Consider the following 56689-nt stretch of genomic DNA (forward strand, 5'->3'; position numbering starts at 1 on the left):
CCTCGGACGCGCGCCCGCGGCACCGGCGGTCGTGCTCTCGACCGAGGCAGCGGTGCGTTCCGCCGTGGCGGGCGGACTCGGGCCCGCCGTGCTCAGCGATCTGACGGTCGCCGACGATCTGCGGCTCGGCCGGATGCGCGCGGTCGAGATGCTCGGCGAACCGATCACCCGGCCACTGGCCGCGGTCTGGCGGGGGAGCGAGCGCGACCTGTTCGGCGCGGCGCGCGACCTCGTGGGCGCGGCGGCCGCGCAGCCGCGGGCCTAGGCGACGCGGGCGCCGCGCGGCAGCTTGGCCGCCGGGGTGCGCAGGCGGCGGTGCCCGGCCCACAGGAGGCCGGCCGCGAGCACCAGCTGCACCGTCGCGCCGATCCACCACACCGGGGCGCCGGTCTCGGACGGCGCCGACGCCGACGACTCGCTGCGGGGCGCCGGGCAGTCGTTCCAGTCCTGAGGCTTGGCGCGGTCGTCCTGCATGCCCCTGACCAGCGTCGAGATCCCCGAGAACAGGTCGTCGGAGGCGTGGGCGCTGCCGGCGCGCGGCGCGACCATGTCGGCGACGACGACGTAGGGATTCGGGGTGAGGACCCACCAGATGCCGGACGTCGGGGAGACGGGGACGGTGGTCGCCTCGGTCACGCACTCGACCGGCACGGCCTCCGTGCACTTGGCGATGGCGTCTTCGTCGTTCGTATCGGCCGAGCACGCGTTGACGGCGTTCCAGTAGCCCGGCGAGAACGTCTGGTAGCTGATGTCGACGTAGCGCGTGCTGACCCCGACCGACAGCGCGAACGCGATCAGGGTGCCGATCGACAGCAGCGCGACCAGCAGATAGGCGGTGACGATCGCGAAGACCTGCGAGGAGATCATCGCCGAGAGCGCGACGCCGAACACCGTGAAGACCCCGATCTGCAGGGCCAGCGCGAGCACCGCCACGAGGAGCTGCAGGGGATCGGTGCGCGAGAGCAGCAGGCTGATCACCACGAAGGGGGCCGCGACCACCAGGAACGCGAAACCCGTGATCCAGGCCGCGAGGGCCTTGCCGAGCAGCAGCGACCAGGTGCCGATGAGCGTGACCTGGGTGGTCGCGAGGGTGCCGCCCGAGCGTTCGGAGCTGATCGAACCGGCGGAGATCGCCGGCGCCACCAGCGTGCCGAACAGCAGTACGAAGTAGACGATGACCGAGAACAGGGGGTATGAGTCGAAACCCTGCCCGTACGCGCCGCTCATGGCCGAGAGCCAGAGCCACATCGCGCCCGTGACCACGCCGATCAGGCAGAACCACACGATCGCGAGGACGAGCAGTGTGCGCGAACGCAGGCGCTGCCGGAGCTCGAGCGCGGCGATGTGCCGCATGCCCCGCCAGAAGCCCGGCGGGCGGACCTCGAACGCGGGCGGGATCGCGGGCACCGTGCCGGTCATCGCGTGGCCTCCGGGTCGGCGGCGATCTCGGCGCCCGGGTGCGAGAGCCGTACGAAGGCCTGCTCGAGCGTGCTCGAGGCGGGGGCGAACTCGACCACCGGGACGCCGGCCGAGACGAGCGCCGAGAGCGCGGCCGTGGCGGCCTTCTCGTCCGCGGCGTCGATCAGATGCACGGTGCCGCTGAGCGACGCCCGGCTCGTAGCCGGGATCCCCAGCCGGGCGAGCTCGGTCTCGAGCGCGCGCTCGTCGAGCGAGCGGACGCGCCAGCGGCTGCCGCGCTGGAGCGCGGCGTCGACGGCCTCCGGCGCGGTCGTCAGGCCCTTGCGGAGGAACACCACCCCGGTCGAGATCTCGTCGAGCTCGTCGAGCACGTGGCTGGTGACGAGGATCGCGACCCCTTCGGCGGCGAGCTCGGTGAGCATGCGTCGCTGCGTCAGCCGGGCCTCCGGGTCGAGGCCGGACGCCGGCTCGTCGAGCAGGAGCACGCGCGGTCGGTGCACGAGCGCCCGCGCCAGACTGAGCCGCTGCTTCTGCCCCCGGGACAGGGTGTTGCTGCGCTGCCCCGCGAGTTCGACGAGCTCGGTCTGGGCGAGCAGTTCATCGGTGCGGCCGGCCGCCGCAGCGCCGCGGAGCCCGTACATGCCGCACACGGCCAGCAGCGTCTCGCGCACGGTCAGCGTCGGCCAGACGCCGAGCGCGTCCGGCATCCAGCCGAGCGCGGTCCGGGCCGCCAACGGATCCTCGATCGCGTCGCGGCCGGCGATCCGCACGGTGCCGCGGTCGGGGCGCAGCAGCGTCGCGAGCATCAGCATGAGCGTCGTCTTGCCGCTGCCGTTCGGGCCGACCAGCGCGGTGATCTCGCCGGGCGCGACCGAGAGTGTGGCGTTGTGCACGACCGGGATCTCGCCGAAGCTGCGCGAGAGCCCGACGGCTTCGATCGCGGGTTCCATGCGCCGGAGTCTAGCCGAGCGAGCCGGTGGAAAACCGGGGTGCGGATCGACGTTCCCCGCGCGTCACCAGGATCGCGTAGAATAGCATGATGCGCGAAAACGAGAGCCCCGTCACGAGCGAGGCCGAGAACGAACCCACCACCCCCGCCGAAGAACCGGAACAGCGGGTGACGTTCGCCGACCTCGGTCTCGCCGACGACGTCCTCCGCGCGATCACCGACGTCGGCTACGAGACCCCGTCGGCGATTCAGGCCGCCACCATCCCCGTCCTGCTCGAGGGCCGCGACGTCGTCGGTCTGGCGCAGACCGGCACCGGCAAGACCGCGGCGTTCGCGCTTCCGGTCCTGTCCCGCATCGATCCGGGCCAGGGCGTCCCGCAGGCGCTCGTGCTCGCACCGACGCGCGAGCTCGCGCTGCAGGTCTGCGAAGCGTTCGAGAGCTACGCGGCCCACCTGCCCGAGGTGCACCTGCTCCCGGTCTACGGAGGGCAGTCGTACACCCAGCAGCTCTCGGCGCTGCGCCGCGGCGTCGACATCGTCGTGGGCACCCCCGGCCGCATCATGGACCACATGAAGCGCGGCTCGCTCGATCTCTCGCAGATCAAGTACCTCGTGCTCGACGAGGCCGACGAGATGCTCAAGATGGGCTTCGCCGAGGACGTCGAGACGATCCTCGCCGACACCCCCGACGAGAAGCAGGTCGCCCTGTTCTCGGCGACCATGCCGGCGCAGATCCGTCGCATCTCGCAGCAGTACCTGAACGATCCCGAAGAGATCAAGATCGCGGGCAAGACCCAGACGAGCTCGAACATCACCCAGCGCTACGTGGTCTGCTCGTACCAGCAGAAGCTCGACGCCCTCACGCGCATCCTCGAGGTCGAAGAATTCGACGGCCTGATCGTCTTCACCCGCACCCGCGGCGATTCCGAGCAGGTCGCCGAGAAGCTCCGCGCACGCGGCTACTCGGCCGCCGCGATCAACGGCGACATCCAGCAGGCGCAGCGCGAGCGCACCGTGCAGGCGCTGAAGGACGGCAAGCTCGACATCCTCGTCGCCACCGACGTCGCGGCGCGCGGCCTCGACGTCGAGCGCATCAGCCACGTCATCAACTACGACCTGCCGATCGACACCGAGTCGTACGTGCACCGCATCGGCCGCACCGGCCGTGCCGGCCGCTCGGGCGACGCGATCAGCTTCGTCACCCCGCGCGAGCGCCGCCTGCTCAAGGCGATCGAGAAGACCACCAAGCAGCCGCTCACGCAGATGCAGCTGCCGCAGGTCGACGAGGTCAACGCGACCCGTCTCTCGCGCTTCGACGATGCGATCACCTCGGCGCTCGGCGAGACCAAACGCGTCGACGCGTTCCGCGACATCATCGCCCACTACGTGCGTCACCACGACGTGCCCGAGACCGACGTCGCCGCCGCGCTTGCGGTCGTGGCACAGGGCGACACACCCCTGCTGCTCACCGAAGCCGATGACCGTCAGTTCGAGCGCGACCGCCGCACCGCCAAGACCTTCCTCGAAGATCGCCCGGAGCGCGAGCGCCCCGGGCGCGACCGCGAGGATCGCGGCCCGCGCCAGACGCGCGACGACCTGCAGCAGTACCGCATCGAGGTGGGACGCCGCCAGCGCGTGCAGCCCGGCCAGATCGTGGGCGCGCTCGCGAACGAGGGCAACCTGACCCGCGACGACTTCGGCCGTATCAAGGTGTTCGACGATTTCTCCCTGGTCGAGCTGCCGAAGGATCTCTCGCGTGAGACCCTCGAGGCGCTGAGCCAGACCCGCATCGGCGGGACTCCGATCAACATCGCGGTCGACAACGGACCGCAGCGCGGTGGCGATCGCGGCGGCCGCTCCTATGGTGACCGTGACCGCGGTGGCGATCGCGGTGGTCGTTCGTACGGTGACCGTGACCGCGGCGGCGACCGCGGCGGTCGTTCCTACGGCGACCGTGACCGCGGCGGCGATCGGGGTGGCGATCGCGGTGGCCGTTCCTACGGCGACCGTGACCGCGGCAACGATCGCGGCGGTGACCGCGGGGGACGCTCGTACGGTGACCGTGACCGCGGTGGCGACCGCGGTGGGCGTTCCTACGGCGACCGTGACCGGGGCAACGATCGCGGTGGCGACCGCGGGGGACGCTCGTGGGATCGCGGCGACCGTCGCGATTCGGGCGAGAACCGCTCCGACGGCAAGCGCAAGCCCCGCTGGTAGTCCGCGGCTCCTGATCGAGCCGTACTGAACGATGCGCCGTTCCCCGAGGAGGGGAGCGGCGCATCGTCGTTCTGCGGGCGGTGTTTATGCGGAATGCGCAGCGCGTGCGGCACCGTTGGATGCCTCGACGACGAATGGACGGCGAGTTGGTCGCCGATGGGGCATCCGCTCGTCGGTGCGGCGTCCACCCGTCGGTGCGGCGTCCATCCGTCGGTGCGGCGTCCATCCGTCGATGCGGCAGAACCGGCCGCTCAGGCCACGCCGTTGACCCGCTGGATCTCGACCTGGTACGGAGCGACCACGCTCGACGAGATCCGGCAGTCGAGCAGGATCGTGCCGGTACCGCCGGCGGCGTTCCACTCGGCGAGGGCATCGAGATCCGAGAGCCGCTCGACGCGGACGCCGGTGGCGCCGAGCGCCGAGGCGAGGCCCGCGAAGTTGGCGTCGGGGATCCGCATGGGGGTCTGATCCAGACCCATGCGTCCGTAGAGGTGCACCTCGGCCCCGTACGCGGCGTCGTTCCAGACGACGATCACGCAGCGCGGCGCGGTGCGGATCGCGGTCTCGAGGTCGGCGAGCGCCATGAGGCCGCCGCCGTCGCCCGTCGAGAGCACGACGGTGGAATCGGGCGCGGCCGCGGCGACGCCCGCGACGGTCGAGAATCCGAGGCCGATGGTCTGGTAGGCGGTGCCGACCATCGCCATGCGCTCGGGCGAGGCCACCGGCCAGAACATGTTGGTCCAGCCGATGAAGTGCCCGCCGTCGGTGGTGACGTGGCGGTCCTCGGGCAGCAGCTCCGCGAGACGGGAGCCCACCGCTCGGGGATCGAGACGTCCGTCGGGGCAGATTCCGTCGGGGTGCTCGGCGAGGCCGGTGTCGCGCACTCGCAGGGCGCCACCCGGCTCGAGGCCGGCGACCCGCTCGCGCCATCCGCTGGGCTCGGGGCGCGCGTCCCCGAGTGCGCCCCGGAGCGCGCCGAGCACGGTGCGGGCGTCGCCCTGCAGCAGGGTCTGCTCGATCGGGTGCGCGGACTTCGGGGGAGCGACGCGGTCGACGTCGACGCGGATCAGCACCGTGCCCGCGCCGAGCAGATCGCCGAACCGCATCGTGAACTGGTTGAGGCTCGCGCCCACGGCGAGGACGACGTCTGCGGTCGCGACGAGATCCATCGCGGCCTCCTGGCCGAAGCCGCCGGTGACGCCGAGGTCGAAGCGCTGCTCGGGGAAGATGCCGCGGCCGAGCGCGGTGGAGGACGTGACGGCGCCGAGGGCGTCGGCGAGGGCGCCGAGCTCGGCGGCGGCTCCCGAGATCCACGCGCCGCGACCGGCGAGGATCAGGGGGCGCTCCGCCCGCGCGAGCGCTGCGACGGCGAGATCGAGCTCTCGGGCGTCGAGCGGGGGCGTGTCGACGGCGGGGGCCGGCTGCTCGGAGGGCGCCGTCGGAGCGAGCGCGGCGGCCGACGGCAGCGCGGCGGAGTCGACGGCCGCCGAGCCGGCGGTCGATCCGGCCGTGACCGGAGCGGTGGGCATGTCGTACGGGATCGCGAGCACGACGGGACGTCGTGTGCGCGTGGCCGAATCGGCGGCTCGCTCGACCAGCGCGTCGATCCCGGTCGTGCCGACGGTCAGCGTGCGCACGCCGATGGCCGCGGCGAGCAGCTCCTGGTCGACGTCCCAGGGGCGGGGGCCGCCGGTGGGAGCGTCGCCGACCACGACGAGCATCGGGATCCGGGCCTGCGCGGACTCGGCGAGCGCGGTGAGGGTGTTCGTGAACCCGGCGCCGTAGGTGGTGCTCGCGATCGCGAGACCGCCGCCGACCCGATGGTAGGCGTCGGCCGAGGCGACGGTCGCCGCTTCGTGGCGGACCGTGGTGATGGGCAGCCCGGCTTCGCGCAGGCCCTCCATCAGATGCGCATTGCCGTTGCCCATCAGGGCGAACGCGTGGGTGGCCCGCTGGGCGAGCGCGGTCGCGAGCGCCGTCGAGACGGTGGCGGGGTGCTGAGATCCTTCGGATCGCGGAGAGTCCGACCGGCCGTGGTCGGTTCCGGCGGAGGGGGAAACAGGGTAGGCGGGCGCGTGCTGAGACATGCTGAGCTCCGAGACGTCGATGTACGAGGAAGCTGTATGTCTCGCCGTTGCCGGTTCAGCGCCCCTTTTTCGAACGCCTTCTGCGATGCCCCGGTCGGATCCGCCGACCGGTCGCTGATGGACGACGAAATCGTACCACCGACGAGCGATGCATTCGTCAATGGTCATGTCAATGGCGTTGACATCTGAGTTTCCCGGCGGTTACGCTCTCTGCGCACGCGACCGAAGGAGAACACGCATGCAGATCGTCATCGTCGGGGCCGGCATCGGAGGCCTCATCACCGCCCTCAGCCTGGAGGCCGCGGGCTTCCGCGACATCGTGGTCGCTGAACGCAGTCGCGAGATCCGCGGTCTCGGTGTCGGGCTCAACCTGCTGCCGCACGCCGTCCGAGAGCTCACCGAGCTCGGGGTGGCCGATCGGATCGCGGAACTCGGCGTCGAACCGGGCACGCTCGCGTACTTCAACCGGCACGGGCAGGCGATCTGGAGCGAGCCGCGCGGACGGGACGCGGGCTATGCCTGGCCGCAGCTCTCGGTGCATCGCGGCCGCCTGCAGATCCTCCTCCGCGACCTCGTCGAGGAGCGTCTCGGTGACGTCATCCGCCTGGGCCACTCGCTCGTCGCGCTCGAACCCGGCGACGCCGAACGGCGTGCCGTCGCGACCTTCGAGGTCGCCGGCGGCGAACGCGTCGAACTGGCCGGAGACCTCGTCGTCGCGGCGGACGGGATCCACTCCGTGGCACGCTCGCTGCGATACCCCGAAGAGGGGGGACCGCGGTGGGGCGGGCTCACCCTCTGGCGCGGCACCGCGCTGGTCGAGCCGTTCCTGGACGGGCGCACCATGATCATGGCGGGCGATGCCGAGCAGAAGTTCGTCGCCTACCCGCTGGGAGTGCCGCTCGAGGACGGCAGGATCCGGGTCAATTTCATCGCGGAGCGTCGGGGAGGCGGCGTCTCCGGCGCGGACTGGAATCGTCAGGTCGAGCGGGCGCCGATCGCCGAGCTGTTTGCGGACTGGCGCTTCGACTGGCTCGACGTCCCCGCGACGATCGCCGGTGCCGAGGAGCTGCTGGAGTACCCGATGGTGGACCGCAATGCGATCCCGCAATGGACCTTCGGGCGTACGACCCTGCTCGGTGACGCGGCGCACGCCATGTATCCGAACGGTTCGAACGGTGGCTCGCAGGCCACGCTCGATGCGCGGACGCTCGCGTACCACGTGGCGCTCGGCGGAACCGCGGCGGGTGTTCCGGCGGCGCTCGCCGCGTACGAGGCGGACCGTCGGCCCGCGACCGCTCGGCTGCTCGAGCTGACGCGTCAGACGGGACCCGAGCGCGTCATGCAACTGGCGTTCGAGCGCGCGCCGGAGGGGTTCTCCGACGTGCACGATGCGATCTCGGCGGCGGAGCTCGAGGGGATCGCGGCTGAGTACAAGCGGGCGGCCGGGTTCCATCCGTCCGAGCTCGCCGCGCGGCCGTCCCTCGGCGTGCGCCGGCCGGCCGATGCACCGGCCGCATCGCTGCGCGATTCCGGCGCGGCATGAAGCCCGGAGGATCGGTGCGGAGCGGACCCCGGCTCGAAGCGGTCCCGGTCGCCGAGATCCGGGTCCGACTCGGCGAGCCGCTCGATTTCGGTGAGACGCGGGACGGTCGCCGCAGATTCACGCCCGTGCTGGGCGGTGAGCTGCGCGGGCTGCCGGGCGAGGACGCCGAGCGCCTGGGGATCGGACGTCTGCGGGCGGAGATCCTTCCCGGCGGCGGGGACCGGCAGCTGCTGCGCTCCGATGACGCTGTCGAGATCGACGCGGGCTACTCCGCGAGAATCAGCGGTGGCGGGCTCATCGGGATCCGGGCCATCGGGATCCGGGCGGCCGCTGCGGAGGGCGAGGCACCGTACTTCCGGGTGCAGCTGCGATTCGAGACCGCTGAGCCGGAACTCGCGGAGCTGCAGCGCGGGTTCTTCGTGGCGGACGGGCGGCGGGACGTCTCGGAGGTGCGGCACGTCGTGCATCTGATCCGGTGAGGGGCGCGACAGCGCAGGCGAACTCCTGTTAGGGTGAACATCTCGAATTGGTGTTCAGATAACGCACATCGCGTTCACTAGTTGGCCGCCGACAAAGGAGTCCCCATAGCCATGTCTTCCGCACCCGCCACCGCGTCCTCTCCGCGAGAGCTGCGCCGAGTCGCCGCCGCGACCGTCATCGGAACCACTATCGAGTGGTACGACTTCTTCCTGTACGCGAGCGCGGCGGGCCTGGTCTTCGGCGAGCTCTTCTTCAAGCCCGCCGGTTCGCAGGCCGCGACGATCATCTCGTTCGCGACCGTCGGCGTGAGCTTCCTGTTCCGGCCGCTCGGCGCGTTCCTCGCCGGCCACTTCGGCGATCGGGTGGGCCGCAAGGCGATGCTCGTCATCACGCTCATCCTGATGGGGGCGGCGACCACGCTCATCGGCGTGCTGCCCACCTACTCGCAGGTCGGCATGCTCGCGCCCGTGCTCCTCATGCTGCTGCGCATCCTGCAGGGCCTCTCGACCGGCGGCGAGTGGGGCGGTGCCGTGCTGATGGCGGTCGAGCACGCCCCGAGCAACCGGCGCGGCCTCATGGGGGCGTACCCGCAGATCGGGGTCCCGATCGGCCTGCTCCTCGCCTCGGGCGTGCTCGCGCTCATGACCGGGGTCGTCTCGCCCGGAGCCGCGTTCCTCGAGTGGGGCTGGCGCATCCCGTTCCTGTTGAGCTTCGTGCTCGTGGTGGTCGGCATCTTCGTGCGCCGCGCGGTCGAGGAGAGCCCGGTCTTCGCCGAGATCTCGGAGCGCAAGGAGCGGACCCGGATCCCGATCGTGCAGCTCTTCCGGAAGCACTGGCTGCTCGTGCTCCTCGCCGCCCTCACCTTCGCGGGCAACAACGCGGCGGGATACATGACGACCGGCGGCTACATCCAGAACTACGCGACGACGCCGATCGCCGACGGCGGGCTCGTCGGGATGGAGCGCACGCCGGTGCTGCTCGCGGTTGCGGCCGCCTCGCTGGTCTGGCTCGCGATCACCTTCTTCGCCGGGGCGATCTCGGACCGCATCGGCCGTCGCAACACCTACATCGCCGGGTGGATCGCGTTCCTCGCCGTCATCTTCGTGCTGTTCCCGCTCGTCAACACGGGCAACGTCTGGTTGCTGTTCCTCGGGCTGTCGCTCTTCGCGATCGGCAACGGACTCACCTACGGGCCTCAGGCAGCCTACTTCGCGGAGCTGTTCCCGGCGTCGATCCGGTACTCGGGCGTCTCGATCGCCTACGCGATCGGCGCGATCCTCGGCGGCGCGTTCGCTCCGATGATCTCGGCCTGGCTCGTCGCCGAGACCGGAACCTCGCTGTCCGTTGCGTTCTACATCGCGGGCGTCATGGTCATCGCGTTCGTCGCGACGCTGCTGCTGCGCGACCGCACCGGGATCCCGCTCGGTCCCGAGCACGAGGACGTGCAGCAGCGCGGTCACTTCGTGTGGGAGAAGGCTGCCTGAGCCCGGTCGGGAGCGGCCGACGGCGGTGAGAACCTGCGGTCGGCCGCTCAGCCGGCGGCGCGCACGATGCGGGCTGCCGCGCGCCGCATCTCGAGCCCGAGCTCCGCGAGGTCGTCGGGGACGCCGATGTGCACCACCGCGAGTGCCGCGGGCGGTTCGCCCTCGAGGCGCAGCGGGACCGCGATCGAGGTGAGTCCCCGGATCACCTCGTCGTGGCTCAGCGCGTAGCCGTCGATCTGGCACTGCTCGGCGCCCTCGCTCAGCGGCACATCGCCGAAGACCGCGACGCGCTCGGCAGGTGAGAGGGAGGCCTCGATCGCATGGCCGGGGGCGCCTGCCGTGGCCGGATGCCGGGTGCCGGGGCGCTGTGCCACGGTGGCGTGGCTGCGGCGCGGTTCGACGCTGACGAGAGTGATGACCTCGGTGCCGTCGAGCACGGTCACGAACGCGGTCATGCCGACCGTGTTGGCCAGCTCGGTGAGTTCGGGCAGCGCCGCGGAGTGCAGTGTGGACGCCGCACCGCGGCCGAGCGCGGCGAGACGCGGGCCGAGCCGGATGAGACCAGCGTCGTCGCGCAGGACGAAGCGGTGCTCCTCGAGCGTGCGCAGGATCCGGTAGGCGTTCGAGCGATGCACGCCGAGGGCGTCGGCGAGCTCGCTGATCGACATCGGACGCTCGGCGTCGGCGAGTGCTTCGAGGGCGCGGAGGCCGCGGTCGAGCGTCTGCGATCCGGCGGTTCCCGCCGGCGTCTCGGCGGGAGAAACCATGCGACCATTGTGGCGGATCCGGACGGGTCCTGCGGGTCGCACCGCGGGCTCGCGGGCGCGTTGTGCCCGGGCCGCCTCCGACATATGATGTGTGTGCAGTATTCAAACTTGGTGTTCATTTATTGAACACAGCTTTCCCGGGGTGGGCCTCCCGCAACTCGGCCCGGCGTCACAGCGCAGTGAAGGAGAAGCCATGCAGTTCCACCACCACGGCTACGTGTCGGGCGATCCGAGGATCGCACCCGCCGCGGGCGTCGGTCTCGACCGACCGGCCGAGCTCCCGAGCGAGATCGACGTGCTCATCGTCGGATCCGGCCCCGCGGGGATCGTCGCCGCAGCGCAGCTCGCGCAGTTCCCGAACGTGGTGACCCGGGTGGTCGAGCGCCGCGACGGCCGACTGGTGCTGGGCCAGGCCGACGGCATCCAGGCGCGCAGCGTCGAGACCTTCCAGGCGTTCGGCTTCGCGCAGCAGATCATCCAGGAGGCCTACCAGATCACTGAGACGAGCTTCTGGACCCCGGACCCCGCCCGGCCCGCGAACATCGTCCACAGCTCCACCACCCCGGACGATCCGCAGGGGATCAGCGAGTTCCCGCACCTCATCGTCAACCAGGCCCGAGTCATCGACTACTTCGCCGACTACGCGCGGCGCGCGCCGGCCCGCGGAGACATCGACTACGGCTACGAATTCGTCGATCTCGAGGTCACGGGCGAAGGGGAGTACCCGGTCCTGGTGACGCTCCGGAAGGTCTCGGGTTTCAGCGGGGCAGGGATCAACGCTGAGAAGGCGGAGGACGGTGCGGCCGAGGAGACGGTCACGGTCCGCGCGAAGTACGTCATCGGGGCCGACGGCGCCCGGTCCTCCGTACGCCGCTCCATCGGCGGCTCGCTCGCCGGATCCACCTCCCTGCACGCCTGGGGCGTCATGGACGTGCTCGCGGTCACCGATTTCCCCGACTTCCGCAAGAAGTGCATCATCCACTCCGAGGCGGGATCGATCCTGCACATCCCGCGCGAGGGCAATCACCTGGCGCGCATCTACGTGGATCTCGGCGAGACCGACGAGAACGACGGCGGGCAGGTTCGGCACACTCCGCTCGACGAGGTCATCGCGCGGGCGAACGCGATCCTGCACCCCTACACGCTCGACGTGCGCGATGTTCCGTGGCACAGCGTGTACGAGGTCGCCCATCGCCTGACCGACCGCTTCGACGATGCCGCCAGCTTGCCCGACGGCAAGGGCCGCGTGTTCCTGATGGGCGACGCGTGCCATACGCACAGCGCGAAGGCCGGGCAGGGCATGAACGTGTCGATGCAGGACGGCTGGAACCTCGGCTGGAAGCTCGGGTACGTGCTCGAGGGCCGCAGCCCCGAGTCGCTGCTGAAGACCTACTCCGACGAGCGCTGGGTCACGTCGAAGAACCTCATCGATTTCGATCGGGAGTGGTCGACGCTCATGGCGAAGAAGCCCGAGGAGTTCGATTCCCCGTCCGAGCTCGAGGACTTCTACGTCGCCACCGCCGAGTTCCCCGCGGGCTTCATGACCCAGTACACGGAGTCCATGCTCACCGGCGGCGACGCGCACCAGTCGCTGGCGACGGGCTTCCCTCTGGGCAAACGCTTCAAATCGGTGATGACGACGCGGGTCGCCGATGCCGTGCCCGTGCACCTCGGGCACCATCACCGGGCCGACGGGCGGTTCAGGGTCTACGCCTTCGCTGATGCGACGGGGGAGCGGTTGGCCGAGTGGGCCGCCTGGATGCTCGAGGATCCGGCATCGCCGGTCCGGCGCTACACGCCGGAGGGAGCCGACATCGACGCGCTGCTCGACGTGAAGGCCGTCTACCAGCAGCCGCACGATCGGGTCGGGCTGCCCTCGGTGCCGAAGCTGTTCCTGCCGGCGAGCGGTCCGTTCGGGCTCACTGACTACGAGAAGGTCTACGCCGCGCTGCCCGGGGAGGACATCTTCGAGCAGCGGGGCATCGACCGCGCGGGTGCCGTGGTCGTCGTGCGTCCCGATCACTACGTCGCGGCGGTGCTGCCGCTCGATGCACCCGAGCTGATCGCCGACTACTTCGCCGGAGTGCTGCTCGAACGGTAGAGGGACGAGTTATCCACAGATCGTGCTGTTCCCGCATCTCTCCGACCGAACCCGCGTACCGTGTCCCCTGAACGCAACGCAGAACACCCCGAAAGCAGGTGCGAGCATGACCCCGGACGTGATCGCCACGATCGTGACCGCGCTCGGCACGACCGCGACGCTCTTCGGCGGTCTCGCCGCGATGCTGCACCGCATGGAAGCACGCATCGATCGACGCTTCGAACAGGTCGACGCGCAGTTCGTCGAGATGCGTTCCGAGATGCGTTCCGAGATGCGCTCCGAAATCGGTCAGCTCCGCGGTGAGTTTCGTCAGCTTGCTGCAGACATCGTCGAGGTGAAGATCGCAGTGGCCAGGGTGGAAGAGCCGAAGCCGATGCTCCTGCACGTGAGGTGAGTCTGCCGTGTCCTGCTTCGCTGCCGGACACGGCAGACTCGCAGCAGGTGCTCCGAGTTAGTGAGTGCGCGGAACGTAGCTCGGCACGGTCGGCGATACTCGGCAGTCCAGCAGGATCGTGCCCGTCCCGCCGGCCGCGCTCCAAGCGGCCAGCGCATCGAGGTGGGCGAGCTCGGTGACCGAGACCCCCTGCGCACCGAGCGCGTTCGCGAGTGCGGCGAAGTCGGCAGCCGAGGACCCGTCGTTCCAGACGACGATCACGCAGCGCTGCGCGGTGCGGATCGCGGTCTCGACGTCGTCGAGCGCCTGCAGGCCCGGGTCGCTTCCTGTGGAGAGGACGGCGGTGGACCCCGGGGCGGCGGCCGCGACGCCCGCGATGGATGCGCAGCCGAGCCCGATGGCACGGAACGCCGAACCCACCATGATTGAGCGGGCCGGGGAGGCCACCGACCAGTAGCGGCCCGACCAGGCGATCGCCGACCCGCCGTCGGTGGCGACGTATCGGTCGAGCGGGAGGAGTTCTGCGAGCCTCGTCGCGACGGAACGCGGATCGAGCAGTCCGTCGGCGCAGATTCCGGTGGGGTGCTCGACGAAACCGGTGTCGCGCACTCTGAGGGCGCCGCCGGGCTCGAGCCCGGGCACCCGCTCGCGCCAGCCGCTCGGAGCGGGACGGGAGAGGGCGAGGGTCTCGCGCAGTTCGCGCAGCACGGCGGAGGCGTCGCCGCGGAGCCGGTGCTGCACGATCTCGTGATCGGCCTCCGGAGCGGGGACGTCGTCCACGTCGATGCGCACCACAGTAGTGTGCGGCCCGAACAGCGTGCCGCCCGCCGTGGTGAAGGAGTTGAGGCTCGCGCCCACAACGAGCACCGCGTCGGCCTCCGAGATGAGCCGCATCGCCGCATCCTGACCGAGTCCGCCGACGACGCCCACGTCGAAGTGCTGGGCGGGGAAGATTCCACGGGCGAGTGCGGTGGTGGCGGTGATCGCTCCCAGTGCGTCGGCCATGAGGCCCAGCTCGGTCGCCGCGCCCGAGAGCCAGGCCCCGCGCCCGGCGATGATGACGGGGCGCATGGCGACCGTCAGCGCCTGCACCGCCGAGGTGCGCTCGACCGGATTGACGCCCGTCGGCGGGTGCGGGATCGCCGCGGGGACCGCGGCGGCCGAGGGCAGCGTCGCCGCGCTCAACGATCGGATGACCGCCGGGTCGGAGAGGTCGATGCCGCGCGAATCGGTGAGCGACGCGGGCGCGCCGATGACGTCGATGGCGACCGACAGTACGACCGGGCGCCGGGTGCGCAGCGCGGAATCGACCGCGCGGTCGACGATCGCGTCGATGTTGTCGGGGGTGACGGTGAGGGTGCGGACCCCGAGCGCAGCCGCCAGCATCTCCTGGTCGACGTCCCACGGGCGGTTGCCCGTGGTCGGGGCGTCGGCCGCGAGCACGATGAGCGGCACGCGTGCCCGGGTGGTCTCGGCGAGCGCGGTGAGCGCGTTCGTGAATCCGGGGCCCGTGGTGGTGACGGCCACCGCGAGGGTGCCGGTCGCGCGCGCGAAGGCGTCCGCAGAGGCGATCGTGGCGACCTCGTGCCCCACCATGGTGACGCCGATGCCGTGCTGCTCGAGGTCGGTGACCAGTGTGGCGTTGACCCGGGCGATGCGGGCGAAGCCCTGCGCGGTGTGGCGGGCGAGCGCACCCGCGAGCGCCGCGGAGACGGTGGGTGCTGCGGGGGCGACGGAAGCGAACTGCGACATGGGCGAAGTCTAGCGGGGAGCGCCGACACGCGGTCCGTTCCACGGCGTTCGAATCGGCATTCTGCATGCATACGGCAGAACGCAGGGGATCCATTGCGCTTCGAGGGGTCTGAGTGTATACATAGAGCATGGCGATGAACATCGGGGGACGCACGACCGCGGTCGAGCGCGCCTACGCCGTGCTGCTCGACGAGATCCAGACCGGCGCGCTCCCGGCCGGGGCGGTGCTCGCCGAGGTCGAGCAGTCGGCGCGGCTGGGCATCAGTCGCACGCCCCTGCGGGAGGCGCTCGTCCGTCTCGGGTCGGAGGGCTTCGTCGTGCAGCAGTCGCCGCGGGTCACCGTGGTCGCCGGAATCGACGAGAACGACATCCGCAGTCTCTTCGAGCTGCGGCGCGGACTCGAGGAGCTCGCCGTCCGGGCCGCTGCGGAACGGGGCGATGCGGCCGTGTTCACCGCGCTTGCCGAGTCCTTCAGCGCTGCCGCGACCGCGAATCCGGGGCTCGCCGACCCGGCGGAGCATGCGGGCTACTACGCGCTCATCTCCGCCTACGACGCGGCGGTCGGCGACGCGATCCGCAACGACTATCTCGCCTCCGCGCTGCGCACCGTGCACACCCATCTCGTCCGGGTCCGACAGCTCGCGAAGGACAACCCGGAGCGTCTCGTCGTCTCGGCCGGCGAGCACGCGCTGATCGCCGGTGCGATCGCCGAGGGCGACGCCGCGCTCGCCGCGCACGCCACCCATGTGCACCTGCACAACGCGCTCATCTCGATCCTGAGCTCCATCGCGGGCTCGTCCCCGACCCACACGGAAGGCACGCCATGACCGTCATCCACCACGTCCGCGTTCACACGAGCGAAGAGGAGCTGCCCCGCGAGGGACAGCTGGCCTGGAAGATCGCGGAGGTCGCGACGGACCCCGTCCCGGTCGATGCCGACGTCGTCGACATGATCATCAATCGCGTGATCGACAACGCCTCGGTCGCCGCAGCATCGCTGAACCGCGGTCCCATCATCGCCGCACGCGCGCAGGCTCTCGATCACCCGGTATCGACCGGCGGTGCCGGCGCCTCGATCTTCGGCCTGCCGAGCACGGGTGCGGACGCCGCGCTGTCGAGCCCCGAGTGGGCGGCATGGGCGAACGGGGTCGCGGTGCGCGAGCTCGACTACCACGACACCTTCCTCGCCGCGGAGTACTCGCACCCGGGTGACAACATCCCGCCGATCCTCGCGGTCGCCCAGCACGTCGGCAGCGATGGCGCCGCGGTGGTGCGTGCGATCGCGACCGGGTACGAGATCCAGATGGACCTGGTGCGTGCGATCTGCCTGCACCGGCACAAGATCGACCACGTCGCGCACCTCGGCCCGTCCGCCGCCGCGGGCATCGGCACCCTGCTCGGCCTCGAGACCCCGGTGATCGCGCAGGCGGTCGCGCAGGCGCTCCACACCACCACCGCGACGCGGCAGAGCCGGAAGGGCGAGATCTCGACTTGGAAGGCGCATGCGCCGGCGTTCGCGGGCAAGATGGCGGTCGAGGCCGTCGACCGCGCCATGCGCGGGCAGACCGCTCCCGCGCCGATCTACGAGGGCGAGGACGGCGTCATCGCCTGGATGCTCGACGGTCCGAACGCGTCGTACGACGTGCCGCTGCCGGCCCCGGGGGAAGCGAAGCGCGCGATCCTCGACAGCTACACCAAGGAGCACTCGGCCGAATACCAGGCGCAGGCCTGGATCGACCTCGCGCGCAAGCTGCACGGCGCGCACCCCGAGCTGGCCGACCCCGCGAACGTCGCGTCGATCGTGCTGCACACCAGCCACCACACGCACTACGTGATCGGCTCGGGGGCGAACGATCCGCAGAAGTACGATCCGAAGGCCTCGCGCGAGACGCTCGACCACTCGATCCCGTACATCTTCGCGGTCGCGCTGCAGGACGGCGGCTGGCACCACGTCGACTCCTACGCGCCCGAGCGGGCGGGGCGCCCCGACACGGTCGAGCTGTGGCACAGGATCACCACTGCGGAGGATCCCGAGTGGACCCGTCGCTACCACTCCGAGGATCCCGATGAGAAGGCCTTCGGCGGTCGCGTCGAGATCGCGCTGGCCGACGGCACGACCATCGTCGACCAGATCGCCGTCGCCGACGCCCACCCGCTCGGTGCGCGCCCCTTCGCCCGCGAGAACTACATCGCGAAGTTCCGGATCCTCGCCGAGCCCGTGCTCGAACCGGCGGAGATCGAGCGGTTCCTCGAGCTCGTGCAGCGGCTGCCCGAGCTGACCGTCGACGAGGTGCGCGAGCTCAACATCGTCGCCGCGCCGGGCGTCATCGACCTCTCCGCCGCCCCGAAGGGACTCTTCTGATGCTGTACTCGAAGACCACCGCCGAGCAGAAGCGGCTGGCGCTGCGCGAACGCCTCGCGAGCGGTGAGCTGCTCCGCTTCCCGGGTGCGTTCAATCCGCTCTCCGCCCGGCTCATCGAACGCAAGGGATTCGACGGCGTCTACATCTCGGGAGCGGTGCTCGCCGCCGACCTGGGGCTGCCCGACATCGGGCTCACGACGCTGAGCGAGGTCGCCGGCCGCGGGGAGCAGATCGCCCGCATGACCGAGCTGCCGGCGATCATCGACGCCGACACGGGCTTCGGCGAGCCGATGAACGTCGCCCGCACGATCCAGAGCCTCGAGAACGCCGGGATCGCGGGTTGCCACATCGAGGATCAGATCAACCCCAAGCGGTGCGGTCACCTCGACGGCAAGGCCGTCGTCGATGTCGACACCGCGGCGAAGCGGATCCGCGCGGCGGTCGATGCGCGTCGGGACCCGAACTTCCTGATCATGGCGCGCACCGACATCCGGGCGACCGCCGACGGGCCGATGGGACTCGATATCGCCGTCGATCGCGCGAAGGCGCTCGTCGACGCGGGCGCCGACGCGATCTTCCCGGAGGCCATGCGCACGCTCGAGGAGTTCGAGACGATGCGGGGCGCGGTCGACGTGCCGCTGCTCGCCAACATGACCGAGTTCGGCAAGAGCGAGCTGTTCAGCGCGCAGCAGCTCGCCGACATCGGCATGAACATCGTGATCTGGCCCGTGTCGATGCTGCGCATCGCGATGGGCGCGACCGGTCGCGCTCTCGACGCGCTGAACGACGAGGGGCACCTGCGGGGTCGTCTGGACGAGATGCAGCACCGGGCGGACCTCTACGACCTGGTCGACTACGAGGCCTACAACCGATTCGATTCCGGGGTGTTCAACTTCGAGGTCGAGCGCTGAGTCGATCCTGCGGCTCCGCTGCATCGCCGGAGTCGCAGGATCCCCCGAGCACCGCATGAGATCCTGCGACTGCGCAGGACGAGCCGAGACGCGACGAAGGAGTCGAAGATGACCGATACGGAGATCAAGAAGGGCCTCGCGGGGGTCGTGGTCGACACGACCGCGATCTCGAAGGTCAACCCCGAGAGCAACAGCCTGCTCTACCGCGGATACCCGGTGCAGGAGCTCGCCGCGAGCCAGCCGTTCGAGGCGGTCGCGTACCTGCTCTGGCACGGCGAGCTGCCGACCGCCGCTCAGTTGGCGTCGTTCGAGGCGATGGAGCGCTCGCTGCGACCGCTCGACCCACGAACGTTCGCGCTGCTCGACGCGATCCCGAGCGACGCGCACCCGATGGACATCGTGCGAACGGTCGTGAGCCAGCTCGGTACCTTCGACGAGACGCTTCACCGGCCCGGCGGCTGGACCGATCGCGAACTCGACCTCGGACGCTCCGCGTACCTCTTCGCGCAGCTGCCGACCATCGTCGCCGCGGTGCAGCGCCGTCGACGCGGGCAGGAACCGATCCCGCCGCGCGACGACCTCGACTACGCCCGCAACTTCCTCTGGATGACCTTCGGCGAGCTGCCGTCCGACGCGGCGGTCGACGTCTTCCGAGTCTCGATGGTGCTCTACGCCGAGCACTCCTTCAACGCCTCGACCTTCACTGCACGAGTGATCGCCTCGACGACCTCCGATCTCTACTCGGCCGTGGTCGGCGCGATCGGGGCTCTGAAGGGGCCGCTGCACGGCGGCGCCAACGAAGCGGTCATGCACATCTTCGACGAGATCGGATCCGCCGACGCGGTCGGCGCCTGGCTCGACCGCGCGCTCGCCGAGAAGCGCAAGATCATGGGGTTCGGTCATCGGGTCTACAAGCACGGCGATTCCCGCGTGCCGACCATGGACCGCGCCCTCAGGGTGCTGCTCGACGAATCGGGGGATACCGGGCTCGCCGGGCTCTACGAGACGCTCGAGCGGGAGTTCGTGGCGCGCAAGGGCATCTACCCGAACCTCGACTACCCGTCGGGCCCCGCTTACCGTCTGCTCGGCTTCGACACCGAGATCTTCACGCCGCTCTTCATCGCTGCCCGCGTGACGGGATGGACCGCGCACGTCATGGAACAGGCGGCGTCGAACGCGCTGATCCGCCCGCTGTCGGCGTACGACGGCGTCGACGAGCGCCACGTGCCGGGGGTCTGACGCTCGGCAGGCCCCGACCGGAACACGCAGAGGGCCCGGGATCCTGACGGATCCCGGGCCCTCTGCGTGCGAGTGGATTACTCGGCGAAGCGGAAGAGCTTCTTGTTGGCGAACTCCAGCATGCCGCCCTTGCCGAGCTCGCGGCCGTAGCCCGACTTCTTCACGCCGCCGAAGGGCACGTCAGCGCCCTCGAGGCCGGCGCCGCCGATGAACACCATGCCCACGTCGAGCTGGTTGCCCACGCGCTCGGCGCGCTCGAGATCGTCGGCGATGACCACGGAGCCGAGGCCGTACGGCGACGAGTTGGCGAGGCGGATCGCCTCTTCATCGCTGGACACCTTGTAGAGCTGCGCGACGGGGCCGAAGAGCTCCTGACGGTAGACGTCCATCTCGGGGGTCACGCCGCCGATGACGGTCGGGGTGTAGAAGTTGCCCTCGGGAGCGTTGTTGCCCACGAGCACCTCCGCGCCCTGGTCGATCGCGCCCTGCACCTGAGCCTTGAGGGTCTCGGTGGCCTTCTCGGACGACAGGGGGCCGTAGTTGCCCGCCTCGAGCGACTGGCCGGCGATGGCCTCCTCGAACTTCTTCGAGAACTCGTCGTAGACCGTGTCGAGCACGACGATGCGCTTCGAGCCGTTGCAGGCCTGACCGGTGTTCTCCATGCGGCCGCCGACCGCGTGCTCGACCGCGTGGTCGATGTCAGCGGTGTCGAGCACGATGAAGACGTCCGAGCCGCCGAGCTCGAGCACGCACTTCTTGAGGTGCTTGCCGGCCTGCTCGGCGACGATCGAACCCGCGCGCTCCGAACCGGTGAGCGAAACGCCCTGGGTGCGGTCATCGGCGATGATGGTCGAGATCTGCTCGTGCGTCGCGAAGACGTTGACGTAGGCGCCCTTGGGGAAGCCCGCGTCGAGGAAGATCTGCTCGAGCGCGAGTGCCGATTCGGGGCACTGCTCGGCGTGCTTCAGGATCACGGTGTTGCCGAGGATCAGGTTCGGGACCGCGAAGCGGGCGACCTGGTAGTACGGGTAGTTCCACGGCATGATGCCGAGGATCACGCCGATGCCCTGGAAGCGGAAGAAGCTCTTCAGGCCGTCCTCGACCTCGAGCTCCTCGTCGGCGAGCCACTTCTCGGCGTTCTTGGCGAACGCCTCGGTGATCGCGCCCGAGAACTCGGCCTCGCCGATCGACTGGTCGAGCGGCTTGCCCATCTCGCGGTGGATGATGGCGCCCAGCTCGTCCTTGCGCTCTTCGAAGAGCTCGGCTGCGCGGTGTGCCAGGGCGGCGCGCTCGGCGACCGTGGTGGTGCGCGACCACTCCTGGTAGGTGCGCTGCGTGCTCTCGAGCGCGCTCTCGATCTCCGCCGCGGTGGCGTCGGGGTACTCCTTGACGGTCTCACCGGTCGCGGGATTGATGACGGCGTACTTGCCCATGGATGACACACTCCTTGTGAACTTCGTCGTTAGCGTGGTTGCAGCCAGTTTGGCACACCCGGACGGGGAGCACTAGCTCCGGATTCCCGCGCGGGTCACCGGTTCTGGCTACGGATCCCGGGGGTCCGGGGGCTGGACGGCTTCGGAAACCGTCGTTTCTGCGATTGCGCGGATCGGTGAACCGTCGCCGCCGAAGATCCGGAGCGGCAGCAGCGAAATCCGCACGTTCGCTGGGAGCTGACCGAGTCCGCGCAGATTCTCGACGATGGCGCCGCCGCGTCCCAGCCACTGCTCGTGCACGGGCAGCCCTGCGCCGGAGACGGCGCGCGGCGTCGAGTCCGGGCTCAGCGTGTCGACGCCGAGCACGCGGGCCCCGGCGCCCCAGAGCCGCTCCGCGAGGTCCGCATCGACGAACGGATGGGCGAAGGCGGCATCGGAGCCGAAGCGCGTGTCCCATCCGGTGGCGATCAGGACCGCCGGGGGCAGGCGCTCGGGGAGGGGCTCCGCGAGATCGTCGATCCCGTACGCGGTGTCGGGGCGGGGATCGGTGACGCGCAGCACCCGCGCGTCACCGACCAGCCATTCCAGCGGCAGCTCGTCGACCGTCGCTCCGCCGACGACCGAGTGCGACGGCGCGTCGATGTGGGTGCCGGCGTGCGAACCGAGGTCGAGCCGCGCGACCGCGACGCCGTCCTCGGGCACCGCGAGGGCCGGTTCGATCCGCACCTCGGGATCGCCGGGGAACACCGGCATCCCGGTCTCGAGCGGGTGGCTCAGATCGACGAGCATCGCGTCACTCCGGGCGCGGGGCGCGCGTCGCGCTGGGGTGCTCGAGGCGCAGCGCGCTCGTGGTGTCCGCGCCGTCGAGCAGGTGCCCGGTCGGCTCCGCGTCGCGCGGGTCGCGCAGCCCCAGGCCGCGCACGCCGCCGAGGCCGTACATGAGGCCGAGGTAGAGCAGGAAGCTCAGGATGAAGGCCGGGATGTTCGCGCCGATCGGGCTCGGGAGCACGTACGACATGAGGTACGACGCCGCTGCGCCGATCACCCAGACGATCACGGCGACCCAGTTGACACCGCCCGAGTACCAGTACCGGCTCTCGCGCCGCTCGTGCAGGATCTGGCGGGAATAGCCGCGTCGCTTGAGCAGGTAGTAGTCGGCGATCATGATCGCGAACACCGGCACGAAGAAGGCGCTGATGACGAAGAGGAAGTCGGTGAACTGGTTCAGCAGGCCGAGGAACGTGGAGCCGATGATCGAGACGATGCCGAGCACGATCGCGGTCGGCAGGAAGCGCAGGTGCCAGCGCGACTGAGCGTTGACCACCGAGGTCACCATGCCGAAGACGACCATCGTGTTGGTCGCCATGACCGACAGGAAGATCGCGATCCCGAGCGGCCAGCCGAACTCGCCCACGATGACCGCGGGGTCGAACGCGGTGGCGTCCCCGCCGCGCAGCAGCACGGTGCTGAACGCCACGAGGCCGAGCAGCATCGCGATGCAGGTGGACAGGGTGTAGCCGATGCCGGATCCGACGATGCCGGCGGTGCTGCTCTTCGCGTGGCGGTTCATGTCGGCCGAGAGGACGGTCCACGAGATGGCGGTCGCGAGCACCATGTCGAGCGTGATGAACGGGGTGCCGCCCAGGCTCGTGTCGACGGGGAGCGCGGCGAACTCGGAGGGGCTGAACGCGCCGAAGGCCGCGGCGAACACGAAGCCCATCACGATCAGGATCAGGAGGGCCAGCCAGGGCTCGACCCGCGAGATGCCCGTGTGGCCGAAGATGGCCAGCACCACGACGATGCCCTGGCAGATGGCCGAGAACAGCGCCGGGTTCGAGAATCCGGTGGCCTCGTGCACGAGGTAGTTGACGGTGACACCGGCCAGCATCGCCTGCACCCAGCTCCACCCCATCAGGATGATGAGGTTCGCGGCGGCGGGGATGATGCTGCCGCGGATCCCGAACGAGCCGCGGGTCAGCGCCATGGTGGGGAGCCCGGTGCGCGTGCCCATGTTGCCGACGAGCACGAGCACGATCACGCCGAGCAGGGTGCCGACGAGGATCATCGCGCTCGCAGTGCCGAACGACACCGCGGGGACGAACAGGGTGCCCGTGAGGAGGGTCGTGACCACCAGGTTGGCGGCCAGCCAGATCATGCCGATCCGGAGCACGCCCTGGGTGCCGCGGACCGGGCCCGCGGATTCGTCCTGGCCGTCGAGGTTGACGGCCATCGTCTCCGGGCTGCTCATGCGTCGGCGCTCGTCTCGGGCACGGTCGAGAGGTGCTCGTGGATCGCGACGAGGCCGCCGTCGGCCTCGGCGCGGAAGATGATGCTCTCGCGCTCGACGTAGGAGTCGGGGCCGTCGGCGGAGTCGATGCTCGTGGCGACGGTGTGGCTGAAGACCGCGCCGCCGTCGAACACCTGCACGAGGCGGTCGGTCGAGCTGCAGGAAGTGACCTTCCAGCCGCTCTCGACCCAACCGGCCCACAGCGCCTCGTACTCGGCGCGCGAGTTCAGGCGCGCGGGCTCGGGGTGGAAGATGAAGCTCGCGTCGGCGGAGAAGCCCGCGAAGTAGGCGGTGGTGTCGGTCGCCGCGAACGCGTCGATGATGGCGTCTGCGGCGTCGAGCACGGCCGCTTCGGTGGGAGTGGGCATATCGGTTCTCCTATGAACGGGTGCTGCGGGAGCTGCTGCGGTGCGGAGGGAGGGGAAGTGGAACCGCCGGCCCCGCCGAAGCGGGACCGGCGGTCGGGGATCAGGCCTCGCGGCCCGCCATCGCGCTGACGAGCTCGTAGATCACATGGCTCGCGGCGACCGCGGTGATCTGCGCGTGATCGTAGGCCGGAGCGACCTCGACCACGTCGGCGCCGACGATGTTGAGATCGGCGAGACCGCGGATCAGGCGGAGCATCTCGCGGCTGGTGAGGCCGCCGGCTTCGGGGGTGCCGGTGCCGGGCGCGTGAGCCGGATCCAGCACGTCGATGTCGATCGAGATGTAGAGGGGCTTGTCGCCGACGCGGGTGCGGATCCGCTCGAGCGCGGCGGGGACGCCGTTCTCCTCGATGAACTCGGAGGTGACGATCTGGAAGCCGAGCATGGCGTCGTCAGCCAGGTCCTGCTTGCCGTACAGGGGGCCGCGGGTGCCGCCGTGCATGGAGGCCGTCATGTCGATGAGGCCCTCCTCGGACGCGCGGCGGAAGGGGGTGCCGTGCGTGGTGGGGGCACCGAAGTAGGTGTCCCAGGTGTCGAGGTGCGCATCGAAGTGCAGCACGGCGACGGGGCCGTGCTTCTTGTTGATGGCGCGCAGCAGCGGCAGCGCGATGGTGTGGTCGCCGCCGATGGTGACGATCTTGTCGACCTTCTCGCCGAGCTCGGTCGCGGCGGCCTCGACCTGGTCCACGGCCTCGGTCAGGTTGAACGGGTTCGCGACGATGTCGCCGGCGTCGACGACCTGCTTGAGCGCGAACGGCGACACGTCCTGAGCCGGGTTGTAGGGGCGGAGCAGCCGCGAGGCCTCGCGCACGTGCGAGGGGCCGAAGCGGGCGCCCGGGCGGAAGCTGACGCCGGTGTCGAAGGGCACGCCGACCACTGCGATGTCGGCCGAGGGCACGTCCTCGATGCGGGGGAGCTTGGCGAAGGTGGCGATCCCGGCGTAGCGAGGCGTGAGGCTCGCGTCGACGGGACCCTGCGGCGTGTGATCGGTCACGTCGGGTCCTTTCGTGAAATCTAGGTTTCTATGTTTACCTGTGGTAAACATGTGAAGCGTGGAGGTGAACTCCACCTCGACTATAGGTCCGCGACCGGCGAACGGTCAACGCGAGTCGATTGCGAGCGAGACACGAAACGAGGCGCCATGCGAGCGGTGAATCCCGAAGCCGGGTCCGGCGACATCAGGATCGGAGCCCAGCTGCGCGCCTGCCGGCTCGCCCAGAACCTCACGCTCGAACAGCTCGCCGAGGCGACCGGCGTCACCCGAGGGTTCCTCAGCCGGCTGGAGCGCGATGCCACCTCGCCGAGCCTCGCCACGCTGCTGCAGATCTGCGAGGCGCTCTCGATCTCGATCGGCAGCCTGTTCGAGCCGCCGGAGGTGCAGCGGATCGCCCTCGACGACGCCCCGCGCATCAACATGGGCGGGCAGGGCGCGCTCGAGCGGCAGGTCACGCCCCGCTCGGAATCGCGAGTGCAGCTGATCCGCTCCTCGCTCGCGCCGAACGCCAGCGGGGGCGAGGCCCTCTACACCGTCAACTGCGACCTCGAGGTGCTGCACGTCGTCGCGGGTTCGCTGCACCTGCGGCTGTCTGACCGCGAAGAACGGCTCGTCGCGGGCGACACGCTGACGTTCCCCGGGCGCTCGCCGCACACCTGGACCACCGGCGCCGACGGCGCGGAGGTGCTGTGGGCCCTGATCCCGGCCGCGTGGAGCGGATCGAACTGACCCGGTCCGGGGCCCGGTACTCGGCGCGTATCGCTCGGTACCCGGCTCCTGCCGGGCACCGAGCGGCGATCAGCTCGCGTCGGGAAGCTGCACCGGCTCGGTGTCGGGCAGCGGGCTCGCGTCGCGACCGCGCAGATCGGGGATCCAGGGCACGCTGATCGCCGCGGTGACGGCGGTCAGCATCAGCAGGATCGCCGACACGAGGATCGCGCCGTTCGGCCCCGCCTGGTCAATCGCGATGCCCGCGAACGCGGAACCGAGGGCGACGCCGACGAGCTGCCCGGTGCCGACCCAGCCGTAGGCCTCCGCAGACTCCGAGAACTTCACGGTCGAACTCACGATCGAGAAGATCGCGGTGAACGTCGGTGCCGTGCCGAGGCCGCCGACGAAGAGCACCGCGGCGAGCCACCACGGATTCAGGGCGACGAGGCAGAGCGCGGTGCCGAGCGCCACGATCAGCACACGCCAGAACAGCGACCACTTCGAGATGCTGCGATGACCGATGAGCAGGCCGCCGACGATCGATCCGGCAGAGAAGATCGCGAGCAGCACGCCGGCCTCGACGCCCTCGTGCCCGAACGCGGCCACGATCCCGGCCTCGATCGCGGCGAACGACGCGACGAAGAAGAACCCGGTGACGGTCGCCACGATCACGGTCGGGCGGAACAGGATCGCGCCGAAGCGTCGTCGTGCACGCGGGATCCGCACGCGGCCGACCTCCGGGCTCATGATGAACCAGAGGCCGCCGCCGAGCATGAACGCCGCGGCCGTGAGCAGGCCGAGCGTGGTGTTCAGCTGCGTCGACACGAACACGGCGACCACCGGGCCGATGATCCAGATGATCTCCTGTGCCGATGCGTCGAGCGAGAACAGCGCGGTCAGCTGCTTGCCCGGCACCATCTTCGGGTAGATGGTGCGGACAGCGGGGGTCACCGGGGGCGTGGTGAGGCCGACGAGGAGCGACAGCACGGTGACCACGCCGAGCGGCATGTGGGTCAGCGCGATCACCGTGAGGAACGTCGCGCAGGCGAGCGTCGTGACGGTGAGCACCGGGCGCATGCCCCAGCGACCCATGAGACGGCTCGTCAGCGGGCCGGAGACGGCCTGCCCGACGCTCTCGGCGGCGAGGATGACGCCGGCCGACGTGTAATTGCCGTAGCCCAGTTGAATATGCAGCAGCATGGTGATCGACAGCATCCCGAACGGGAAGCGAGCGGTCAGCTGCGCCATGAGGATGCGGAAGACTCCGGGGCTGCGACTCAGATCACGATAGATGCCCACCAGCAGATTCTAGTGGTGGGGGGAGGGGGCGGCGCCAGGGGCGACGCGCCCGAGATGCCGATTCAGTGGGCCTGAGCGGCGAGCCCGGCAGCGCCGACGATGCCCGCGTTGTTGCGGAAGTGCGCAGGCACGACGGGGACGTTCACCTTCGCGAACGGCAGGTACTCGTCGGACGACTTGGAGATGCTGCCGCCGATCACGAAGCGGTCCGGGCGGGTGATGAACTCGAGGTGCTCGAGCAGACGCTCCGCGCGCTTCGCCCACTCCTGGATCGTGATGCCCTCGCGCTCGATCGTCTTGGGGGACGCGAAGCGCTCGTAGGGGTGATGCCCGTCGAGCTCGATGTGGCCCAGCTCGAAGTTCGGCACGAGGCAGCCGTCGTGGATCAGCGCCACGCCGATGCCGGTGCCGAAGGTCAGCACCATGGTCACGCCGTCGACGTCGTGCGCCGCACCGAACGCGGTCTCGGCGATGCCCGCCGCATCCGCGTCGTTGACCACGAGGCAGGGGAGGCCGGTCGCGTCCGAGAAGAGGCGGACGGCGTCGGTGCCGATCCAGCTCTTGTCGATGTTGGCGGCGGTGCGCGCGATGCCGTGCTGCACGACCACGGGCAGCGTGATGCCGACCGCGGGCGCCGTCTCGCGGGGGAGCGAACCGTTCTCGGCGAGCTCGTCGCGGATCCCGGAGACCATGACCGCGACGGCCGCCGCGATGTCGCCCGGATGCCCGCCCTCGGGGGTGGGGACGCGGTGGCGACCGGTCAGCATCTCGCCGGTGGCCGTGTCGATCGCGGCGCCCTTGATGCCGGTGCCGCCGATGTCGATGCCGATCGCTGGGGCCTGCTGCATGCAGAACAGCTTAGCCCGGTTCGGAGGGGTGTCGGACGCGGGTGCGGGCGGGTGTCGGGCAGTCTGTGGGGACTGTCGAGGAGCGGTGTTGCTTTCGAGGCGCGGTGGCGCTGGCGGGAGCCCGGGCAGAACCGGCTGAGCCGAGGGCCCTCTCGAGAGCCGCACCCTTCTTCGAGAGTCCGGCCTTTCCTCGAAGTCCGACAGGGAAGGGCGGGTTTACCGTTCACACCGAGTGTTCAAGCGGGATCTGACGCCTCAGCGCGCGACAGCCTGTGGACGAACGGCCAGTACCGTTCGACGCTGGGACGCTGCTGCCATGAAACCTCGCAATCATCTCGCCGAGACCCGGGCGGAGCTCAGATCGACGGAGCGCCTGCTGCACGAGGGATGGACCTTCGCATCGTTGCGCCGCGAACGGATCGCCGGGCGTCTCTTCCGGGTGTCGCACGGCGCAAGGGCGACCGTCGGATCGATATCGAACCGCTCGAAGCATGGTCGGGCCGAGCGAACGGCCCTGCGCGGCCTATCCGTCCCGCAGCACCTTCAGAATCCGTTGAGCGGATACCGGTTCCGAAGTGCGCAGCCGCTGCGCGAAGAGACTGACGCGCAATTCCTCGATCATCCAGCGCACCCGCTCCATGCGTTCCGGAGCGTCGACCGGCAGGGGCAGCACTCCACCGGCCTCGGCATATGCAGCGGAGACGCGGTCGACGTCGTTCTGCCAGGCCCGGTCGCGCCCCGCGTTCTCGGTGAGGCCCTGCATGCGCAGCACGACCGCTTCGAGATAGACGGGGAGGCGCTCGAGCTGCGTGAGCCCGGTGCGCGAGACGAAACCGTCGAACACGAGCGCATCCACCTGAGCGGCCGCCCCGGCGACCTGCCCGAGCACCTGGATCGACTTCGCGCCGTCGATCGCCTTGCGCGCGAGCCTGGCCCCATCGAGCACCCGTGCGGTCAGGGCGATGGCTCGGTAGATCTCGTCGATCAGCGCGCGCGAGTAGTCGTCGGCGATCGCTTCGAACGCAGCGGCGCTCCAGACGAGTCCGTCGGGGGCATGCCTGCGGATCACGCGGTCGGCCACCGCAAGCGAGACATCGGCGATGGCCTGATCGAGCGTTCGGTACGGGCCCGCCCCGAGCAGGAGCTTCTCCTGGTTCGAGAGGTGCTCCCGCACATAGCTGGCGGGCGACGGCGAACTCAGCGCGAGCAGTCGGCGAATGCCGCGTCGCGAAAGCCGGGCCTGTTCCGCGGGGTCCGCGACGAGCTTGAGATCGACCGCGGTGCGGCGATCCACGAGCGCGGGGTAGGCGCGCACCACGCCCGCTCCTCGCCCGGAGCCGCGTCCCGCGGCGAAGGCCGTATCGACGTGCTTCGGGATCTCGCCGAACGCCCACGTCGTCGCACCGCTGCGCTCCAGTTCGCTCTTCGGCAGCGCGGCCTGCGCGACGCGGGCGACTCCGGATTCCGCGCGCGAGCGGTGCGCGTGCTGCAGCGCGGCGAGGTCCTTGCTGCTGCCGATCGTGCGGCCTCTTCCATCGACCACGCGGAAGGTCGGCGTGAGGTGCGCGGGCAGGCGGGCGGGATCGAAGTCGTCGGCGGATACCCGCACGCTCGTGCGCCGCTGGATCTCGGAGGCGAGCAGCTCGGTCAGCGAACCGGCGTCGGCACCGGACGCACCCGTGCCGTTCTGGCCGACTCCCGTCGCCGTTCCGTCGAGTCGGGGGCCGATCGCGGCCAGCAGCGTGCGAGCCCAGTCGGCCGCGGGCACGACGTGCTTGCGGATCGCCTTCGGCAGCGTCTTGATCAGAGCTGTCGTGAGCTCTTCGCGCAGGCCGGGCACGAGCCGTTCGAATTCTCCGCCGTCGAGTCGCGGCAGCAGGGGAAGCGGCACGGTCACCGTCACACCGTCGTCCTCGGCCGTCGGGTCGAAGCGATAGCGGAGGCGCAGTGTCTGATCCCCGCTGCGCCACTCGCGCGGGAACTCGCGCTCGTCCACGCCCGCGGCATCGGAATCGTCGAGCAGGTCCTCGCGGCGCAGGTTGAGCAGCTTCGGCTGATCCCGCTGCGCACGCTTCCACCAGCCCTCGAATCCGCGGGTGGAGGCCACTTCGGCGGGAATCCGGGCGTCGTAGAACTCGAAGATCGCTTCGTCGTCGCCCACGATGTCGCGGCGTCGCGTGCGCTCCTCAAGCTGCTCGAGTTCGCGGCGCAGCTGCCGGTTCGCGCGATCGAAGGCCTGCGGCGAATCCCAATCGCCTTCGACGAGCGCGTGCCGGATGAACAGCTCGCGCGCGTGAACCGGATCGAACCGCTCGAGCGCGACCCGCCGGCGATCCACGATCGGCACGCCGAACAGCGTGACCCGCTCGTAGGCGACCGCCGCCCCCTGCTTGCGCTCCCAGTGCGGTTCAGAGAGCTGCCGCTTCGCCAGCGGCCCCGCGAGTTCCTCCGCCCACGCGGGATCCACCACGGCGTTCGACCGTGCGAACAAGCGAGAGGTCTCGACGAGCTCGACGCTCATCACCACCTCCGGCGGCTTCTTCGCGAGCACCGACCCGGGGTACAGCACGAACCGGGTGCCGCGGGAACCCATGTATTCCTGCGCAGGTTTGCGCTTCGCCGGTCCTGCAGCGCCGCGCCCGCGGGCGGGCGCACTGCGGTCCTGACGATCGTCGCGCACACCGAGCTGCGACAGCAGACCCGCGAGGATCGACCGGTGGATCGGCTCGAACGGGGCGGAAGACGCGAACGCCGTGTCGTCCGAGCTCACGGGGTTGGCGGCGACCGCGGCCTTCGCCCGGTGCGTGCCCGATTCCTGCTTCGGCGCCTTCGCGATGCGCGAGAGCTGACGGAAGAGATCCATCCACTCCCGCACGCGCAAGAAGTTCAGGAACTCGTCGCGGCAGAGCCTGCGGAACGCGCTCGACGACAGCTCCTGCTGCTGCTCGCGCACGTAGTTCCACAGATTGAGCAGCGTCATCAGATCGCCCTGCGGGTCCGCGAAGCGGGCGTGCAGCTGGTCCGCTCGGCCGCGCTGCTCGGTCGGGCGCTCGCGCACGTCCTGGATCGTGAGCCCCGCCACGATCGCGAGGACCTCCGGGACCACGTCGTGCGTGCGGGCCTCGACCACCATGCGCGCGAAGCGCGGTTCGATGGGCAGCCGGGAGAGCTCCCGTCCGATCCGGGTGATGCGGTGCGACCCCTTCGCGCGACCTGCCCCGCGGACGGACTCGCCACCGCGTCGCGAACCGCGTGCAGCGTCCCGCGCCGAGACCGCCTCGACCGCGCCCAGCTCGGTCAGCAGACCGAGACCGTCGGCGATGCCGCGCTGATCCGGGGGCGTGAGGAAGGGGAACTTCGCGATATCGCCGAGCCCGAGGGCGAGCATCTGCAGGATCACCGAGGCCAGGCCCGTGCGGCGGACCTCGGGCTCGGTGAACTCGGGACGCGACTCGAAGTCGTCCTGCGAATAGAGCCGGATCGCGATGCCCGCGCTCGTACGACCGGACCGACCGGATCGCTGATTCGCGCTCGCCTGCGAGATCGCCTCGATCGGCAGCCGCTGCACCTTGCTGCGCGCCGAGTAGCGCGAGATTCGCGCAGTGCCGGCATCGACCACGTACCGGATTCCGGGCACCGTCAGCGAGGTCTCGGCGACGTTCGTCGCGAGCACCACCCGCCGCGAGACGGCACCGGGACGCCGCTCGAAGACGCGATGCTGCTCCGCCGCGCTCAGACGGCCGTAGAGCGGCAGGATCTCGGTCGGCTTCGTCCGGGCGGAAGAACGGAGCCTGCCGTTCAGCGCATCGGCAGCATCCCGGATCTCGGCTTCGCCCGAGAGGAACACGAGCACATCGCCCGGAGCCTCGCGTCCCAGCTCGTCGACCGCGTCGCCGATCGCGTCGAACAGGTCCCGCTCGACCTTCCGAATCCTGGGGGCCCCGCCCTTCGGATCGGGCGTCTCGATCTCCTCGACCAGGGGCCGGTAGCGCAGCTCCACCGGATAGGTGCGCCCCGACACCTCGATGATCGGGGCTGGCTGCCCGTCCGCCGAAGCGAAGTGCTCCGCGAAGGATTCCGGATCGATGGTCGCCGAGGTGATGATCACCTTCAGGTCCGGGCGGCGGGGCAGCAGCGTCTTCAGATACCCGAGCAGAAAGTCGATGTTGAGGGAGCGCTCGTGCGCCTCATCGATGATGATCGTGTCGTACGCGCGCAGGTCGCGATCGCGATGGATCGCGTTCAGCAGGATGCCGTCCGTCATCAGGCGGATGCGGGTCTCGGCCGAGACCTGATCGGTGAACCGCACCTGGTAGCCGACCAGGCCGCCGAGCTCCGAACCGAGCTCCTCCGCGATGCGCTCGGCGATGGTGCGTGCTGCGATCCGTCGCGGCTGCGTATGCGCGATGCGCTCGCGGCCGAGCGCCAGCGCGATCTTCGGCAGCTGCGTCGTCTTGCCCGAGCCGGTTTCGCCCGCGACGATCACCACCTGGTGGTCGCGGATCGCCGACTGGATCTCGTCGCGCATCTGCGAAACGGGGAGGTCGGCGGGGAACTCGATGCGAGGTTCAGACATAGCGTCCCCATTATCCCGTGCGCGGCACGGATCCCGCACGAACGATCGGGCGAATCAGGAACGGACCGCGGCGTCCTCGAGCAGATCCGCGATCTGTACGTAGCCGCGATCCAGCGCGAGCCGCAGCGGCGTCGTGCCGTCGCCGTCGGGCAGCGTCGGATCCGCCCCGCCCGAGAGGAGCGTGCGCACCACCTCGAGGTACCGCCCCGAACCGTCGCCCAGGATGATCGCCTCGTGCAGACCGGTCCAGCCGAGCCGGTTGACGTGGTTCGGGTCGACCCCCGCGGAGAGCAGCAGCCGGATCGCCGGCAGATGCGCCCGCTCGCACGCGGGGATCAACGCGGTACCGCCGAAACGGTTTGTGCTGCGCACGTCGGCGCCATGATCGAGACATGCCGAGAGCACCTCGACGAAGCCCCCCGCGCCCGCCTCCAGGAACGGCGAATCGTGGCGTTCGTCGAACGCGTTGGGATCAGCGCCCGCCGCGAGCAATGCGCGCGCGATCTCGGCGTAGCCCCGGGTCGCGGCCGCGAACAGGGGCGTGCGATCGTGGTGATTGCGCACGTCGACCTCGGCCCCGGCCGCGAGGAGTCGCCGCACCGCCGGGAGATCCTCCTGCTTCGCGGCACGGTAGAGATCCGGCGCTTGGCCGGGTACCGCCGCTTCACGAGACCTGCTCATGGTGCATATTGTGGGGGTTCTGCGCGTTTTGCGGTATTGCGACGCGCGGCATTCACGCGTAAGTCACCCGAGCGGGGGCCACGATGCGAGCTGTGCGGCCATCGCGACACCCCGACGCCGCGCATCCGTCGGTCCGCCGATCCTGTCGGCGTAGACTGCGGAACGGCGGGGCCCAGCTCGCCTCGCTCCGCGCCGTGCGACCGAAGGAGACCCAGCGATGACCGCTCTGCAGATCCCCGAGATCAAGCTGAACGACGGGAATCGGATACCGCAGCTCGGACTCGGCGTGTTCAAGGTGGATCCCGGCGAGACGGAGCGGATCGTCACCGACGCGCTCGAGGTCGGCTACCGCCACATCGACACCGCGCGGATCTACGACAACGAGGCCGAGACCGGCCGAGCGCTCGCCGCCAGCGGGATCCCGCGCGACGAGCTGTTCATCACCACCAAGCTGTGGAACTCCGATCAGGAGAACCCCGTCGCCGCGTTCGAGCAGAGCCTCGAACGCCTCGGGCTCGACGCGGTCGACCTCTACCTCGTGCACTGGCCGGTGCCGGCAGCGGGCACCGCGGTCGGCGCCTGGCGCGGACTCATCGAGATCATCGGGTCGGGTCGCGCCCGCTCCATCGGCGTGTCGAACTTCGAGATCGAGCACTTGCGCGAACTGCTCGACGAGACCGGCGTAGTGCCGGCCGTCAATCAGATCGAGCTCCACCCGCTGCACCAGCGCCGGGAACTGCGCGAGTTCTGCGCCGCCCACGGCATCGCGATCGAGGCCTGGGGGCCGCTCGCGCAGGGCAAGAGCGACCTGCTCGAACGTGACGCGATCACCGCGGCCGCCGCGGCGCACGGCAAGAGCCCCGCGCAGATCGTGCTCCGATGGCACGCGCAGCACGGCACGATCGTGTTCCCCAAGACCACGCGCCGCGAGCGCATGGTCGAGAACGCGGCGATCTTCGACTTCGCGCTCAGCGACGACGAGATGGCGGCGATCGACGCTCTCGACGAACAGCACAACTTCGGCCCGGACCCCCGCACCTTCGACGTGCGCTGACCGGACCCGGGAAGAGGATCGACCATGGCGCAGACCACCACCATCACGCTGACGGGCGCCGGCGGGCAGATCGGCTACGCCGCCCTCTTCCGCATCGCCGCGGGCGACATGCTCGGCCTCGACCGTCCGGTCGCGCTGCGCCTGCTCGAGATCCCGCAGGGCATGCGCGGAGCCGAGGGCGCGGCGATGGAACTCCTCGACTGCGCCTTCCCGCTGCTCGAGAGCGTCGAGATCAGCGACGACCCGAACGTCGCGTTCGACGGTGCGAACATCGCCCTGCTCATCGGCTCGCGGCCGCGCACCGCGGGCATGGAGCGCGGTGACCTGCTCGCAGCCAACGGCGCGATCTTCGGACCGCAGGGACGCGCGATCGGCGAGCACGCGGCGGACGACGTGCGCGTGGCCGTCGTCGGCAACCCCGCCAACACCAACGCGCTCATCGCCCAGCAGCACGCGGCGGGAGTGCCCGCCGAACGGTTCAGCGCGCTCACCCGCCTCGACCACAACCGGGCCGTCGGCCTGCTCGCCGCCGAGGTCGGCGCCTCGGTGCGCGCGGTCGACGGCATCACGATCTGGGGCAACCACTCCGCCACGCAGTACCCCGACCTGAGCCACGCGACCATCGACGGCCGACCCGCGCTCGAAACGGTCGACGCCGCATGGGCGCGCGGCCCCTACATCGAGCGGGTCGCGAAGCGCGGCGCGGAGATCATCGAGGTGCGCGGTGGATCCTCCGTCGCGTCCGCAGCGAACGCCGCGATCGAGCACGTGCGCGACTGGGTGCTCGGCACGGGGGATCGGCGCACCAGCGCCGCGGTCGTCTCCCGGGGCGAGTACGGCGTTCCCGAGGCACTCATCTCCTCGTTCCCGGTGCGCTCGGACGGTGACGGATGGCGCGTGGTCGAGGGACTCGGCGTCGACGACTTCTCGCGACAGCGCATCGACGCTTCGGTCGCCGAGCTGGTCGCCGAGCGCGACGCGGTGCGCGAGCTCGGACTGATCCCGTAACGAGAGCCCGCCCGCGTCGAACAGGCGCCCCCGAGCGCCCTAGTATGGGAAGCATGTCTAAGGTCCTGTCTTCTCTTCCCGTGGGCGAGCGCGTCGGCATCGCCTTCTCCGGCGGTCTCGATACTTCGTGCGCGGTCGCATGGATGCGAGACAAGGGCGCCGTGCCCTGCACCTACACCGCCGACATCGGCCAGTACGACGAGCCCGACATCGACGGCGTCGCCGGCCGTGCGAAGGAGTACGGCGCGGAGATCGCCCGCTTCGTCGACGCGAAGCGTCCCCTCGTCGAGCAGGGCTTCATCGCCCTCGCCACCGGCGCGTTCAACGTCCGCTCGGGCGGCAAGACCTACTTCAACACCACGCCGCTCGGCCGCGCCGTCACCGGCACGCTGCTCGTGCGCGCCATGAAGGAGGACGGCGTCGACATCTGGGGCGACGGCTCCACCTACAAGGGCAACGACATCGAGCGCTTCTACCGCTACGGCCTCATGGCCAACCCGGCGCTGCGCATCTACAAGCCCTGGCTCGACAAGCAGTTCGTCGAGGAGCTGGGCGGCCGCCAGGAGATGAGCGAGTGGCTCGTCGCCCACGGCTACCCCTACCGCGACTCCGCCGAGAAGGCCTACTCGACCGACGCGAACATCTGGGGCGCGACCCACGAGGCCAAGCGCCTCGAGTTCCTCGACACCGGCCTCGACATCGTCGAGCCGATCATGGGCGTCGCCGCATGGCGCGACGACGTCGAGGTCGCCACCGAAGAGGTCTCGGTGCGCTTCGAAGCCGGCCGGCCCGTCGCCATCAACGGCGTCGAGTTCGACGACCCGGTGGCGCTCGTCTACGCGGCGAACGAGATCGGCGGCCGTCACGGCCTCGGCGTCTCCGACCAGATCGAGAACCGCATCATCGAGGCGAAGTCGCGCGGCATCTACGAGGCGCCGGGCATGGCGCTGCTGCACATCACCTACGAGCGGCTCGTCAACGCGATCCACAACGAGGACACGGTCGCGAGCTACCACAACGAGGGCCGCAAGCTCGGCCGCCTCATGTACGAGGGCCGCTGGTTCGACCCGCAGGCGCTCATGCTCAGCGAATCGCTGCAGCGCTGGGTCGGATCCGCGATCACCGGCGAGGTCACCCTGCGCCTGCGTCGCGGCGACGACTACACGATCCTGAACACCACCGGCCCGAACCTCAGCTACCACCCCGAGAAGCTCTCCATGGAGCGCACCGTGGGCGCAGCATTCGGCCCCGAGGACCGCATCGGCCAGCTGACCATGCGCAACCTCGACATCGCCGACTCGCGCCAGCGGCTCGAGCAGTACGCGGCGATGGGCCTGGTCGGCGTCACCACCGCCGACGTCGTGGGCCAGCTTGAGGCCGGCGGCGCCGAGCAGATCGCCGACGCCGTCACCGGCATCGACGAGGACGCCGACGAGCTCGGCCTGTCGGCCGCGTTCGACGCCGGCACCGACTGACCCGGGACTCACCCGAACGCGCGAGGGCGCCCATCCGATCAGGATGGGCGCCCTCGCGCGTTGCCGCACCCCGCAGGCGCCGCACACTCCCCGCAGACACACGAACGGCCCCGGGGGAGTACCCCGGGGCCGTTCGTGGAAAAGTCTTTAGGAGGCGCGGCGCGCGCGAGCGGCGCGGCGCTTCAGAGCGCGGCGCTCGTCCTCGCTGAGGCCACCCCAGACGCCGGAGTCCTGGCTGGTGTCCATCGCGTACTGGAGGCACATCTCGGTGACGGTGCAGCGGGCGCACACGGCCTTGGCTCGCTCGATCTGGTCGACGGCCGGGCCGGTGTTGCCGACCGGGAAGAAGAGCTCGGGGTCTACGGTGAGGCAGGCCGCCTGTTCGCGCCAATCCATGGGTGTCCTCCTTGGTGCTGCGCACACGCGAAACACCCATGGGTTCGGGTGGTGTTGCTCTCGCGCGTGTCCTGAATACGTGGCTTGAGAATGCTCACGTCGGTGTGCGCGAAACTCGACGGAATATATAGTTTCATGGACGCAGACGCAAATCAATAGTCTGCTGGCAAACTTTTCGAAGGGATCCCGTGATGCCCAGCTCACCTGCCGTTCACCCGCGCTCTCGAGGCGGATGGGCGGTGCTGACCGGCCTGCTCCTCATCGAGGCGTTCTTCGGGATCGTGGTGGTGTTCTTCTCGATCCTCGGAGCCATGAACTCCGCGGGCACGCTCGGGCAGAACCTCAGCCTCGTCCTCGCCGCCGCGATCTCCTGGATCTGGGTGGTCGTGACCCTCGTCGGCGCCCTGCGCGGGCGTCCGAGCTGGGCGCGCGGCTCCGCGCTCACGATCCACGTGCTGCTGTTCGCAGCGGGCACGGGGATCCTGCAGCTGCAGCTCCTCGCCTGGCAGTTCGGGTTCGCCATCGTCGCGGTCGGCGTGGTCGGCTTCGTCGCCGCGATGCTGGCGCGCCCGGCGGACCGTCCGACGCTCGAGGGCGAAGGGGACTGATCCGAAGCGTGTGCGCGGGGCGGGCGCATCGCCCGCCCCGCGCACACGGCACGGCGGTCGCTAGACCCCGAGGAGCTTGGTGACGCGCGCCACGTGGCCGGTCGCCTTGATGTTGTAGAGCGCGTGCTCGATCTTGCCCTCGGCGTCGATCACGAAGGTGGACCGGATGACGCCCTCGATGATCCGGCCGTAGCTGTTCTTCGTGCCGAACGCCCCGTAGGCGCGGTGCACGGCGGTGTCGGGGTCGCTGAGCAGCGGGTACTCCAAGGAATCGCGGTCGGCGAAGCGGCGCAGGCGCTCCACGGCATCGCGGGAGACGCCGAGCACGCGGTAGCCGGCGGCCTCGAGGGGCGCCGACGACTCCTGGAACTCGCAGGCCTCCTTGGTGCAGGCCGGGGTCATCGCCTCGGGGTAGAAGAACAGCACGACCTTCTGGCCGCGGTAGTCGGCGAGCGAGCGCTCGACCCCGTCCTGATCGGGCAGGGTGAAGCTGGGGGCGGGCATTCCGGGTTCGAGGATCACGCGTTCGGTCATGCCCTCCAGCCTAGTGAAGCAGGCGTCGGAGCGACTCGACGCGGCCGGCGCCCGTGGCGTCGAGCCGGCCGTCGGCGATCGCGGCGTCGAGCTCGCAGTCCGGCGCATCGTCGAGGTGGGTGCAGCCGCGCGGGCACTCGTCGAGCAGCGGCGCGAGGTCGGTGAATCCGCGCAGGATCCCCTCGCTCGTGACGTGCCCGAGACCGAAGGAGCGCACGCCCGGCGTATCGATGACCCAGCCGGAGTCACCGCTCGCGGAGCCCGGCGTGCGGGCGCGCAGCGCGACCGAGGACGACGAGGTGTGGCGGCCGCGCCCGGTCACGGCGTTCACGTGCCCGGTCGCGCGCTCGGCCTCCGGCACGAGCGCGTTGATGAGGGTCGACTTGCCGACGCCCGAGTGGCCGACGAACACGGTGGTCTTGCCGGCGAGCGCCTCTCGGATCCGTGCGAGCACGCCACCGGGGGAGTCGTCCTCCCAGTCGCCCGGCTGCGACCGGAACACCGGAACTTCGAGCGCGGCGAAGTTCGCGAGGAACGGCTCGGGGTCCGCGAGGTCGGTCTTCGTGATGCAGATGAGGGGCGAGATGCCCGCGTCGTAGGCGGCGACCAGGTAGCGGTCGACGAGACGGACGCGGGGCTCGGGGTTCGCGGCCGCGACGACGATCAGCATCTGGTCCGCGTTGGCGACCATGACGCGCTCGACGCGGTCGCTGTCGTCGGCGCTGCGGCGGAGCAGGGTGCGGCGATCCTCGATGCCCACGATGCGGGCGAGGGATCCCTCGGCCCCGCTCGTGTCGCCGACGAGCTGCGCCCGGTCGCCGATCACGATCGGGGTGTTGCGCAGCTCGCGGGCGCGGGCGGCGGTGATCTCGCGCTCGTCGGGATCCTCGGGGTCGGCCCCCGCGGCGATGAGCGCCGCGTAGCGGCCGCGATCCACGCCCGTCACCATGCCGATCACCGCGTCGGAGTGCTCGGGGCGCCGCTTGGTGCGCGGCCGGTTCGCCTTGGGGTTCGGGCGTTGCCGGACCGCGTGGTCGGCGTATTCGCCGTAGGGGACGTCGTCGTCCTCGTCGTCGGGGATCAGCCAGCTCATGCGCGCCCGAAGCCGCCGAGCAGGCCGGAGAGGATGTCGGCAGCCGCGGTCATGCCGTTGCCGGCGATGTCGGCGCCGTCGAGCTTCTCGTCCGAGGTTCCGCTGCCGAGCATGCGGTCCCAGAGGCGTGTGAACTGCGGCAGGGTCTTCGACGTGGATCCGATGTCGTCGACCTGGACGCCGGGCACGAGGAGCCCGATCAGTGCGCCGGTGGTGGCCATGCGGTGGTCGGCGTAGGCGTGCCAGAGGCCCGCGTGCAGCGCGGCCGGGCGCACGACGATGCCGTCCTCGAGCTCGTCGGCGTCGCCGCCGAGTCCGCGGATCTCGGCGACGAGCGCCGCGATGCGGTCGGTCTCGTGGTGCCGGATGTGGCCGATGCCGGTGATGGTGCTGGATTCGCCGGGGGTGCCGTCGGGTCGGGGCAGTGCCGCGAGCGCCGCGAGGCCGACGAGCGTCGGGGCGAGTTCCCCGGCCTCGGGAACGTGCAGTTCGACGCCGCGCAGGACGCCGTCGCCCGAGACGGTGAGCCGATCGCCGTCGGGCGAGACCTCGCCGCCGAACGCGGGCAGCAGCTCGCGCAGCTGGTCGCCGACCTGCGTGGTCGATGCGGGCCAGCCGGGCACGGTCACGCGGCCGCCGACCGCGAGAGCCGCCGCGAGGAACGGAGCGGCGTTCGAGAGGTCGGGCTCGATCTCGACCTCGCGCGCGGCGATGGGCCCGGGGGCGACCCGCCACTCGCCGGGGACGGGGGAGTCCGCCTCGACGCCGCGCGCCCGGAGCACGTCGAGGGTCATCTCGATGTGCGGCACGCTCGGCAGGCGGTCGCCGGTGTGCACCACGTGCACGCCCTCGTCGAAGCGGGCCGCCGAGAGCAGCAGGCCCGAGACGAACTGGCTCGACAGCGAAGCGTCGAGCTCGACCCGGCCGCCGCGCAGCGATCCGGTGCCGTGCACGGTGAAGGGCAGCGCACCGCGGCCGTCGTCGGCGATGTCGGCGCCGAGCGCGCGCAGCGCGTCGAGCACGGGGCGCATGGGGCGCTTGCGGGCGTAGGGGTCGCCGTCGAAGGCGGTGGGTCCGAGCGCGAGCGCGGCGACGGGCGGGACGAAACGCATCACGGTGCCGGCGAGGCCGCAGTCGACGGTCGTGGAGCCGGACAGCTCGGTCGCGGGGACGATCCGCAGGTCGTCGTCGCGGCCGTCGCCGCGCGGCTCGGCCGTGATGCCGGTGCCGAGCGAACGGAGCGCCTCGGTCATGAGCTCGGCGTCGCGCGAGCGGAGCGGGGCGCGCAGCACGCCCGGTCCGTCGGCGAGCGCCGAGAGGATCAGTTCTCGGCCGGTGAGCGACTTGGAGCCGGGCAGCGGCACGGTGGCGTCGAGCGCCCCATCGGGCACCGGAGCCTCCCACGCCACGGCAGCGTCGTCGTCGACCTCGCCGATGCCGGTCGGGTCGTCATTGCCTCGGGAATGTTTTGCGATGAACATCGGTTACTCACTCTACCGGCGCAACCCCGCGATCCGGTGGGATCGCCTTCCGGCGCCGCCGAGGCGGCAGTGTCGAGGGCGGCCGCGGAACCTGTTCGAGAGGAAGGCCGCAGTGAGCTCGATCGCAGTGCACGAGGCGCCGACGCTCCGCTTGCCGCGCTTCGGATCCGCGGTCGGGACCGGTCGCGCCGCGGTGCGGCGCGCGGCCCGCGCAGCCCGCGACCAGCGCGCCCGCGTAGGATCGGAGACTGTGACCCCCACCGAGACGACCGCGAACGAGCTGGAGCAGCGCTTCACGCGAGACGCACTCCCGTACCTCGACCAGCTGTACGGCGCGGCGATGAAGATGACCCGCAATCCGGCGGACGCCCAGGATCTGGTCCAGGAGACCTTCCTGAAAGCCTTCCAGGCGTTCCACACGTTCACCGAGGGCACGAACCTCAAGGCGTGGCTGTACCGGATCATGACCAACAGCTACATCAACACCTACCGCAAGCGTCAGCGCCAGCCGCTGATGGGCGCGGTCGAGGACCTCGAGGACTGGCAGATGGGCGGCGCCGAGTCGACCACCGCGGCCTCCTCGCGCTCGGCCGAGGCGGAGGCGATCGATCGCACGCCCTCGACGGTGGTGACCGAGGCGCTGAACGCGCTTCCCGAGGACTTCCGGATGGTCGTGTACCTCGCCGACGTCGAGGGATTCGCGTACCAGGAGATCGCGGACATCATGGAGACCCCGATCGGCACGGTCATGAGCCGGCTGCACCGGGGCCGTGCGCGGCTGCGCCAGTCGCTGGGCAGCTACGCGCGCGAACAGGGGATCGGCGGGGCCGAGGCCCCCGAGCAGACGGCGGGAGGTGAACGACGATGAGCGGATGCGATTGCCAGACCGCGCGCGACAACCTCGAGGAGCTGCTGCGCGGCGAACTGAGCGAGGGCGCCTGCGGCCCGATCCGCGAGCACCTGGCGAACTGCCCGGACTGCCGTGACGAGCAGCAGGTCTTCGAGCACCTCACGATAGCGGTGAAGCGGGCTTGCGAAGAGGAAGCGCCGCCGAGCCTGCGCGACGCCGTGCTGCGCGGGCTGCGCGAGCTCGACCAGCACGCCTAGGGCGTGTCTGTTCAATGTTTGTTGGGTAGGGCTGGGGCCGTGGACTCGTGTCCAGGGTCTCCAGCTCCTGTCAGATGCCCAGTGGGCGGTGATTGTTGATCTGATGCCCGGCCCAACTGGAAAGAAAGGGCGTCCGTTCGCCGATGCCCGCGCGATGGGCGAGGCAATCACCTACCGGTATGGGTGCGGGAGCGCGTGGCGTGACCTGGCCACAGAGTTCGGCCCCGGCAGACGGTTTGGCAGCGCCAAAAGCGCATGGTTGGTGACGGCACTTGGGACCTCGTGCAGGCCCGTCTGCACGAGCGTGCTGAGCAGGAAGTCCTGATTGGTTGGGACGTGTCGGTGGAATCCACGATCGCGCGTGCGCATCAGCACGCGACGAACGTGACGCGCCTCAAAAAGGGATACATCGAATTACAAGAATCTGCTGGCCGAGCCTCCTAATCAGGCAATCGGGCGTTCCCGGGCGGTCTGTCGACGAAAACGCATCAGCTGGTCGAACGGACACGGTCTAACGCTGCTGACGATCGTGACCGCAGGACAGGATGGTGACTCGCCGATGCTCGTCCCGCTGATGGAACGACTCCGTGTCGGGCGTCGTACCCGGTATGACAAGTGCTCGATTGTGTACCGGGCCGCGGTTGTGTTGAGTGGGGTGGTCGCGTGGCTCAACTACTTACAAGACACGCCCTAGGCGAGCGACGCTGGTGGAAGCGCCAGACCTAGCTAGAGCTTAAGGCTCCACGGTCTCCTCTGCCTGATTCTCGACGTTCCCAAAAAAACACGTAACAGCCCATCAAAAGTGCCATATACAGCCCGCTAGCAAGTGCTGCTACGGGGAAATTTATTTTCAGATCAGTGACGGATACCAGAAATCCGATAGGCAATGCACCCAATAGCCCGACGCTAATCCCCACTGTGACCGCGCTAGACAGAGGCGATACCCAGCCGCGTGAGTTCCTCACATAGAACCAGCAAACATATCCGCCGACTCCGACACAAAGTCCGACAATCGCGCCCGGTATGATAAAAAGTCCAATAATCCATCCGACGCCCCATGCGTTTCCGGGGGACAATGCCAAGCTTATGCACCAGTAGATCAAGAACGGTGCAGTAGAGATCAAAGAGCCGGCAAATATAGCAGAAAGCAATCTACTTCGAGGCACTAGCTACTCCGCTCCCGAGCCGTATCTGTTCACCGCATCTTTAAAACGGTCAGCTTGCTTCCACCAGGTAAAGAACGCGCCTGCTGTCGCTGACTGCGCGACGAACGCTTGAGCGTTCTCGGCGTGGGCATCTTTGCGTAAGTAGAAATAGCCACCTTGCTCTTCGATGGAGAATTCGATGGTAGATCCAGGGCCGTCGAAATAGGCATCTGAAATGACGGTAAATTTCACGCTTGTGTCTGTGGTCTCGACGACAACGTCACCTGTCTCAATATCCCCCCAGTCGCCCGGCAGGGTATTCGACAGCTCGAAAACTGCGCCGTCTCTAAAACCTTCTTTTGGGCCTCTTGTTGTGAACGGAAATATCTCATCAGGATGCTCTTTAAATACATCCATGAGGTCCTTCGCGGTGTACTCCTTCGCACTGATCCCCAGATAGTGGCTCATGCTGTAGTCGTAGTAAACCTGTTGATCCCAGCCGCGCTCTGACGGCCAGTCGCCTGGCGGCACGTCCCAGTGTTCCGCGATCACTGAACGCACCGACTTCAACACGACATCGTCGGCTTTCTGGCGGCGCTTCGCGAGCCGCTCCAAACTCGCCACCGCACCGTCTTCCGCGTCTCTGGCTTCTTTCAGCTCCGCTTCCAATTCCTGACGCTTGCGCAGATCAGCGATGTGATCCTGCGTCACCTTGAGGTCTCGAATCTTGACCTCAAGCCCGTTCGCACGTTTCCGCGCGGTGTCGCGGATCCTGATCTGCTCGTCAGCCAGCGCTTTGATCGCCTCGACCTCGGACGCGTACCCCCGAACCGCTTTCTTCACCGACTCCGCAGCACCGGCAAGCTCCCCAGCCTGCTTCTTCAGACCCTCGATCCGGGCCTTGGCCGCGTCGGCAGCAAGCCCCGACCAGCTATTGGGGAACACGCCAAGCGCACGTTGAATGTCGGTCTGATCCGAATCCAGCGCGCCAGCCGCCTTCCCCAGCTCCGCGGCGAGACTCTGCAGCGACCCCGTCGCCCCCGCGCCGGGATCTTCCTCGGTCCACTGTCTGCCCATCAGCCACGCATCATCTGCATCAGGCCACGACTGGTCAGCGTGTTCGTGGTCTCGACCTGGTTGAAATCATCTACACACGCGGTCATCGACGTCGACGTCCCCGACGCGCTCTTCCTGCCAGCCTGCACCGCCTGTGCGAACCGGTCAGTGAACAGCCGCACCGTGTCCGCCACCAACGCACTCCCACAATCCCCACACGACGTGAACCCCGTGGACGCAGCAAACGTGCCGCCAACCTGACCCGCGGCCTCGCGGATATCTCCGCCGTCAAATGCGAACCGCGCACCCACGCTCACGCACCCCCGAAGAGTCACCTGCTGGAAGAGACCGGCTACACATACTGAAACCATATCGCATCACCGTTTACGCGGACGCCCCCACAGCCCACCCGCGCCAGGCGATGCCGACAGGTATCGAGGGCGGAACGTGATCGAGCGGGGCTATTGCCGGTTGCAGTAGTGACGGGGGCTCGCGACCCGGTATGACAGGTGCGCGATTGTGCACCGGGTCGCGGTCGTGTTGAGTGGGGTGGTCGCGTGGCTCAACTACTTCCAAGACACGCCCTAGGCGAGCGACGCAGTAGCACTGAGCTGCCGGCCTGGCCGGCGCATCGCCGCTGCGGCAGCCTCGTCAGCGTCCGATCCACGTGCCCGGAGGCAGCGTGGGACGCGACGCGACGAGCTCGCGGGTGTACGGCTCGCGCGGATCCTCGAGGATCCGCGCGACCGGCCCCGATTCCACGATCCGGCCGCGGCGCATCACGACGACCCGCTCGGCGATCGTCGGAACGATCGCGAGATCGTGCGTGACCGTGAGCATCGTGAGCCCGAGGTCCCGCCGCAGCTCGGCGAGCAGCTCGAGGATCCGGCGGCGCACCAGTACGTCGAGCGCGCTCACCGGCTCGTCCCCGACGAGCAGCTCGGGGCCGTGCACCAGCGCTCGTGCGATTGCGATGCGCTGGCGCTGGCCGCCCGAGAATTCACGCGGGAGGCGCTGCGCCGCGTCCGCGGGCAGTCCGAGCCGGTCGAGGATCGCGTCGACGCGGGCGGCGGCGTCGGCGGTCTCGCCGATCGCCTCGAGCGGCTCGGCGACGGTCTGCCCGATCGTGCGCCTCGGATTGAACGAGGCGTAGGGGTCCTGGAAGACGAGGCCGGTGCGGCGACGCAGCCAGAGCATCCGGTCGCGCGGGTCCGCCACGACGGGACGCCCGTCGAACCGCACCGTGCCCGCGTCGAGGTGCCCGAGGCCGAGGAGCGCGCGCAGCAGCGTCGACTTCCCCGAGCCGGACTCGCCCACGATCGCGACGCTCTCGCCGGCCTCGATGCGCAGGTCGATCCCGTCGATCGCCGCGACGCTGCCCGCGCGCTCGAACAGTCGTCGGGGCGGGGTGCGGAAGCGGGTGACGAGGCCCTCGGCCTCGATGAGCGCGGCGGTCATGCGCGGCTCCCCTCGGGAAGCGCCTCGATGAGCGCGCGGGTGACCCGGTGCTCGGGCGCCGTGAGGATCCGGTCCACGGGACCGTGCTCGACCACGAGACCGTCATCGAGCACGACGACTCGGTCGGCGACGGCGGCGAGCACCGCGAGATCGTGCGTGATGAAGACGAGCGAGCAGGCGTCGTCGGCGGTCACGGCCCGGAACAGCTCCAGGATCCCGCGCTGCACCGTGACGTCGAGCGCCGTGGTCGGCTCGTCCGCGAGCAGCAGCCCGGGGCCGGCCGACAGCGCCGCGGCGATGGCGGCGCGCTGCCGCTGACCGCCCGACACCTCGTGCGGGTAGGCGCGCACGATGCGCTCGGGATCGTCGAGCCCCACGCGACGGGCGAGCCGCAGCGCGGCGTCGCGCCGCTCCGAGCGATCCAGGTCGTAGTGCTGCGCGAGGGCCTCGGTCATCTGCCGTCCGAGGCGCCGGACCGGGTTGAGCGCGGTCCTCGGCTCCTGGAACACCATCCCGATCAGATCGCCGCGGATCTCCGACAGGTCCCGATCCGACGCGCCGATGAGCTCCCGCTCGCCGAGCCGGATCGATCCGCTCGTCTCGGCGCCGTCGGGGAGGAGTCCCGCGATCGCGAGGGCGGTCAACGTCTTGCCCGATCCCGAGCCGCCGATCAGGCCGAGCCGGTCGCCGGGAGCGAGTGCGAACGAGACGCCGCGCAGCAGTTCCGTCCCGCGGATCGCGACGCGCAGATCCGAGACGACGAGCGGCAGAGCGGTCACGGGCGGACCTCCGATCCGTGGGCGGGGCGGGCACCCGTCGCTCGGCGCCCGACCCCCGGGTCGAGGGCGTCGCGCAGGGCGTCGCCCAGCAGGTAGCAGGCGAGAGCGACCAGCGTGATCGCGAGTCCCGGCCACAGCGCCGCGAGGGGGTGCACCTGGATCACCCGTTGCGCCTCCGCGAGCATGAGGCCCCAGGAGGGCACCTCGGGCGGAGCCCCGAACCCCAGGTAGCTGAGGCTCGCCTCGGCGAGCACCGACAGGCCCATGGCGAGCGAGAGCTGCACGAGGAGCACCGGACGGACACCGGGCAGCAGGTGCCGGCGCAGGATCGTCGCCCGCGGGAGGCCGACCGCCCGCGCCGCGAGGACGTAGTCGAGCTCGGCGACCTGCCGGAGCTCGGCGCGCAGCACCCGACCGATTCCGACGCCGAACGCGACGCCCAGAGCCGCGATCACGATGGGGATCCCGCTGCCGAACACCGCCGCGAGCATCATGGCGAGCAGCACGGTGGGGAACGCCACCAGCACGTCGATCGCGACCGCGACCGTCTCGCGCAGGCGGCGCGGACCGAGACCCCCGATCAGCGCGAGGGCGAGCCCGATGACCGCGGCGAGGGCCCCGGTGCCGAGCAGTACGGCCAGCGTCACGCGCGTCCCGGCCATGAGCCGCGCCGCGACGTCGCGGCCGCTGCCGTCGGTGCCGAGCGGGTGCGCGGGCGAGGGATCCAGCCACAGCCGTTGCGCGCTCGCCGCGTTCGGATCCGCGGGCAGCCACGCGAGGCTCAGCAGGGCGACGAGCACGAGCGCGACGAGGATCGCCGCGGTGGCGATGCCGCCCGGCGCGAGTCGGCTCGGGATCCGCGCGCTCACGATGCGGCGCTCCTGAGCCGGGGATCGATCACCCGGTGGATCACGTCGACGAGCGCGCCGATCAGCAGGATGACCCCCGTGAGCACGAGCAGGGTGCTCTGCACCTTCGGCAGGTCGCGGTTCCCGACGTCGCCGACGAGCATGCGGCCCAGCCCGGGCAGCGAGAACAGCTGCTCGACCACGACGGCGCCGACGATCAGTGCCGCGATCTGCAGGCCGAGCACCGAGACGATCGAGAGACCGACCCCCGGAAGGCCGTGCTCGAGCAGCGCGCGCGGGCGGGTCAGCCCCTGCGCGCGGGTGGTGCGCACGTGATCGGCGTCGAGGGCGGTCAGGGTGGCGCTCCGCACGAAGCGGAACAGCACGGCGCCCTCGACGAGCCCGATGGTGAGCGCGGGCAGCACGAGGGCGCGCAGCGCGCGGAGCGGATCCTGCCAACCGTCGCGGGGGAATCCCTGCGCCGGGAGCCAGCCGAGCCAGCCGGCACCGACGAGGATCGCGAGCAGGCCGACGGCGACCGTCGGCACCGCCGCGGTGAGCAGCGCGCCCGCGGAGATCGCCCGGCTCGACGCCCGGCCGCTGCGGTACGCCGCGAAGACGCCGGTCGGCACCGCGACGGTCAGCAGCACGAGCAGAGACATCAGGGTGAGCGGGATCGTCACCTGCGCCTTCTGCGCGAGCTCCGCCGCGACGGGGGTTCCGGTCAGCGCGGACGTGCCGAGGTCGCCGGTGAAGAAGCCGCCGATCCAGTCGAGGTACTGGACCGCGACGGGACGATCCAGCCCGAGCTGCTCGCGGAGTTCGGCGAGCCGGGCGGGGGAGGCCTGGACGCCGCCGATCACCTGCGCGACGTCGCCGGGCAGCAGCCGGAGCGTCGCGAAGACGAGCAGGCTCGCCGCGATCCACGCGATGACGAGCAGCCCGAGGCGCGTCAGGACGAAACGGGTCACCCGTGAATACTGACACCTTCGAGGTTCAGGCGCGAGTTGGTGTTCGCGCGGGGAAATCCGGTGACCTTCGTGCTGATCACGTTGGTCGGGGTGTAGTTGTACAGCCACTTCGCGGGAGCGTCGGCGGCGACCTGCTTCTCGGCGGCGGAGAGCAGCTCGTTCGCGGTCGTGGGATCCGTCGCGCGCAGCGACTCTGCGTAGAGCTGCTGCACCTTCGCGCTGTCGTAGCCGAAGTAGTACCCGGGGTTCGCGTAGTTGCCGAAGTCGCGCGCCTCCGCGTGGTCGACGTAGCTGAGCTGGTAGTCGTGGTTCGTGTACACCTGCTCGAGCCAGGTCGCGAACTCGACCCGCTTGACCTTCACGCTCACGCCAACGTCGGCGAGCTGGGTCGAGATGAGGTCGATCGTGGACTGGTCGTAGAAGTTCGGCGCGGTGAGCGTCAGGCTGAGGTTCTGCTGCCCGGCCTCGGCGAGCAGCTTCCGTGCGGCCGAGGGGTCGTAGGCGTTGACCGCGCTGAGGTCCTGATAGCCAGGCTCGAGCCGGGTGATCGGTCCGCCGATCTGCTTGCCGTCGCCGTGCTGGGTCGCGATGAGCGCCTTCGTGTCGATGGCGCGGCTCAGTGCTTCGCGCACGCGCAGGTCGTTCAGCGGGGGCTTCGCCGAGTTGAACGCGAGCGTGAAGACGTCGGTGCCGTCGGCGCGCTCGAGGCGGAAGTCGTGGTTGCCGTCGAACTCGGAGCGCAGCGAGGGCAGCAGCGCGGCGTGCACGTCGAGGTCGCCCTCCTTGAGCGCGCTCACGGCGGCCCGGCCGTCGGGGATGAAGCGGAACACGACCGTCTTGAGGTTCGCGGCATCGCCCCAGTAGTCGTCGTTGCGCACGAGGGTGAGGCTGTCGCCCTGCTTCCACTGCTCGAAGCGGAAGGGGCCGGTGCCGTTCGCGGAGTTGCTGAGCCGGTTCTTGGCCTTCGCCTCGAGGATCAGACCGGGGCGGTTCGCGAGCAGCCACAGCAGCTGGCTGTTCGGTTCCGCGAGCACCACGCGGACGGAGCGCGCGTCGGGCGCCGTGACGGTCGCGGCGCCTCCGACGACCTCGGGGGTCAGCGCGGCGGTGAGCGAGGCGACGACGTCCTGCGCGGTCAGCTTCGCGCCGTCGTGGAACGCGACCCCGTCGCGCAGCGCGAAATCGTAGGTCCGGCCGTCGGACGACACCTCGGGCATCCGCTCGGCGAGCACGGGGACGATCTGGTCGACGGTGCCGGGCTTCAGGCCGACGAGGCCCTGGTAGACGTTGTCGATGAGGATCTGGTCGAGGGCGACGCCCGCGGTGCTGCGGATATCGAGGTTCTGCGGCTCGTTCACCAGGCCGATCGAGATCTCCTCCTTCGCGGCGGAGGCGGTGCCCGACACCGAGAGGGCGATCGCGGTCGCGACGATCGCGACGACCAGCACGATGCCGCCGATGACGAACGGCACCTTGGAGCGCTTGCGCTTGCGGTACGCGGGTGCCGGTGCGTCGATGACGGGAACGGTCACGGGGTCTCCCAGGTTCGTGCGGGGCCGGAACGGCGGCCGCGGGTCGGTGTCTCACAGCAGTGAGCGTGCGCGCGGCGGTGCACGGACGTCGATAGGAGAGGCTACGCTCCGGTGGTCGTGCCCCACGCGCTCGACGCCGGGTTGTTAACCTCTTGTGATCAGTCGCAAGATACGATTTTGGTTCGATTCCGCGCCGCGAGCCGGTTCAGACCGAGCCGATGAGCTCCCCGAGCACTGACGCGAGCTCCCGCGGAGCGGCCTCGTGCAGGTTGTGGGGGCCCGCGATCGTGCGCACGGGGGAACCCGGCAGGCGATCCCGCCACTCGTCGGCCAGCCGGGCATCGACCATTCCGGCGTCCGCGCGGATCAGGGCGACCGGGAGCCCCGCCGCGTGCAGCGCTTCCAGCGGCCGCCACAGCGGGGCGAGCGGTGACTCGGTACCGACGCCTGCGCCGGCGGCCGCGTCCGCGGGATCCGGGCCGCCCTCGGGGAGGCCGTCGAGGTGCGCCAGGTGGTGCGTCCACTCCCAGCGGCCGTCGGGCCGGCGGCGCGTGTTCAGCGCGATCCCGCGGGCGAGCGACTCCCGGCTCGACCCGATGCCGAACGCGATCGCGCGATCGATGATCTCCTCGTGGTCGGCGTAGCTGCGCTGCCCCGTGATGAACTCGGCCACCGATCCGGCGTCTCGCGCCGGGACCACCCCGGGGGTGATGTCGACGAGGACGAGCGCACGGGTGCGGTCGGCCCGAGCGGAGGCGGTCAGGATCGCCGTGAGACCGCCGAGGGAGTGGCCGACGAGTGCCGTCGATCCGGGGGCGAGCGCGTCGAGCGCGAGGGCGACGTCGGGCGCCAGCAGGTCGGGGCGGTAGTCGGCGTCCTCCCGCCAGTCGCTCCGGCCGTGCCCCGGCAGGTCGAGTGCCAGCGCCGGCCGACCGAGCGCCAGCAGCGTCGGATCGAAGCCGTGCGCGTTCAGGCCGGCGCCGTGCAGCAGCACCGGCTCGGGCGCGCGGTCCGGCTCGAACGACAGCCCGCTGATGCGGCGGCCCTGCGATACCGGCGCATCGACCCGCCGCACCTCGGGCAGCGGTGCGGTGCGGGACACCCGCGCAGCGTCGCCCGCGAGGAAGCGGAACTCGTCGTCGATCGGGGGCTCCGGCATCGTTCGCATGCGCAGGAGTCTAGGGGGAATCGCCGGGCGGCGGCGGGGGTCCTGAAGCTAGCGGTAGCCGCCGTCTTCGAGGCCGGCCTCGATCTCGAACCGGTTGCGCAGCGGATCGCGTCCGGCGAGGAGGTAGAGGAACGGCATGGCGAGCCCGTACCGGCGCCACTGCTCCTGGTGCACGCGCTCGTGCTTCAGCACCCGTGGGCCGTCGTTGCGGTCGGTCAGGTAGCAGCCGCCGACGCAGCTCCCGCCGCGACCGAAGGTCCACTTCGGCATGCCGCGGAACACCCAGAGGCCGTCGACGCGTTCGATCCGCCCCGTGCTCCAGAGCGCGCCCCACGCGAAGCCGACGGCGGTGGCGTAGGCGTATCCGAAGCGTGCCAGGGGGAGCGGACGCCGGATCACGCGCCGTCGTTCCGGCTGCGCGCCGTCAGCGCCGCGAGCACGCGCAGCACGGTCGGGAGATCCTCGTCCGCCGCGGCCCGGTCGGCCGGCGCGAACTCGCACACCGCAGCGCCCGCGAGCGGGACGGTCTCGGTCGCGGCGCGGATCGCCGCGGTGAGCTGAGCGACGCTGAGGCCGAAGGGGACCGGGGCGTGCACCGCGGCGAACTCCGAGGGGTCGAGCACGTCGAGGTCGACGTGGACGTAGACGTGCGAGACCCCGTGGTCGCGCACGAGGTCCTCGAGCCGGTCGCGCACGGCGGCCGCGAGGGGTGCGGGATCGGGCTCGACGTCGACCGTCGCGTCGAAGATATGGCCGATGCGGTGCAGCGCGCGCCGCTCCAGCTCGATGTCCTCCTCGTCGTCGATCGCGCGCGAACCCACCAGCGTCACGTGGGTCGCCCCCACGGGATCCGGGAACGCGAGGTCGTCGATGCCGTCGCCGAGCGCGTGCCGCAGCGCCATTCCCGAGACGGCGCCCGACGGCGAGGTGCTCGGGTGCTGCAGGTCGGGGTGCGCGTCGAACCAGAGCACGGCGACGCGCTCGGCACCGTGCCGCTCCACGACGCGCTCGAGTCCGGGGAGGGTCGAGGCGCAGTCGCCGCCGAGCGTGATCGCGGGCCCCTCGAGCTCACGCAGGATCTCGAGCGCCGAGGCGCGAGCGCGGAGCAGGCTGCTCAGGCGGGCGGCCGGAGTGCCGAGCGCGTCGCCGGCCTCGAGCGGCACCGGGACCTCGCGCCTGGCCGACTCGGGCAGGTCCTCCTTGATCGCGGCGGCCCCGTCGATCAGCTGCATCGCGCGCGACGACGGCGACCCCTGCCACTGCGGCATCACCAGGAACACGGGTCCGGTCATCGCGGTCCCTCCGACTCTGTGCACTTCACGCGCTCGGTTCGAACGCCCATGCCCCAATGGTACGCCCGGAGCGGTCCGCCGATGCGGCGGGCGGACCCGCCGTTCGGGGTGCTCGCAGCGCGTTCCCAGTGCGGGCGCGCGACACGCGCTCAGTGCGCGTCGTGCCCGATCGTCACGAAGTCGATGAGCTGCTCGACCCGGCCGACGAGCGCGGGATCGAGGTCGCGGAAACTGCGCACGCGCCCGCGGATCCGCGACCAGGCCTCGGCGATGTCCGCCGGTTCGTCGCCCGGCCAGCCGAGCGCGCGGCAGATGCCGGTCTTCCACTCGATGCTGCGCGGGATCTCGGGCCAGGCCGAGAGGCCGACGCGTTCGGCCTTCACCGCGGCCCAGATGTCGACGAACGGGTGGCCGACGATCAGCACGTGCGCGCCGTGCGGGCCGCGCTCGATCGCCTGCGCGATGCGCGATTCCTTGCTGCCCGCGACGAGGTGGTCGAGCAGCACGCCTGCGCGCCGTTCGGGGCCCGGCCCGAAGTCTCGCAGCACGTCGTCCAGATTGTCGGCGCCCTGCAGCAGCTCGACGACGACGCCCTCGACCCGCAGGTCGTCGCCCCAGACCTGCTCGACGAGTTCGGCGTCGTGCTTGCCCTCGACGAAGATCCGGCTCGGCATGGCCACCTTCGCCCGTTCCTGGGCCACCGCGAACGAGCCCGAGGCGGTGCGCCGCCGCGCCGCCTGCTTCTGCGGCAGCACGAGGGAGACCGGCTTGCCGTCGATGAGGAAGGCGTCGTTCAGCGGGAAGGACCGGACCTTGCCGCGGAAGTCCTCGAGCTGCACGAGGCCCTCGCGCAGGCCCACCACGGCGCCGCACCACTCGGACTCGGTGTGCTCGACCACGAGCCCGCGCGCGAGCGTCACCGGGGTGCGCTGCACGGGGCCGCGCCGGGGCTTCATATCGGCGAGGACGTCGCGGTCGTAACGGTCGTCGAACATGCCTGCGAGCCTAGTGCGTCGCGGGGACATCGCCCGTGGGCGTGCCCGGATGCGGGCGCGATCCTGCATCCGGGGCGCCCGATCCACAGCGGAGACCGCGTGATAGCGTGCACGAGTGAGCGACGCAGACGAACCCGGCAGCAGATCGAGCCGGCGGTTGCGGAGTCTCCTCGTCGACATCTCGCCCCTGCGCGAGAGCCCCGCCTTCGCACGGCTCTGGATCGGGACCTCCGTCGCCCAGATCGGGGCCCAGGTCACCATCGTCGCCGTCGGACTGCACGTCTACGCGCTGACCCACTCGACGCTCGCCGTCTCCATGGTCGCCGTCTGGGCGCTCGGCCCGATGATCCTCGCGGGGCTCTTCGGCGGTGCGCTCGCCGACCGCTACGACCGGCGGCTCGTCGCGCTCGTCACCGCGATCATCGCCTGGATCTGCATCGGCGCGCTCACCACGATCGCCTTCCTCGACGTCGAGACCCTCTGGCTCTACTACGCGCTCGCGGCGGGCAACGCGGCCGCCGCGACGATCATGGGCGCCGCGCGCGGCGCGATCCTGCCGAAGCTCCTGCCGAACCACCTGCTGCCGGCCGCCGCAGCGCTCGGCGGCATCACCATGGGCCTCGCGGTCACCGTCGGTCCGGCGGTCGCCGGCATCACCGTCGCCGCGTGGGGGTACCCGTGGACCTACCTGCTCGACGCGGTGCTGTTCACCGCCGCGTTCGTGGGGATCTTCGGTCTGCCGCAGCTCCGCCCCGACGTCGCGGTGACCGGGTTCGGCCTGTCCTCGGTCGCAGACAGCCTGCGGTTCCTGCGTCGAGCCCCGAACATCCGCGCGACCTTCGTGTTCGACCTTGTCGCGATGATCTTCGGCACGCCGCGCGTCGTCTATCCGGCCGCGGGCGCCGTGCTGCTGGGCGGGGGATCGGTGACGGTGGGCGCGCTCACGGCGTCCTTCGCCGTCGGGGCATTGCTCAGCGGGCTGCTCTCGGGCCCGCTCGGCCAGGTGCGCCGCCAGGGCCGCGCGGTCACGCTCGCGATCCTCGCGTTCGGAGCGAGCACCGCGCTCTTCGGCGTCGTGCTGCTCGTCACGGCGATCACGCACGGCACCGAGCCGGGGCGCGGGCCCATCGTGCCGGCGATCGTGCTCGGCGGGATCGCGCTGGCGGGAGCCGGGGCGAGCGACAACGTCAGCGCGGTGTTCCGCACCACGATCCTGCAGGCCGCCGCACCGGACGAGGTGCGCGGGCGGATGCAGGGCCTCTTCTCGGTGGTCGTCGCGGGCGGCCCCCGGGTCGGCGACCTGGTCGCGGGACTGATCGCGACCGCGCTCGCGCTCTGGGCGCCGGCCCTGGTCGGCGGGCTCGTGATCATGGCCATCATGCTGGCCTTCCTGCGCGTGTACCGTGGGTTCCAGCAGTACGACGCGGTGCATCCGACCCCCTGACCGGGAGCGCGGAGCGCCGGATCAGCATCGAGCCCCGAAGGGATCGCACGTGACCGAGGACCTCCGCACCGAAGCCGAACCGCTCGTGATCGTCCGGCAGGACGGCGCCCTGCTGCGCATCACCCTGAATCGGCCGCGGGCGATCAATGCGCTGACCCGGCGGATGGCCGAACTGGTGCGCGACGCGATCCGAGGTACGGCCGAGACGCCCGGTGTCACCGCGATCTGGCTCGACGGCGCCGGCGACCGCGGGTTCTGCGGCGGCGGCGACGTGAAGGCGATGTCGAGCGACGGGCTCGCGGGTGCGCTCGCGTTCCTCGCGGCCGAGTACCGGGCGGATCTCGCGACCGCGCGGTCCGAACTGCCGGTGATCGGCGTCATGGACGGGATCACGATGGGCGGCGGGATCGGCCTGACGGGGCACAGCGCGCTGCGGATCGTGACCGAGCGCAGCCGACTGGCGATGCCCGAGACGCGGATCGGGATCGTGCCGGACGTGGGCGGGCACCTCCTGCTTTCGCGGGCACCGGGTCGACTCGGCGAGATGCTCGCGATCTCGTCGGGATCGATGGGCGCGGGGGACGCGCTGATGCTGGGCTTCGCCGACCACTTCGTGCCGAGCGATCGGCTGGCCGACCTCGCCGAGCGGATCGCCGCGGGCGAGGATCCCGAGGGAGCCGCCCGGGCGATCGCCGCCGAGAGCCTCGACGGTTCGACCGGAGCCGCCCCCGTCGTGGAGACCCCCGTGCTCGACGCCCGGGTCTGGTTCGACCCGATCGCCGATGCCGCGCTGGGCCGGGCCGATCGCGCGGGCGCCGACGGCGTGCTCGCGGATCCCGTGGGCGCCGCGGAGCGGTTGCTGCGCGGCCTCGAGACCTCGGAGCACCCGCGCGCCCGTGCGCTGGGAGCCGAGGTGCGCGAGCTCTGCCCGACCTCCGTCGCCGTGACGCTGGCCCAGCTCGCGCGCACCCGCCGCGACGGGCTCGGTCTCGCCGAGGTGCTGGCGGACGACTACCGCGTGCTCGGGCGACTGCTCGCGCGCCCCGACTTCGCCGAGGGCGTGCGGGCGCAGCTCATCGACAAGGACGGCGAACCGCGATGGGCGCCGGACTCGATCGAGGGGCTCGACCGCGCCGAGATCGCCCGGATCCTCGCTCCGCACGCGGAGGGCGAGGACCCGCTCGACCTCGACTAGCGCAGCGCCGCAGTGAGATCGATCGAGGCGTTCGCGACCAGCGGGCCGAGCTCAGCGACGTGTTCGGAACCCATGCGGAAGCTGGGCCCGACGATGCTGATCGAGGCGACGATGTCGCCCGCGGGGTCGAACACCGGAGCCGCGACGACCGTGGCATCGGGGGCGGACAGCGCTTCGAGCACGAGGAACCCGGAGCTCGGCGTCCGCCCGTCGAACACCGCCCCGACCGCCGAACCGTCCATCGGCGCGGTCCGTCCGGCCCAGCCGGAGAAACCGACGTGCCGGATGGGCTGGTCGCTCTGCACTTCGCGCAGGTAGATGCAGGTGCGTCCGGGGCCGCGGACCGCGAGATAGCTGGACTCTCCGCTGAGCTCGGTGAGTCGCTGCAGGACGTCGGCAGATCGCTCGAAAAGATGCTCGGCGGAGCTCGGCTCGGCGTCGAAGCGCGAGCGGGCGAATCGGTGCCCCGCCACGTAGCCGCCGTCGTCGGTCCGCGCGATGTACCCCCAGTGCTCGAGCGCGCGGAGCGACCGGAGCGTCGTGCTGGTCGGCAGGCCGCTCGAGCGGGCGAGATCGCTCAGCGGTTGAGGGCCAGAGTCGACGATGAGCGTGAGGAGTTCCAGCGCCCGATGCACCGCGCGGGGTCCGGCTCCGGAGTCGATCCCGTCGGCCCCTTCGGTGGAGGTCTCGGGGGTGCTCGGGGTCATCAGGACTCCTTCGTGCTCTGCGGCGGCTGCTCGAACCGAATCCTATCGAGAGCGTCCACGGCGTCGAGCAGTTCGACGCTCAGGTCCCGATCCTCGAGCCCTCCGCGTGCCGACGGAAGCCCGACGACGCCGTCGAACGCGCCGGGGAGCCTGCGGAGCGCGATCGCGAAGCAGGCGAGCATGGTCCGATAGCTGCGGACGGCGCGATCCAGCCGACGCACCGCCTGCGGGGTGAACGGGGCGTGCTCCTCGGCGCCCAGCGAAAGATGGATACCGTGCCCGCCGTGCGCGCTCGCGAGATCCCGGATCTGCGCGAGGGCATCGGCTGCCGCGTACTCGAGCATCATCGCCCCCGTCGAATCGGCGCTGCCGTCGCCGAGGAAC

At 70.5% G+C, this 56689-nt stretch carries 51 protein-coding genes and 1 pseudogene (1 of these 52 cut by a window edge); 21 read left to right on the top strand and 31 right to left on the bottom strand.

Annotation, left to right across the window (positions count from 1 at the left end):
• On the top strand, positions 1–265 hold a 265-nt coding region (locus tag XM48_RS16920), incomplete at its 5' end, for a LysR substrate-binding domain-containing protein (RefSeq protein WP_231580836.1).
• On the opposite strand, the gene XM48_RS07710 is transcribed toward XM48_RS16920, so the two are convergent.
• Positions 262–1419, bottom strand: a complete 1158-nt coding sequence (locus XM48_RS07710; protein WP_046455231.1) for an ABC transporter permease — start codon at positions 1417–1419, stop codon at positions 262–264. The genes XM48_RS16920 and XM48_RS07710 overlap by 4 nt on opposite strands.
• Positions 1416–2369, bottom strand: coding sequence for an ABC transporter ATP-binding protein (locus XM48_RS07715; RefSeq protein WP_046455232.1), 954 nt, complete (start codon positions 2367–2369; stop codon positions 1416–1418). Before XM48_RS07715 ends, XM48_RS07710 begins: the two co-directional genes overlap by 4 nt.
• A gap of 89 nt (positions 2370–2458) precedes the next feature.
• Here XM48_RS07715 and XM48_RS07720 point away from each other — a divergent pair, with 89 nt between their 5' ends.
• Complete coding sequence (locus XM48_RS07720; protein ID WP_231580837.1) at positions 2459–4585, top strand: DEAD/DEAH box helicase; 2127 nt, start codon at positions 2459–2461, stop codon at positions 4583–4585.
• Positions 4586–4836: 251 nt separating this feature from the next.
• Here XM48_RS07720 and XM48_RS07725 read toward each other — a convergent pair whose 3' ends face one another.
• Positions 4837–6672 carry a thiamine pyrophosphate-binding protein gene (locus tag XM48_RS07725; protein ID WP_084821058.1) on the bottom strand — a complete coding sequence of 612 codons (1836 nt, stop codon included), beginning with the start codon at positions 6670–6672 and terminating at the stop codon, positions 4837–4839.
• A 238-nt stretch (positions 6673–6910) separates the two neighbouring features.
• Between XM48_RS07725 and XM48_RS07730 the strand changes: the two genes are divergently transcribed.
• The 3 genes from XM48_RS07730 to XM48_RS07740 all read left to right on the top strand — a co-directional run bounded on the left by XM48_RS07730 (position 6911) and on the right by XM48_RS07740 (position 10179).
• The gene (locus XM48_RS07730; protein ID WP_046455234.1) at positions 6911–8215 is read left to right on the top strand and encodes a flavin-dependent oxidoreductase; all 1305 of its coding nucleotides are present in this window, start codon (positions 6911–6913) and stop codon (positions 8213–8215) included.
• Positions 8216–8229: 14 nt separating this feature from the next.
• Entirely contained in the window at positions 8230–8694 is a 465-nt protein-coding gene (locus XM48_RS16925) for a DUF3237 domain-containing protein (protein WP_052961372.1), read from the top strand.
• A 111-nt stretch (positions 8695–8805) separates the two neighbouring features.
• On the top strand, positions 8806–10179 hold the full coding sequence (locus XM48_RS07740) for an MFS transporter (protein ID WP_046455235.1): 1374 nt from the start codon (positions 8806–8808) through the stop codon (positions 10177–10179).
• Positions 10180–10226: 47 nt separating this feature from the next.
• Here XM48_RS07740 and XM48_RS07745 read toward each other — a convergent pair whose 3' ends face one another.
• Positions 10227–10946, bottom strand: a complete 720-nt coding sequence (locus tag XM48_RS07745) for an IclR family transcriptional regulator (protein ID WP_046455236.1) — start codon at positions 10944–10946, stop codon at positions 10227–10229.
• A gap of 193 nt (positions 10947–11139) precedes the next feature.
• Here XM48_RS07745 and XM48_RS07750 point away from each other — a divergent pair, with 193 nt between their 5' ends.
• Complete coding sequence (locus XM48_RS07750) at positions 11140–13047, top strand: FAD-dependent monooxygenase (protein ID WP_046455237.1); 1908 nt, start codon at positions 11140–11142, stop codon at positions 13045–13047.
• Positions 13048–13165: 118 nt separating this feature from the next.
• Positions 13166–13441 carry a hypothetical protein gene (locus tag XM48_RS07755; protein ID WP_156174975.1) on the top strand — a complete coding sequence of 92 codons (276 nt, stop codon included), beginning with the start codon at positions 13166–13168 and terminating at the stop codon, positions 13439–13441.
• Between the two features lie 57 nt (positions 13442–13498).
• Here the strand turns inward: XM48_RS07755 and XM48_RS07760 are convergent, their stop codons facing one another.
• Positions 13499–15193: a thiamine pyrophosphate-binding protein gene (locus XM48_RS07760; RefSeq protein ID WP_046455239.1), complete on the bottom strand. Its 1695-nt coding sequence runs from the start codon at positions 15191–15193 to the stop codon at positions 13499–13501.
• A gap of 128 nt (positions 15194–15321) precedes the next feature.
• Here XM48_RS07760 and XM48_RS07765 point away from each other — a divergent pair, with 128 nt between their 5' ends.
• The 4 genes from XM48_RS07765 (at position 15322) to XM48_RS07780 (ending at position 19705) form a co-directional block, all read left to right on the top strand.
• Positions 15322–16020 (top strand): GntR family transcriptional regulator, encoded by a 699-nt coding sequence (locus XM48_RS07765; protein WP_084821060.1) that lies wholly within the window; start codon positions 15322–15324, stop codon positions 16018–16020.
• Positions 16017–17555, top strand: coding sequence for an MmgE/PrpD family protein (locus tag XM48_RS07770; protein ID WP_046455240.1), 1539 nt, complete (start codon positions 16017–16019; stop codon positions 17553–17555). Before XM48_RS07765 ends, XM48_RS07770 begins: the two co-directional genes overlap by 4 nt.
• On the top strand, positions 17555–18466 hold the full coding sequence (gene prpB / locus XM48_RS07775) for a methylisocitrate lyase (protein ID WP_046455241.1): 912 nt from the start codon (positions 17555–17557) through the stop codon (positions 18464–18466). Before XM48_RS07770 ends, prpB begins: the two co-directional genes overlap by 1 nt.
• Before the next feature lie 108 nt (positions 18467–18574).
• Complete coding sequence (locus tag XM48_RS07780) at positions 18575–19705, top strand: bifunctional 2-methylcitrate synthase/citrate synthase (protein WP_046455242.1); 1131 nt, start codon at positions 18575–18577, stop codon at positions 19703–19705.
• Positions 19706–19782: 77 nt separating this feature from the next.
• Here the strand turns inward: XM48_RS07780 and XM48_RS07785 are convergent, their stop codons facing one another.
• The 5 genes from XM48_RS07785 to speB all read right to left on the bottom strand — a co-directional run bounded on the left by XM48_RS07785 (position 19783) and on the right by speB (position 24844).
• Entirely contained in the window at positions 19783–21138 is a 1356-nt protein-coding gene (locus XM48_RS07785; protein ID WP_046455243.1) for an NAD-dependent succinate-semialdehyde dehydrogenase, read from the bottom strand.
• Between the two features lie 108 nt (positions 21139–21246).
• Positions 21247–21927 (bottom strand): cyclase family protein, encoded by a 681-nt coding sequence (locus tag XM48_RS07790; RefSeq protein WP_046455244.1) that lies wholly within the window; start codon positions 21925–21927, stop codon positions 21247–21249.
• 4 nt (positions 21928–21931) lie between these two features.
• Positions 21932–23386, bottom strand: a complete 1455-nt coding sequence (locus XM48_RS07795) for a cytosine permease (protein ID WP_046455245.1) — start codon at positions 23384–23386, stop codon at positions 21932–21934.
• The gene (locus tag XM48_RS07800; protein WP_046455246.1) at positions 23383–23793 is read right to left on the bottom strand and encodes a nuclear transport factor 2 family protein; all 411 of its coding nucleotides are present in this window, start codon (positions 23791–23793) and stop codon (positions 23383–23385) included. Before XM48_RS07800 ends, XM48_RS07795 begins: the two co-directional genes overlap by 4 nt.
• Positions 23794–23893: 100 nt before the next feature.
• Complete coding sequence (gene speB, locus XM48_RS07805; protein WP_046455247.1) at positions 23894–24844, bottom strand: agmatinase; 951 nt, start codon at positions 24842–24844, stop codon at positions 23894–23896.
• Positions 24845–24991: 147 nt separating this feature from the next.
• Here speB and XM48_RS07810 point away from each other — a divergent pair, with 147 nt between their 5' ends.
• Positions 24992–25573, top strand: coding sequence for a helix-turn-helix transcriptional regulator (locus XM48_RS07810; RefSeq protein WP_046455248.1), 582 nt, complete (start codon positions 24992–24994; stop codon positions 25571–25573).
• Positions 25574–25642: 69 nt separating this feature from the next.
• On the opposite strand, the gene XM48_RS07815 is transcribed toward XM48_RS07810, so the two are convergent.
• From XM48_RS07815 to XM48_RS07830, 4 genes are all read right to left on the bottom strand, one after another.
• A complete protein-coding gene (locus XM48_RS07815) occupies positions 25643–26854 on the bottom strand; it encodes an MFS transporter (protein WP_156174976.1) in 1212 nt (403 codons plus the stop codon).
• 62 nt (positions 26855–26916) lie between these two features.
• Complete coding sequence (ppgK, locus tag XM48_RS07820) at positions 26917–27702, bottom strand: polyphosphate--glucose phosphotransferase (protein ID WP_046455249.1); 786 nt, start codon at positions 27700–27702, stop codon at positions 26917–26919.
• A 523-nt stretch (positions 27703–28225) separates the two neighbouring features.
• Positions 28226–32278, bottom strand: coding sequence for an ATP-dependent RNA helicase HrpA (gene hrpA / locus XM48_RS07825; RefSeq protein ID WP_046455250.1), 4053 nt, complete (start codon positions 32276–32278; stop codon positions 28226–28228).
• A gap of 54 nt (positions 32279–32332) precedes the next feature.
• A complete protein-coding gene (locus XM48_RS07830) occupies positions 32333–32959 on the bottom strand; it encodes an ankyrin repeat domain-containing protein (RefSeq protein ID WP_046455251.1) in 627 nt (208 codons plus the stop codon).
• 217 nt (positions 32960–33176) lie between these two features.
• On the opposite strand from XM48_RS07830, the gene XM48_RS07835 reads away from it, so the two are divergent.
• Genes XM48_RS07835 through argG form a run of 3 tightly spaced genes read left to right on the top strand, consistent with a single transcriptional unit; the run spans position 33177 to position 36496 of the window.
• Positions 33177–34013: an aldo/keto reductase gene (locus XM48_RS07835; protein WP_046455252.1), complete on the top strand. Its 837-nt coding sequence runs from the start codon at positions 33177–33179 to the stop codon at positions 34011–34013.
• Positions 34014–34037: 24 nt separating this feature from the next.
• Positions 34038–35021 carry a malate dehydrogenase gene (locus tag XM48_RS07840; RefSeq protein ID WP_046455253.1) on the top strand — a complete coding sequence of 328 codons (984 nt, stop codon included), beginning with the start codon at positions 34038–34040 and terminating at the stop codon, positions 35019–35021.
• Positions 35022–35074: 53 nt separating this feature from the next.
• Positions 35075–36496 (top strand): argininosuccinate synthase, encoded by a 1422-nt coding sequence (argG, locus tag XM48_RS07845; protein WP_046455254.1) that lies wholly within the window; start codon positions 35075–35077, stop codon positions 36494–36496.
• Positions 36497–36643: 147 nt separating this feature from the next.
• Here argG and XM48_RS07850 read toward each other — a convergent pair whose 3' ends face one another.
• Positions 36644–36892 carry a WhiB family transcriptional regulator gene (locus XM48_RS07850; RefSeq protein ID WP_046455255.1) on the bottom strand — a complete coding sequence of 83 codons (249 nt, stop codon included), beginning with the start codon at positions 36890–36892 and terminating at the stop codon, positions 36644–36646.
• 191 nt (positions 36893–37083) lie between these two features.
• On the opposite strand from XM48_RS07850, the gene XM48_RS07855 reads away from it, so the two are divergent.
• Positions 37084–37500, top strand: a complete 417-nt coding sequence (locus XM48_RS07855; RefSeq protein WP_046455256.1) for a hypothetical protein — start codon at positions 37084–37086, stop codon at positions 37498–37500.
• Between the two features lie 60 nt (positions 37501–37560).
• On the opposite strand, the gene bcp is transcribed toward XM48_RS07855, so the two are convergent.
• Genes bcp through aroA form a run of 3 tightly spaced genes read right to left on the bottom strand, consistent with a single transcriptional unit; the run spans position 37561 to position 40608 of the window.
• Positions 37561–38034, bottom strand: a complete 474-nt coding sequence (gene bcp / locus XM48_RS07860; protein ID WP_046455257.1) for a thioredoxin-dependent thiol peroxidase — start codon at positions 38032–38034, stop codon at positions 37561–37563.
• 10 nt (positions 38035–38044) lie between these two features.
• Positions 38045–39127 carry a ribosome small subunit-dependent GTPase A gene (rsgA, locus tag XM48_RS07865; RefSeq protein ID WP_046455258.1) on the bottom strand — a complete coding sequence of 361 codons (1083 nt, stop codon included), beginning with the start codon at positions 39125–39127 and terminating at the stop codon, positions 38045–38047.
• Positions 39124–40608, bottom strand: coding sequence for a 3-phosphoshikimate 1-carboxyvinyltransferase (gene aroA, locus XM48_RS07870; RefSeq protein WP_046455259.1), 1485 nt, complete (start codon positions 40606–40608; stop codon positions 39124–39126). Before aroA ends, rsgA begins: the two co-directional genes overlap by 4 nt.
• A 250-nt stretch (positions 40609–40858) precedes the next feature.
• On the opposite strand from aroA, the gene XM48_RS07875 reads away from it, so the two are divergent.
• The 3 genes and pseudogenes from XM48_RS07875 to XM48_RS17870 all read left to right on the top strand — a co-directional run bounded on the left by XM48_RS07875 (position 40859) and on the right by XM48_RS17870 (position 42409).
• Positions 40859–41476: a sigma-70 family RNA polymerase sigma factor gene (locus XM48_RS07875; RefSeq protein WP_046455278.1), complete on the top strand. Its 618-nt coding sequence runs from the start codon at positions 40859–40861 to the stop codon at positions 41474–41476.
• Complete coding sequence (locus tag XM48_RS07880; RefSeq protein WP_046455260.1) at positions 41473–41715, top strand: zf-HC2 domain-containing protein; 243 nt, start codon at positions 41473–41475, stop codon at positions 41713–41715. Before XM48_RS07875 ends, XM48_RS07880 begins: the two co-directional genes overlap by 4 nt.
• 31 nt (positions 41716–41746) lie before the next feature.
• A pseudogene (locus XM48_RS17870) lies at positions 41747–42409 on the top strand (IS5 family transposase).
• Between the two features lie 475 nt (positions 42410–42884).
• Here XM48_RS17870 and XM48_RS07885 read toward each other — a convergent pair.
• The 11 genes from XM48_RS07885 to XM48_RS07930 form a co-directional block, all read right to left on the bottom strand.
• Positions 42885–43937, bottom strand: coding sequence for a WXG100 family type VII secretion target (locus tag XM48_RS07885; protein WP_046455261.1), 1053 nt, complete (start codon positions 43935–43937; stop codon positions 42885–42887).
• Positions 43937–44110 (bottom strand): hypothetical protein, encoded by a 174-nt coding sequence (locus tag XM48_RS17875; protein ID WP_156174977.1) that lies wholly within the window; start codon positions 44108–44110, stop codon positions 43937–43939. Before XM48_RS17875 ends, XM48_RS07885 begins: the two co-directional genes overlap by 1 nt.
• Before the next feature lie 457 nt (positions 44111–44567).
• Entirely contained in the window at positions 44568–45374 is an 807-nt protein-coding gene (locus tag XM48_RS07890; protein ID WP_046455262.1) for an ABC transporter ATP-binding protein, read from the bottom strand.
• Positions 45371–46153, bottom strand: a complete 783-nt coding sequence (locus XM48_RS07895; protein ID WP_336653189.1) for an ABC transporter ATP-binding protein — start codon at positions 46151–46153, stop codon at positions 45371–45373. The genes XM48_RS07890 and XM48_RS07895 overlap by 4 nt, the downstream gene beginning before the upstream one ends.
• Positions 46150–47022, bottom strand: a complete 873-nt coding sequence (locus XM48_RS07900) for an ABC transporter permease (RefSeq protein WP_197074171.1) — start codon at positions 47020–47022, stop codon at positions 46150–46152. The genes XM48_RS07895 and XM48_RS07900 overlap by 4 nt, the downstream gene beginning before the upstream one ends.
• Positions 47019–47972 carry an ABC transporter permease gene (locus tag XM48_RS07905; protein ID WP_046455263.1) on the bottom strand — a complete coding sequence of 318 codons (954 nt, stop codon included), beginning with the start codon at positions 47970–47972 and terminating at the stop codon, positions 47019–47021. The genes XM48_RS07900 and XM48_RS07905 overlap by 4 nt, the downstream gene beginning before the upstream one ends.
• Entirely contained in the window at positions 47969–49504 is a 1536-nt protein-coding gene (locus XM48_RS07910) for an ABC transporter substrate-binding protein (protein WP_052961373.1), read from the bottom strand. The genes XM48_RS07905 and XM48_RS07910 overlap by 4 nt, the downstream gene beginning before the upstream one ends.
• 205 nt (positions 49505–49709) lie before the next feature.
• Positions 49710–50672: an alpha/beta fold hydrolase gene (locus tag XM48_RS07915; protein ID WP_231580838.1), complete on the bottom strand. Its 963-nt coding sequence runs from the start codon at positions 50670–50672 to the stop codon at positions 49710–49712.
• A 48-nt stretch (positions 50673–50720) separates the two neighbouring features.
• Positions 50721–51071: a Fe-S oxidoreductase gene (locus XM48_RS07920; RefSeq protein WP_231580839.1), complete on the bottom strand. Its 351-nt coding sequence runs from the start codon at positions 51069–51071 to the stop codon at positions 50721–50723.
• Entirely contained in the window at positions 51068–51964 is an 897-nt protein-coding gene (locus XM48_RS07925) for an arginase family protein (protein WP_046455264.1), read from the bottom strand. The genes XM48_RS07920 and XM48_RS07925 overlap by 4 nt, the downstream gene beginning before the upstream one ends.
• Before the next feature lie 149 nt (positions 51965–52113).
• Positions 52114–52959 (bottom strand): DUF3097 domain-containing protein, encoded by an 846-nt coding sequence (locus XM48_RS07930; protein WP_156174978.1) that lies wholly within the window; start codon positions 52957–52959, stop codon positions 52114–52116.
• A gap of 115 nt (positions 52960–53074) precedes the next feature.
• On the opposite strand from XM48_RS07930, the gene XM48_RS07935 reads away from it, so the two are divergent.
• Entirely contained in the window at positions 53075–54403 is a 1329-nt protein-coding gene (locus XM48_RS07935) for an MFS transporter (protein ID WP_231580840.1), read from the top strand.
• Positions 54404–54452: 49 nt separating this feature from the next.
• Positions 54453–55598, top strand: a complete 1146-nt coding sequence (locus XM48_RS07940; protein WP_046455266.1) for an enoyl-CoA hydratase/isomerase family protein — start codon at positions 54453–54455, stop codon at positions 55596–55598.
• Here the strand turns inward: XM48_RS07940 and XM48_RS07945 are convergent.
• Both XM48_RS07945 and XM48_RS07950 read right to left on the bottom strand, forming a co-directional pair.
• Entirely contained in the window at positions 55595–56305 is a 711-nt protein-coding gene (locus XM48_RS07945; RefSeq protein WP_046455267.1) for an IclR family transcriptional regulator, read from the bottom strand. The genes XM48_RS07940 and XM48_RS07945 overlap by 4 nt on opposite strands.
• Positions 56305–56689, bottom strand: partial view of an aromatic amino acid lyase gene (locus XM48_RS07950; RefSeq protein WP_052961374.1) — the 3' end only. Its footprint extends 1016 nt past the window's final position; 385 of the gene's 1401 nt are visible here — the last part of the coding sequence; the start codon falls outside the window, past its right edge; its stop codon occupies positions 56305–56307. Before XM48_RS07950 ends, XM48_RS07945 begins: the two co-directional genes overlap by 1 nt.

The sequence above is a fragment of the Leucobacter sp. Ag1 genome (genome assembly GCF_000980875.1).
Lineage (GTDB): Bacteria > Actinomycetota > Actinomycetes > Actinomycetales > Microbacteriaceae > Leucobacter > Leucobacter iarius.

What these genes read in the sequence shown, in the direction of transcription:
- argG (WP_046455254.1), top strand. Translation starts at nt 35,075, where the DNA reads ATGTCTAAGGTCCTGTCTTCTCTTCCCGTGGGCGAGCGCGTCGGCATC.
- XM48_RS07850 (WP_046455255.1), bottom strand. Translation starts at nt 36,892, where the DNA reads ATGGATTGGCGCGAACAGGCGGCCTGCCTCACCGTAGACCCCGAGCTC.
- ppgK (WP_046455249.1), bottom strand. Translation starts at nt 27,702, where the DNA reads ATGCAGCAGGCCCCAGCGATCGGCATCGACATCGGCGGCACCGGCATC.
- XM48_RS07770 (WP_046455240.1), top strand. Translation starts at nt 16,017, where the DNA reads ATGACCGTCATCCACCACGTCCGCGTTCACACGAGCGAAGAGGAGCTG.
- XM48_RS07880 (WP_046455260.1), top strand. Translation starts at nt 41,473, where the DNA reads ATGAGCGGATGCGATTGCCAGACCGCGCGCGACAACCTCGAGGAGCTG.
- XM48_RS07765 (WP_084821060.1), top strand. Translation starts at nt 15,322, where the DNA reads ATGGCGATGAACATCGGGGGACGCACGACCGCGGTCGAGCGCGCCTAC.
- XM48_RS07945 (WP_046455267.1), bottom strand. Translation starts at nt 56,305, where the DNA reads ATGACCCCGAGCACCCCCGAGACCTCCACCGAAGGGGCCGACGGGATC.
- hrpA (WP_046455250.1), bottom strand. Translation starts at nt 32,278, where the DNA reads ATGTCTGAACCTCGCATCGAGTTCCCCGCCGACCTCCCCGTTTCGCAG.
- XM48_RS07795 (WP_046455245.1), bottom strand. Translation starts at nt 23,386, where the DNA reads ATGAGCAGCCCGGAGACGATGGCCGTCAACCTCGACGGCCAGGACGAA.
- XM48_RS07730 (WP_046455234.1), top strand. Translation starts at nt 6,911, where the DNA reads ATGCAGATCGTCATCGTCGGGGCCGGCATCGGAGGCCTCATCACCGCC.
- XM48_RS07930 (WP_156174978.1), bottom strand. Translation starts at nt 52,959, where the DNA reads ATGTTCGACGACCGTTACGACCGCGACGTCCTCGCCGATATGAAGCCC.
- XM48_RS07925 (WP_046455264.1), bottom strand. Translation starts at nt 51,964, where the DNA reads ATGACCGGACCCGTGTTCCTGGTGATGCCGCAGTGGCAGGGGTCGCCG.
- XM48_RS07855 (WP_046455256.1), top strand. Translation starts at nt 37,084, where the DNA reads ATGCCCAGCTCACCTGCCGTTCACCCGCGCTCTCGAGGCGGATGGGCG.
- XM48_RS07710 (WP_046455231.1), bottom strand. Translation starts at nt 1,419, where the DNA reads ATGACCGGCACGGTGCCCGCGATCCCGCCCGCGTTCGAGGTCCGCCCG.
- XM48_RS07800 (WP_046455246.1), bottom strand. Translation starts at nt 23,793, where the DNA reads ATGCCCACTCCCACCGAAGCGGCCGTGCTCGACGCCGCAGACGCCATC.
- XM48_RS07840 (WP_046455253.1), top strand. Translation starts at nt 34,038, where the DNA reads ATGGCGCAGACCACCACCATCACGCTGACGGGCGCCGGCGGGCAGATC.
- XM48_RS07785 (WP_046455243.1), bottom strand. Translation starts at nt 21,138, where the DNA reads ATGGGCAAGTACGCCGTCATCAATCCCGCGACCGGTGAGACCGTCAAG.
- XM48_RS07830 (WP_046455251.1), bottom strand. Translation starts at nt 32,959, where the DNA reads ATGAGCAGGTCTCGTGAAGCGGCGGTACCCGGCCAAGCGCCGGATCTC.
- XM48_RS07890 (WP_046455262.1), bottom strand. Translation starts at nt 45,374, where the DNA reads ATGACCGCCGCGCTCATCGAGGCCGAGGGCCTCGTCACCCGCTTCCGC.
- XM48_RS07715 (WP_046455232.1), bottom strand. Translation starts at nt 2,369, where the DNA reads ATGGAACCCGCGATCGAAGCCGTCGGGCTCTCGCGCAGCTTCGGCGAG.
- XM48_RS07915 (WP_231580838.1), bottom strand. Translation starts at nt 50,672, where the DNA reads ATGCGAACGATGCCGGAGCCCCCGATCGACGACGAGTTCCGCTTCCTC.
- XM48_RS07750 (WP_046455237.1), top strand. Translation starts at nt 11,140, where the DNA reads ATGCAGTTCCACCACCACGGCTACGTGTCGGGCGATCCGAGGATCGCA.
- bcp (WP_046455257.1), bottom strand. Translation starts at nt 38,034, where the DNA reads ATGACCGAACGCGTGATCCTCGAACCCGGAATGCCCGCCCCCAGCTTC.
- XM48_RS07740 (WP_046455235.1), top strand. Translation starts at nt 8,806, where the DNA reads ATGTCTTCCGCACCCGCCACCGCGTCCTCTCCGCGAGAGCTGCGCCGA.
- XM48_RS07885 (WP_046455261.1), bottom strand. Translation starts at nt 43,937, where the DNA reads ATGGGCAGACAGTGGACCGAGGAAGATCCCGGCGCGGGGGCGACGGGG.
- rsgA (WP_046455258.1), bottom strand. Translation starts at nt 39,127, where the DNA reads ATGAGCTGGCTGATCCCCGACGACGAGGACGACGACGTCCCCTACGGC.
- XM48_RS07780 (WP_046455242.1), top strand. Translation starts at nt 18,575, where the DNA reads ATGACCGATACGGAGATCAAGAAGGGCCTCGCGGGGGTCGTGGTCGAC.
- XM48_RS07760 (WP_046455239.1), bottom strand. Translation starts at nt 15,193, where the DNA reads ATGTCGCAGTTCGCTTCCGTCGCCCCCGCAGCACCCACCGTCTCCGCG.
- XM48_RS07810 (WP_046455248.1), top strand. Translation starts at nt 24,992, where the DNA reads ATGCGAGCGGTGAATCCCGAAGCCGGGTCCGGCGACATCAGGATCGGA.
- prpB (WP_046455241.1), top strand. Translation starts at nt 17,555, where the DNA reads ATGCTGTACTCGAAGACCACCGCCGAGCAGAAGCGGCTGGCGCTGCGC.
- XM48_RS07745 (WP_046455236.1), bottom strand. Translation starts at nt 10,946, where the DNA reads ATGGTTTCTCCCGCCGAGACGCCGGCGGGAACCGCCGGATCGCAGACG.
- XM48_RS07835 (WP_046455252.1), top strand. Translation starts at nt 33,177, where the DNA reads ATGACCGCTCTGCAGATCCCCGAGATCAAGCTGAACGACGGGAATCGG.
- XM48_RS07790 (WP_046455244.1), bottom strand. Translation starts at nt 21,927, where the DNA reads ATGCTCGTCGATCTGAGCCACCCGCTCGAGACCGGGATGCCGGTGTTC.
- aroA (WP_046455259.1), bottom strand. Translation starts at nt 40,608, where the DNA reads ATGTTCATCGCAAAACATTCCCGAGGCAATGACGACCCGACCGGCATC.
- XM48_RS07725 (WP_084821058.1), bottom strand. Translation starts at nt 6,672, where the DNA reads ATGTCTCAGCACGCGCCCGCCTACCCTGTTTCCCCCTCCGCCGGAACC.
- XM48_RS07720 (WP_231580837.1), top strand. Translation starts at nt 2,459, where the DNA reads ATGCGCGAAAACGAGAGCCCCGTCACGAGCGAGGCCGAGAACGAACCC.